The sequence below is a fragment of the Streptomyces sp. NPDC024698 genome (assembly GCF_055559015.1).
The window spans coordinates 1-55508 of record NZ_JBVHLK010000017.1 but is presented as its reverse complement, the minus strand read 5'-3'; the positions used below and the strand labels follow the sequence as shown (position 1 = coordinate 55508).

Annotated in this window: 57 protein-coding genes (1 of these 57 running past the window's edge); 34 read left to right on the top strand and 23 right to left on the bottom strand. The window is 71.6% G+C overall.

Annotated features, from left to right (window positions below; translation table 11 throughout):
* Positions 1-773: the 3' portion of an enoyl-CoA hydratase/isomerase family protein gene (locus ACZ4AA_RS29000; RefSeq protein ID WP_467609281.1), read on the top strand. Its footprint begins 31 nt before the window's first position; 773 of the gene's 804 nt are visible here — the last part of the coding sequence; the start codon falls outside the window, past its left edge; its stop codon occupies positions 771-773.
* A 241-nt stretch (positions 774-1014) separates the two neighbouring features.
* Here ACZ4AA_RS29000 and ACZ4AA_RS28995 read toward each other — a convergent pair whose 3' ends face one another.
* Entirely contained in the window at positions 1015-1782 is a 768-nt protein-coding gene (locus tag ACZ4AA_RS28995) for a nucleopolyhedrovirus P10 family protein (RefSeq protein WP_467609279.1), read from the bottom strand.
* An 87-nt stretch (positions 1783-1869) separates the two neighbouring features.
* On the opposite strand from ACZ4AA_RS28995, the gene ACZ4AA_RS28990 reads away from it, so the two are divergent.
* The 5 genes from ACZ4AA_RS28990 to amaP all read left to right on the top strand — a co-directional run bounded on the left by ACZ4AA_RS28990 (position 1870) and on the right by amaP (position 4324).
* Entirely contained in the window at positions 1870-2355 is a 486-nt protein-coding gene (locus tag ACZ4AA_RS28990) for an Asp23/Gls24 family envelope stress response protein (RefSeq protein WP_467609277.1), read from the top strand.
* A gap of 84 nt (positions 2356-2439) precedes the next feature.
* Positions 2440-2625: a hypothetical protein gene (locus tag ACZ4AA_RS28985; RefSeq protein WP_467609275.1), complete on the top strand. Its 186-nt coding sequence runs from the start codon at positions 2440-2442 to the stop codon at positions 2623-2625.
* 3 nt (positions 2626-2628) lie between these two features.
* Complete coding sequence (locus tag ACZ4AA_RS28980; protein ID WP_467609273.1) at positions 2629-3051, top strand: Asp23/Gls24 family envelope stress response protein; 423 nt, start codon at positions 2629-2631, stop codon at positions 3049-3051.
* The gene (locus ACZ4AA_RS28975) at positions 3048-3740 is read left to right on the top strand and encodes a DUF6286 domain-containing protein (protein WP_467609271.1); all 693 of its coding nucleotides are present in this window, start codon (positions 3048-3050) and stop codon (positions 3738-3740) included. Before ACZ4AA_RS28980 ends, ACZ4AA_RS28975 begins: the two co-directional genes overlap by 4 nt.
* Positions 3737-4324, top strand: a complete 588-nt coding sequence (gene amaP / locus ACZ4AA_RS28970) for an alkaline shock response membrane anchor protein AmaP (RefSeq protein ID WP_467609269.1) — start codon at positions 3737-3739, stop codon at positions 4322-4324. Before ACZ4AA_RS28975 ends, amaP begins: the two co-directional genes overlap by 4 nt.
* A gap of 45 nt (positions 4325-4369) precedes the next feature.
* On the opposite strand, the gene ACZ4AA_RS28965 is transcribed toward amaP, so the two are convergent.
* The 5 genes from ACZ4AA_RS28965 to ACZ4AA_RS28945 form a co-directional block, all read right to left on the bottom strand.
* Entirely contained in the window at positions 4370-5125 is a 756-nt protein-coding gene (locus ACZ4AA_RS28965) for an SDR family oxidoreductase (protein ID WP_467609267.1), read from the bottom strand.
* A gap of 14 nt (positions 5126-5139) precedes the next feature.
* Complete coding sequence (locus tag ACZ4AA_RS28960; RefSeq protein ID WP_467609265.1) at positions 5140-6957, bottom strand: glycoside hydrolase family 15 protein; 1818 nt, start codon at positions 6955-6957, stop codon at positions 5140-5142.
* A 281-nt stretch (positions 6958-7238) separates the two neighbouring features.
* On the bottom strand, positions 7239-8030 hold the full coding sequence (locus ACZ4AA_RS28955) for an SURF1 family cytochrome oxidase biogenesis protein (protein WP_467609263.1): 792 nt from the start codon (positions 8028-8030) through the stop codon (positions 7239-7241).
* Positions 8031-8122: 92 nt separating this feature from the next.
* Positions 8123-8356, bottom strand: a complete 234-nt coding sequence (locus ACZ4AA_RS28950) for a hypothetical protein (RefSeq protein ID WP_339128551.1) — start codon at positions 8354-8356, stop codon at positions 8123-8125.
* Positions 8357-8434: 78 nt separating this feature from the next.
* The gene (locus ACZ4AA_RS28945) at positions 8435-9433 is read right to left on the bottom strand and encodes a DEDDh family exonuclease (RefSeq protein ID WP_467609260.1); all 999 of its coding nucleotides are present in this window, start codon (positions 9431-9433) and stop codon (positions 8435-8437) included.
* A gap of 554 nt (positions 9434-9987) precedes the next feature.
* On the opposite strand from ACZ4AA_RS28945, the gene ACZ4AA_RS28940 reads away from it, so the two are divergent.
* From ACZ4AA_RS28940 to ACZ4AA_RS28905, 8 genes are all read left to right on the top strand, one after another.
* Positions 9988-10785, top strand: a complete 798-nt coding sequence (locus ACZ4AA_RS28940) for an acetoacetate decarboxylase family protein (RefSeq protein WP_467609258.1) — start codon at positions 9988-9990, stop codon at positions 10783-10785.
* Positions 10785-11669 carry an SDR family NAD(P)-dependent oxidoreductase gene (locus ACZ4AA_RS28935; RefSeq protein WP_467609256.1) on the top strand — a complete coding sequence of 295 codons (885 nt, stop codon included), beginning with the start codon at positions 10785-10787 and terminating at the stop codon, positions 11667-11669. Before ACZ4AA_RS28940 ends, ACZ4AA_RS28935 begins: the two co-directional genes overlap by 1 nt.
* 9 nt (positions 11670-11678) lie before the next feature.
* Positions 11679-12962 (top strand): amidohydrolase family protein, encoded by a 1284-nt coding sequence (locus tag ACZ4AA_RS28930; RefSeq protein ID WP_467609254.1) that lies wholly within the window; start codon positions 11679-11681, stop codon positions 12960-12962.
* Positions 12959-14272 carry an amidohydrolase family protein gene (locus ACZ4AA_RS28925; protein ID WP_467609252.1) on the top strand — a complete coding sequence of 438 codons (1314 nt, stop codon included), beginning with the start codon at positions 12959-12961 and terminating at the stop codon, positions 14270-14272. The genes ACZ4AA_RS28930 and ACZ4AA_RS28925 overlap by 4 nt, the downstream gene beginning before the upstream one ends.
* A 215-nt stretch (positions 14273-14487) precedes the next feature.
* Positions 14488-15147 (top strand): VIT1/CCC1 transporter family protein, encoded by a 660-nt coding sequence (locus ACZ4AA_RS28920; protein ID WP_467609474.1) that lies wholly within the window; start codon positions 14488-14490, stop codon positions 15145-15147.
* Between the two features lie 192 nt (positions 15148-15339).
* Positions 15340-16302 carry a sterol desaturase family protein gene (locus ACZ4AA_RS28915; RefSeq protein WP_467609250.1) on the top strand — a complete coding sequence of 321 codons (963 nt, stop codon included), beginning with the start codon at positions 15340-15342 and terminating at the stop codon, positions 16300-16302.
* The gene (locus tag ACZ4AA_RS28910; RefSeq protein ID WP_467609248.1) at positions 16299-16970 is read left to right on the top strand and encodes a lysoplasmalogenase; all 672 of its coding nucleotides are present in this window, start codon (positions 16299-16301) and stop codon (positions 16968-16970) included. The genes ACZ4AA_RS28915 and ACZ4AA_RS28910 overlap by 4 nt, the downstream gene beginning before the upstream one ends.
* Positions 16971-17010: 40 nt before the next feature.
* Complete coding sequence (locus ACZ4AA_RS28905; RefSeq protein WP_467609246.1) at positions 17011-18054, top strand: zinc-dependent alcohol dehydrogenase family protein; 1044 nt, start codon at positions 17011-17013, stop codon at positions 18052-18054.
* Positions 18055-18114: 60 nt separating this feature from the next.
* Here the strand turns inward: ACZ4AA_RS28905 and ACZ4AA_RS28900 are convergent, their stop codons facing one another.
* Both ACZ4AA_RS28900 and ACZ4AA_RS28895 read right to left on the bottom strand, forming a co-directional pair.
* Complete coding sequence (locus ACZ4AA_RS28900) at positions 18115-19527, bottom strand: CoA transferase (protein ID WP_467609244.1); 1413 nt, start codon at positions 19525-19527, stop codon at positions 18115-18117.
* A 110-nt stretch (positions 19528-19637) separates the two neighbouring features.
* Positions 19638-21164, bottom strand: coding sequence for a S8 family serine peptidase (locus tag ACZ4AA_RS28895; protein WP_467609242.1), 1527 nt, complete (start codon positions 21162-21164; stop codon positions 19638-19640).
* 378 nt (positions 21165-21542) lie between these two features.
* Between ACZ4AA_RS28895 and ACZ4AA_RS28890 the strand changes: the two genes are divergently transcribed.
* The 3 genes from ACZ4AA_RS28890 to moaA all read left to right on the top strand — a co-directional run bounded on the left by ACZ4AA_RS28890 (position 21543) and on the right by moaA (position 24721).
* Positions 21543-21899, top strand: coding sequence for a DUF485 domain-containing protein (locus ACZ4AA_RS28890; RefSeq protein WP_467609240.1), 357 nt, complete (start codon positions 21543-21545; stop codon positions 21897-21899).
* The gene (locus tag ACZ4AA_RS28885; RefSeq protein ID WP_467609238.1) at positions 21896-23533 is read left to right on the top strand and encodes a solute symporter family protein; all 1638 of its coding nucleotides are present in this window, start codon (positions 21896-21898) and stop codon (positions 23531-23533) included. The genes ACZ4AA_RS28890 and ACZ4AA_RS28885 overlap by 4 nt, the downstream gene beginning before the upstream one ends.
* Before the next feature lie 198 nt (positions 23534-23731).
* Positions 23732-24721, top strand: a complete 990-nt coding sequence (moaA, locus tag ACZ4AA_RS28880) for a GTP 3',8-cyclase MoaA (RefSeq protein WP_467609236.1) — start codon at positions 23732-23734, stop codon at positions 24719-24721.
* A 60-nt stretch (positions 24722-24781) separates the two neighbouring features.
* Here moaA and ACZ4AA_RS28875 read toward each other — a convergent pair whose 3' ends face one another.
* Both ACZ4AA_RS28875 and ACZ4AA_RS28870 read right to left on the bottom strand, forming a co-directional pair.
* Positions 24782-25033, bottom strand: a complete 252-nt coding sequence (locus ACZ4AA_RS28875) for a hypothetical protein (RefSeq protein ID WP_467609233.1) — start codon at positions 25031-25033, stop codon at positions 24782-24784.
* Between the two features lie 340 nt (positions 25034-25373).
* Positions 25374-25760 carry a DUF3099 domain-containing protein gene (locus ACZ4AA_RS28870; RefSeq protein ID WP_467609472.1) on the bottom strand — a complete coding sequence of 129 codons (387 nt, stop codon included), beginning with the start codon at positions 25758-25760 and terminating at the stop codon, positions 25374-25376.
* A gap of 242 nt (positions 25761-26002) precedes the next feature.
* Between ACZ4AA_RS28870 and ACZ4AA_RS28865 the strand changes: the two genes are divergently transcribed.
* On the top strand, positions 26003-26287 hold the full coding sequence (locus ACZ4AA_RS28865; protein ID WP_467609230.1) for a GlsB/YeaQ/YmgE family stress response membrane protein: 285 nt from the start codon (positions 26003-26005) through the stop codon (positions 26285-26287).
* A 79-nt stretch (positions 26288-26366) separates the two neighbouring features.
* Here the strand turns inward: ACZ4AA_RS28865 and tyrS are convergent, their stop codons facing one another.
* From tyrS to ACZ4AA_RS28850, 3 genes are read right to left on the bottom strand one after another with little or no spacing between them, the layout of a single operon-like run.
* Positions 26367-27635, bottom strand: a complete 1269-nt coding sequence (gene tyrS, locus ACZ4AA_RS28860) for a tyrosine--tRNA ligase (RefSeq protein ID WP_467609228.1) — start codon at positions 27633-27635, stop codon at positions 26367-26369.
* 44 nt (positions 27636-27679) lie between these two features.
* Positions 27680-29074: a metallopeptidase TldD-related protein gene (locus ACZ4AA_RS28855; protein WP_467609225.1), complete on the bottom strand. Its 1395-nt coding sequence runs from the start codon at positions 29072-29074 to the stop codon at positions 27680-27682.
* A complete protein-coding gene (locus tag ACZ4AA_RS28850; protein ID WP_467609223.1) occupies positions 29071-30594 on the bottom strand; it encodes a TldD/PmbA family protein in 1524 nt (507 codons plus the stop codon). Before ACZ4AA_RS28850 ends, ACZ4AA_RS28855 begins: the two co-directional genes overlap by 4 nt.
* Before the next feature lie 271 nt (positions 30595-30865).
* Between ACZ4AA_RS28850 and fabG the strand changes: the two genes are divergently transcribed.
* The 3 genes from fabG (at position 30866) to ACZ4AA_RS28835 (ending at position 32903) form a co-directional block, all read left to right on the top strand.
* Positions 30866-31585 (top strand): 3-oxoacyl-[acyl-carrier-protein] reductase, encoded by a 720-nt coding sequence (fabG, locus tag ACZ4AA_RS28845; protein ID WP_467609221.1) that lies wholly within the window; start codon positions 30866-30868, stop codon positions 31583-31585.
* 5 nt (positions 31586-31590) lie between these two features.
* Positions 31591-32358, top strand: coding sequence for an enoyl-ACP reductase FabI (fabI, locus tag ACZ4AA_RS28840; RefSeq protein ID WP_467609219.1), 768 nt, complete (start codon positions 31591-31593; stop codon positions 32356-32358).
* A gap of 158 nt (positions 32359-32516) precedes the next feature.
* Positions 32517-32903: a hypothetical protein gene (locus ACZ4AA_RS28835; protein WP_467609217.1), complete on the top strand. Its 387-nt coding sequence runs from the start codon at positions 32517-32519 to the stop codon at positions 32901-32903.
* Between the two features lie 66 nt (positions 32904-32969).
* Here the strand turns inward: ACZ4AA_RS28835 and ACZ4AA_RS28830 are convergent, their stop codons facing one another.
* Entirely contained in the window at positions 32970-33656 is a 687-nt protein-coding gene (locus ACZ4AA_RS28830; protein WP_467609215.1) for a FadR/GntR family transcriptional regulator, read from the bottom strand.
* A gap of 100 nt (positions 33657-33756) precedes the next feature.
* Between ACZ4AA_RS28830 and ACZ4AA_RS28825 the strand changes: the two genes are divergently transcribed.
* From ACZ4AA_RS28825 to ACZ4AA_RS28810, 4 genes are all read left to right on the top strand, one after another.
* On the top strand, positions 33757-35229 hold the full coding sequence (locus tag ACZ4AA_RS28825; protein WP_467609213.1) for an MFS transporter: 1473 nt from the start codon (positions 33757-33759) through the stop codon (positions 35227-35229).
* A gap of 74 nt (positions 35230-35303) precedes the next feature.
* On the top strand, positions 35304-35420 hold the full coding sequence (locus ACZ4AA_RS28820; RefSeq protein WP_268770442.1) for an SGM_5486 family transporter-associated protein: 117 nt from the start codon (positions 35304-35306) through the stop codon (positions 35418-35420).
* 204 nt (positions 35421-35624) lie between these two features.
* Positions 35625-35837, top strand: a complete 213-nt coding sequence (locus tag ACZ4AA_RS28815) for a hypothetical protein (RefSeq protein WP_467609211.1) — start codon at positions 35625-35627, stop codon at positions 35835-35837.
* Between the two features lie 159 nt (positions 35838-35996).
* Positions 35997-36515, top strand: a complete 519-nt coding sequence (locus ACZ4AA_RS28810) for a SixA phosphatase family protein (protein WP_467609209.1) — start codon at positions 35997-35999, stop codon at positions 36513-36515.
* Positions 36516-36587: 72 nt separating this feature from the next.
* Here ACZ4AA_RS28810 and serB read toward each other — a convergent pair whose 3' ends face one another.
* Positions 36588-37805, bottom strand: a complete 1218-nt coding sequence (gene serB, locus ACZ4AA_RS28805; RefSeq protein WP_467609207.1) for a phosphoserine phosphatase SerB — start codon at positions 37803-37805, stop codon at positions 36588-36590.
* Between the two features lie 520 nt (positions 37806-38325).
* Positions 38326-40059, bottom strand: coding sequence for a streptophobe family protein (locus ACZ4AA_RS28800; protein ID WP_467609205.1), 1734 nt, complete (start codon positions 40057-40059; stop codon positions 38326-38328).
* A gap of 239 nt (positions 40060-40298) precedes the next feature.
* Here ACZ4AA_RS28800 and ACZ4AA_RS28795 point away from each other — a divergent pair, with 239 nt between their 5' ends.
* Complete coding sequence (locus ACZ4AA_RS28795; protein ID WP_467609203.1) at positions 40299-42779, top strand: ABC transporter ATP-binding protein/permease; 2481 nt, start codon at positions 40299-40301, stop codon at positions 42777-42779.
* Between the two features lie 82 nt (positions 42780-42861).
* On the opposite strand, the gene ACZ4AA_RS28790 is transcribed toward ACZ4AA_RS28795, so the two are convergent.
* From ACZ4AA_RS28790 to ACZ4AA_RS28780, 3 genes are all read right to left on the bottom strand, one after another.
* The gene (locus ACZ4AA_RS28790) at positions 42862-43620 is read right to left on the bottom strand and encodes a transglycosylase SLT domain-containing protein (protein ID WP_467609201.1); all 759 of its coding nucleotides are present in this window, start codon (positions 43618-43620) and stop codon (positions 42862-42864) included.
* A gap of 290 nt (positions 43621-43910) precedes the next feature.
* On the bottom strand, positions 43911-45038 hold the full coding sequence (locus tag ACZ4AA_RS28785; protein WP_467609199.1) for an S-adenosylmethionine:tRNA ribosyltransferase-isomerase: 1128 nt from the start codon (positions 45036-45038) through the stop codon (positions 43911-43913).
* A complete protein-coding gene (locus ACZ4AA_RS28780; protein ID WP_467609197.1) occupies positions 45035-45730 on the bottom strand; it encodes an SDR family NAD(P)-dependent oxidoreductase in 696 nt (231 codons plus the stop codon). Before ACZ4AA_RS28780 ends, ACZ4AA_RS28785 begins: the two co-directional genes overlap by 4 nt.
* Positions 45731-45914: 184 nt before the next feature.
* Between ACZ4AA_RS28780 and ACZ4AA_RS28775 the strand changes: the two genes are divergently transcribed.
* The 4 genes from ACZ4AA_RS28775 (at position 45915) to ACZ4AA_RS28760 (ending at position 48544) form a co-directional block, all read left to right on the top strand.
* Entirely contained in the window at positions 45915-47081 is a 1167-nt protein-coding gene (locus ACZ4AA_RS28775) for a GAF domain-containing sensor histidine kinase (RefSeq protein ID WP_467609195.1), read from the top strand.
* A complete protein-coding gene (locus ACZ4AA_RS28770) occupies positions 47074-47715 on the top strand; it encodes a response regulator (protein WP_467609193.1) in 642 nt (213 codons plus the stop codon). The genes ACZ4AA_RS28775 and ACZ4AA_RS28770 overlap by 8 nt, the downstream gene beginning before the upstream one ends.
* 145 nt (positions 47716-47860) lie before the next feature.
* The gene (locus ACZ4AA_RS28765; RefSeq protein ID WP_467609191.1) at positions 47861-48106 is read left to right on the top strand and encodes a chaplin; all 246 of its coding nucleotides are present in this window, start codon (positions 47861-47863) and stop codon (positions 48104-48106) included.
* Positions 48107-48304: 198 nt separating this feature from the next.
* Positions 48305-48544 carry a chaplin gene (locus tag ACZ4AA_RS28760; RefSeq protein ID WP_467609189.1) on the top strand — a complete coding sequence of 80 codons (240 nt, stop codon included), beginning with the start codon at positions 48305-48307 and terminating at the stop codon, positions 48542-48544.
* Positions 48545-48886: 342 nt separating this feature from the next.
* On the opposite strand, the gene ACZ4AA_RS28755 is transcribed toward ACZ4AA_RS28760, so the two are convergent.
* On the bottom strand, positions 48887-49675 hold the full coding sequence (locus ACZ4AA_RS28755; protein ID WP_467609187.1) for a hypothetical protein: 789 nt from the start codon (positions 49673-49675) through the stop codon (positions 48887-48889).
* A gap of 120 nt (positions 49676-49795) precedes the next feature.
* Between ACZ4AA_RS28755 and ACZ4AA_RS28750 the strand changes: the two genes are divergently transcribed.
* From ACZ4AA_RS28750 to ACZ4AA_RS28740, 3 genes are all read left to right on the top strand, one after another.
* Positions 49796-50587 (top strand): ABC transporter ATP-binding protein, encoded by a 792-nt coding sequence (locus ACZ4AA_RS28750; protein ID WP_467609185.1) that lies wholly within the window; start codon positions 49796-49798, stop codon positions 50585-50587.
* 96 nt (positions 50588-50683) lie between these two features.
* Positions 50684-51118 (top strand): NfeD family protein, encoded by a 435-nt coding sequence (locus ACZ4AA_RS28745; RefSeq protein ID WP_467609183.1) that lies wholly within the window; start codon positions 50684-50686, stop codon positions 51116-51118.
* A 130-nt stretch (positions 51119-51248) separates the two neighbouring features.
* The gene (locus ACZ4AA_RS28740; RefSeq protein ID WP_467609181.1) at positions 51249-52208 is read left to right on the top strand and encodes an SPFH domain-containing protein; all 960 of its coding nucleotides are present in this window, start codon (positions 51249-51251) and stop codon (positions 52206-52208) included.
* A 65-nt stretch (positions 52209-52273) separates the two neighbouring features.
* Here ACZ4AA_RS28740 and ACZ4AA_RS28735 read toward each other — a convergent pair whose 3' ends face one another.
* The 3 genes from ACZ4AA_RS28735 to ACZ4AA_RS28725 form a co-directional block, all read right to left on the bottom strand.
* Positions 52274-52780 carry an HNH endonuclease gene (locus ACZ4AA_RS28735; protein ID WP_339128501.1) on the bottom strand — a complete coding sequence of 169 codons (507 nt, stop codon included), beginning with the start codon at positions 52778-52780 and terminating at the stop codon, positions 52274-52276.
* 144 nt (positions 52781-52924) lie between these two features.
* The gene (locus tag ACZ4AA_RS28730) at positions 52925-53464 is read right to left on the bottom strand and encodes a YbhB/YbcL family Raf kinase inhibitor-like protein (protein WP_467609178.1); all 540 of its coding nucleotides are present in this window, start codon (positions 53462-53464) and stop codon (positions 52925-52927) included.
* Positions 53465-53504: 40 nt separating this feature from the next.
* Positions 53505-54290 carry a sporulation protein gene (locus tag ACZ4AA_RS28725; RefSeq protein WP_467609176.1) on the bottom strand — a complete coding sequence of 262 codons (786 nt, stop codon included), beginning with the start codon at positions 54288-54290 and terminating at the stop codon, positions 53505-53507.
* A 211-nt stretch (positions 54291-54501) separates the two neighbouring features.
* Between ACZ4AA_RS28725 and ACZ4AA_RS28720 the strand changes: the two genes are divergently transcribed.
* A complete protein-coding gene (locus ACZ4AA_RS28720; protein ID WP_467609174.1) occupies positions 54502-55143 on the top strand; it encodes a DNA-3-methyladenine glycosylase in 642 nt (213 codons plus the stop codon).
* Positions 55144-55508: the final 365 nt, after the last annotated feature.

The window sequence follows — 55508 nt, the reverse complement described above, 5'->3', positions numbered from 1 at the left end:
TACTCGACCAGGACGGCGTACGGCTCACCGTCGACGGCGCGACCGCCACGGTGACGCTGACCAATCCGGCCAAGCGCAACGCCCAGAGTCCTGCTCTCTGGCGGGCCTTGACGCAGGCCGGGCGGTCACTGCCCGGCTCCGTCCGCGTGGTCGTCCTGCGTGCCGAGGGCCAGTCCTTCTCCGCGGGGCTCGACCGTCAGGCCTTCACGCCCGAGGGCTTCGACGGGGAGCCGTCGTTCATCGACCTCGCGCGCGGCTCCGACGCCGAGCTGGACGCGACCATCGCCGAGTACCAGGAGGCGTTCACCTGGTGGCGGCGCAGCGACATCGTGTCCATCGCCGCCGTCCAGGGACATGCCATCGGCGCGGGGTTCCAGCTCGCGCTCGCCTGTGACCTGCGCGTCGTCGCCGACGACGTGCGGTTCGCCATGCGGGAGACCAGCCTGGGTCTGGTGCCCGACCTCACGGGAACGCATCCGCTGGTCGGGCTCGTCGGGTACGCCCGTGCGCTGGAGATCTGTGCCACGGGCCGCTTCGTCCTGGCCGAGGAGGCCGAGCGCACCGGGCTCGCCAACCTCGCCGTGCCCGCCGGGCAGCTCGACGCCGCGGTCGCCGATCTGTCCGCGGCACTCCTCGACGCGCCGCGGGACGCCGTGATCGAGACCAAGGCCCTGCTGCGCGGGGCGCAGGAGCGGTCGTACGAGGAGCAGCGCACCGCCGAGCGGGCCGCCCAGGCCCGCAGGCTGCGCGACCTGGCGGGCGTGGGCGAATAGCCCTCCGGGCGCGCACCGGTTCTTCTCCCTCAAGCCCTTTCGAGGCGCGGCACCCGGCGACGCCGGGTGCCCCCGCCACGGAGCGGTCGATCTCCCGGGGGCCCGGCCGCCGGGATCGCGTTCCCCGGGGGGCGGGCTTCTGGGCCTGCGGGCGTCACGTTTCTCGGACGGGGGTGCCTGGCGCCCCGCCCGGCTGTGGCTCACCGTCGCCCGGGGTGACCCGCGTCCCGGACCGGGGTGGTCATGGTCGGTGTGACGGGTGGCCCGGGGTCACCGCTGTCACCAGTACCGCCACGGACGGGGTGTCCCGTGCGGCCTCGGTGACCGCGGCCCTGACCGCCCGTGCCACGTCCACCGCGCGTTCGTCCCCCGAGACCTCCAGCTCGACGCGGATGTGGCGGCGCGGCAGGGCCGGGTCCGTGGCGGCCGGCCCGTTCTCGACGTGGACCGGACGGCCCAGGGAGTCCGTCAGACGGGTGACTCCCGGGACGGCCAGAACCGCCGACGCGATCCGGGCCTCCCCGGGGTCCTTCGGCACGGGCGCCGCCCGCACGTCACCGGCCGGGTGCGCCGCGAGCGCCTCGTCCTCGGTCTCGTCCTCCAGCAGGTCCGTCACCCGCAGGTCCACCTCGCCGACGTCGAGGCCCAGGAGCCGGATCGCGGCGGACACCACATTCAGGCGCAGCCGGGCCGCGACGGCCGGAAGGGGTTCGGCGCCGGGGGCCGTGGGATCCGCCGAGGCCCCGAACTCCGCGGTGACGCGCAGCGGACCGGGCGGCAGGGCGCTGGGCGGCGGCGGTACGACCGGGGTGCCGGCCCGCTCCGGGTCGGCCAGCGCGATCCGCAGCGACCCGAGCCGCACCCCCGCCACGGCCGCCGTCTCACGCCGCAGCACCGACTCGGCCGCCTCCTCCGTGATCCACGCGCCGTCCAGCGCGAGACCCAGCGGCAGGAGCCTGCCGAGTCCGAGCTGATGCCGTACCCCTTGCGTCCACCGGTCCGCCGTCATTGCTCCAGCCTGCCCCATCCACGGCGCGCGACCGCGCGACCCGACCTACTGTGAGCAGAGGAGGACGACCGAAAGGGACGTACGGCGATGACCGACATGACCGAGCGGGACCGGACGGACAGCCCTGACACCGAGAAGGAGTCGCAGCAGACCCGTAAGCCCACCAGGCGCGGCGGCGGAGACGCCGCCACCCGGGGGCGGACCACGATCTCCGACGGTGTCGTGGAGAAGATCGCCGGGCTCGCCGCCCGCGACGTACTCGGTGTCCACACGATGGGAAGCGGTCTGAGCCGGACCTTCGGGGCGGTACGCGACCGGGTGCCGGGCGGTTCCACCAAATCGGTGACCCGGGGTGTGAAGGCCGAGGTCGGAGAGTTGCAGACGGCGCTCGACCTGGAGATCGTCGTCGACTACGGCGTGTCGATCTCCGACGTCGCCCGCGCCGTGCGCGAGAACGTCATCGCCGCCGTCGAGCGCATGACAGGACTCGAAGTGGTGGAAGTCAACATCGCGGTGAGTGATGTGAAGCTGCCCGAGGAAGAGGAAGAGGAGCCGGAGCAACGGCTCCAGTGACCCCCGGGCCACCGGAAGGCGCCGGATGCCCCGGCCACCGCACCATGAGTGATCACGCGGCCACCGACTGCTGAGGAGAGCCCCATGAGCTTGGCCGTGATCGGCATGATCGCCGGAATGGCGCTGGCCTTCGCCGGGTACTTCGGCGGATTCGGCGCCTTCCTCCTGGTAGCCGCCCTGGGGGCCGTCGGGTTCGTCGTCGGACGGCTCCTGGAGGGGGACCTGGACATCGGCAACTTCTTCCGCGCCCGCGACGACCGGCGGCGGTGACGCGTGCCGGGTCAGACCGACCGGCTCGGTGAGACCGGGCCGGCCCTCACGACCGTCGTGCCCTCCGAGCGGGGCGCCACCCGGATCGCCGACCGCGTCGTCGCGAAGATCGCCTCGCGGGCGGCACGCGAGGCACTGCCCCCGCCTCCCTCCGAAGCGGTGCCCCCGCACGCGACGGTCGTCGTGCGGCGGCAGGCGTCGGACTCGGGCGGCACCGACGGCACCCCCACGCACAGCGCCCGGATCCGGGTCAGCCTCGAACTCGGCTACCCCGCCGACATCGGGGCCCAGTGCGGTGAGGTGCGTCGTCATGTCACCGAGCGGGTAGAGGCGTTGGCGGGAATGGAAGTGCCCGAGGTCGCCGTCCAGGTGGAGCGGCTGCATCTGACGGACGAGTCCGGCGCGCTACAGGGGAGGACGCGATGAGCGAGCCCCAGGGCTCCGACGACACCCGCAGGACACCCGTCCTGGAGAAACAGGGACAGGGGGGCGGGAACGACGCGGGCACCCTCGGGCAGTCCGCCTCCGCCGCCGCCTACGAACCACGGGGCACCGCCGGTGACGAGGACGGCCGCCAGGGCAGGTTCTGGTCGGCGCGTCGCGTTCCCGCGGGCATCCTCGCGCTCCTGCTCCTCGTCGCGGCGGGCGCCTTCCTGTACGACGTCGTGGCCGTGCGCGCCGGACGCACCGCGCTGTACTGGCGGACCTGGCTGGCCCGGCAGCTCGCCGAACGGCCGCTCGACGACACCGCGGTCCTCGTGGGCGCCGGGATCGCCGCCGCCGTCGGACTCTGGCTGATCGTCCTCGCGGCCACACCGGGACTGCGGGACGTGCTGCCGATGCGGCGCACCCACGCCGACGTCCGGGCCGGGCTGCACCGGGGCGCCGCCGCGATGGCGCTCCGCGACCGGGCCATGGAGGTCGCCGGCGTGCAGTCGGTCCGCGTGCGCGTGAAGCGCCGCAAGGTCGACGTCCGCGCGATCTCGCACTTCCGCGAACTCGACGATGTGCGCGCCGACCTCGACACTACGCTCGCCGACGGCATCACGGGACTGGGACTGGCCCGCTCGCCCGCCCTGTCGGTGCATGTCGCGCGCCCCGGACGGAAGAGGTGAGATCCGTGCTGCGGATCGTCAACCGCGTACTGATCGGCCTCACCGGGCTGGTGTTGCTCGCCTTCGGCGGCTCCGTGCTCGCCGTCGGACTCGGCGTACGGCCGCCGTCCTGGTGGATCTACGACGGACGGCACGACGTGCTGCTGAGTGCCGCCCGGCGGACCAAGTGGCGGGACGAGGGCTGGTGGTGGCCCGCCGTCATCGCCGCGCTCGCGATCCTCCTGCTGCTCGCCCTGTGGTGGCTGGTCGCCGACGTGCGGTGCCGGCGGCTCGCCGAGGTGCTCGTCGACACCGGTGACGGCGCGGGCGCGCTGCTGCGCGGGAAGGCGCTGGAGGGCGTGCTGGCCGCCGAGTCGGCCCGGCTGGACGGCGTCGAGCACGCGAACGTCCATCTGACCGGGCGGCGCAGCCTGCCCGAGGCGCGGGTGCGGCTCCTGCTGGAACCCCATGTCGACCCCGGGCACGCGCTGCGGCTGCTGACCGAGGAGGCCCTCGCCCACGCACGGGACTCGGCCGGCCTCGCCGCGCTCCCGGCGGAGGTGCGGCTGCGCGGCGTCAAGCACGGAGCCGAACGCGTGACCTGACGGGGCACCCGAACGGCCGCGTGCCCGCACGCCCACCCGCACGAGCTAGAAGCCGCCGCGCATTCCGCCGTCCACCGGGAGCATGACGCCCGTGAGGTACGAGGCGGCGGGGGAGAGCAGGAACGCGGCCGTGCGGCCGAACTCCTCCGGGGCGCCGTAGCGGCGCAGCGGGATGCGGGCCTCGTTGGCCGCGCGGGTGGCCTCGGGGTCGGCGGACAGCCCGTCCAGCTGGCGCACGCGGTCCGTGTCGATGCGGGACGGCAGCAGCCCGACGACGCGGACGCCGCGCGGGCCCAGCTCGTTCGCGAGGGACTTGGCGAACCCCGCGAGTCCCGGACGCAGACCGTTGGAGATGGTGAGTCCGGGGATCGGCTCGTGCACCGAACCGGAGAGCACGAAGCCGATGACACCGCCCTCGCCGAGTTCCCCGGCGGCCGCGCGGGCCAGGCGTACGGCGCCGAGGAAGACCGACTCGAACGCCACCATCCACTGTTCGTCGGTGTTGTCCGCGGCGAACCCGGGCGGCGGGCCGCCGACGCTGATCAGGATGCCGTCGAAGCCGCCGAAGTGCTCACGGGCACCGGCGATGAGCCGGGCCGGGGTCTCGGCAGCGCCGTTGTCGGCCGCGACCCCGACCGCGTTCGGGCCGAGCGCGCTCGCGGCGCGGGCCGCGGTGTCCTCGTCACGTCCGGTCACGACCACCTTGGCGCCGTCGGCGACGAGTTCGCGCGCGGCGGCGTTGCCCAGGCCCCGGGTGGCTCCCGTGACGACGTACACACGATCCTTCAGTCCAAGATCCATGGCCCCATCCTCCCCTATCCCGGCGGCATGGCCCCTTCCGTTCCTCCCGGCTCGTCGACGCCGAACAGGCTGAGGGCTGACACCACGAGACCGATGTGGCTGAAGGCCTGCGGGAAGTTGCCGAGCTGGCGGCCCGCGACCGGGTCGTACTCCTCGGACAGCAGTCCCAGGTCGTTGGTGAGGCCGACCAGCCGCTCGAACAGCTCGCGCGCCTCCCGTGTACGGCCCGTCAGATGCAGTGCGTCCGCGAGCCAGAAGGAGCAGACGACGAAGGTGCCCTCGTCGCCCGGAAGCCCGTCGACACCGGCCGCCGCGGCGGTGTAGCGGCGGACCAGGAAACCGTCCGGGGCGAGTTCCGCGCGGACCGCGTCGACCGTGCCGATCACCCGGGGATCGTCGGGGGGCAGGAACCCCACGCGCGGGATGAGCAGCAGGGAGGCGTCCAGTTCGGTCGAGCCGTAGGACTGCGTGAACGTGTTCCGGACCGGGTCGAAGCCGCGTTCGCAGACCTCCCGGTGCACCTCGTCGCGCATCGCACGCCAGGCCTCGATGTCACCGCCGTCGAGCGTCGGGTCGTCCTCCAGGGTGCGCACCGCGCGGTCGGCGGCCACCCAGGCCATCACCTTGGAGTACACGAAGTGCCGGCGCGGGCCGCGCACCTCCCAGATCCCCTCGTCCGGCTGCCTCCACGCCACCCGCAGGAACTCCATCATGGCGCACTCCACCCGCCACATGTGGGGCCTGGACGGCAGCCCGGAGCGCCGGGCGAGCGACAGCGAGTCGATGACCTCGCCGTACACGTCGAGCTGGAGCTGCTCCACGGCGCTGTTGCCGACCCGCACCGGCGCGGAGTCCGCGTAGCCGGACAGCCAGGGGATCTCGTACTCCGACAGCCGGCGTTCCCCCGAGAGGCCGTACATGATCTGGAGGGCCGCCGGGTCGCCCGCGACCGCGCGCAGCAGCCAGTCGCGCCAGGCCTCGGCCTCCTCGTGGTAGCCGGCCGACAGGAGCGCGCCGAGGGTGAGGGTGGAGTCGCGCAGCCAGCAGTAGCGGTAGTCCCAGTTGCGGACGCCGCCGATCTCCTCGGGCAGCGAGGTGGTGGGGGCGGCCACGATGCCGCCGGTCGGCGCGTAGGTGAGGGCCTTGAGGGTGATCAGGGAGCGGACGACGGCGTCCCGGTGCGGTCCGTCGTAGCGGCAGCGCGCCGCCCACGCCCTCCAGTCCTGGACGCTGGTCTCCAGTGCCTCGAAGGGATCGCACAGGGGCGGCCGGGGCCGGTGCGAGGGATGCCAGGTCAGGACGAAGGCGACCTTCTCGCCCGCCTCCACGGTGAACTCCGAGTGGGTGCGGAAGTCCTTGCCCCAGGTGTGCACGGGCGGTTCGCTGCGCAGCCACACCGAGTCCGGCCCCGCGACCGCGACCCGGTGGCCCTCCGAGCGGCGCATCCAGGGGACGACCGAGCCGTAGTCGAACCGCAGCCGCAGCAGGCTGCGCATCGTGACCCGGCCGCTGAGGCCTTCGACGACGCGTACGACGTCGGGGGCGTGCTCGCGCTGCGGCATCAGGTCGGTCACCCGGACCGAGCCCTCGGGGGTGTCCCACTCGGTGTCCAGCACCAGGGTGTCCGGGCGGTAGGCGCGCCGGGTGCACACGTCCGCGCCCTCGGGCGCGATCCGCCAGTGACCGTTGTCCTCGTCGCCCAGCAGGGCCGCGAAGCAGGCCGCGGAGTCGAAGCGGGGCAGGCACAACCAGTCGACGGAGCCGTCGCGGCTCACCAGAGCGGCGGTCTGTTCGTCCCCGATGAGCGCGTAGTCCTCGATGTGTCGGTGCACGGTGGACGGGTTCCCGAACGGGGCAACGGTCAATCGGGCCGCCAGAGTGGCGTGGACGCCCGGGCGGCGACGGGACGGGAGGCCACGGCCCCCTGCCACCGGCCCGCGCACCCGCCGGTCCGCGTCCATCGCCGGTCTGCGCGCAGGCGGGTCTGGCCACCGACCGGTGTACGCGTCTGCGGGTCTGGTCACTGGCTGGTGTACGCGTCTGCCGGATCCGTCCGCCGACCGGCCTACGCGCCTGACAGGCCGTCCACCCGTCGGCCCCGACGCCCGCCGGTCTACACGACCGCCGGTTCCGCCTCCGGTGTGCTCTCGGCGGCTGCCGCCTCCGCCCGGTCGCGGCGCTCGCGGCGGACCAGGACCACCCAGCCGAAGGGGACGCCCGCGGAGAAGAGCCACCACTGGATCGCGTACGCCATGTGCGGACCGATGTCGCTGTGCTCGGGGTCGGGAATCAGCTCGGGGGAGCCGTCCTTGGGCGCCGGCGCGGTCTGCTCGACGTAGCCGCCGAGGACCTGCTCGCCGAGCCGCCGCGCCTCCTGCGCGCTGCTGATCAGCATGACCTGACGGGCGGGCAGGCCCCGGACGTTCTTGATGCCGCTGTCGGCGGTCGTCTGGTCGGCCATCAGCCGACCGGTGACGGTGATCTCGCCCGAGGCGGGGGCCGGGATCTTCGGGAAGGCGGTCTGCGCGCCGTCCGCCGGGACCCAGCCCCGGTTCACCATGAGGACCCGGCCGTCGTCCAGGACGAACGGGGTCAGGACGTGGTAGCCGACCTCGCCGTCGGCGTTGGTGCGGCGGCGGACGACCTCTTCGTGCGCGGTGTCGAAGTGGCCCTTCGCCGTCACCCGGCGGAACAGGTCGTCGTCCCGGATCTGCCGGCCAGGCGCGGTGACCGTCTCCGCGGGCACCGGCTTCGCGGCGAGCGAGTCGGAGATCACCGTGTTCAGGGCGACCTTGTGCTCGTGCCGGTGGAGCTGCCAGAAGCCCAGCTTGATCATCGTCGGGATGAGGGCGAGGGCCACGAGGGTGAGGATCACCCACTGCCGGGACAACAGGAAGCGGTACACCCCATTGACGGTACTCGGCATGATTCGGCCCCCGACGGGAGGGTCCCGCCGAGGGCCGTCCGGTGTGCCGTCCGGCGGTCGGGCCGGGACGCTCAGACCTTGTCGACGATCCCCGCCTTCCCCTCGGCGCGGGCGCAGTGCGCGCCGCAGTACCAGTGCCCGTCGACCTCGACACCCTGGCCGATGACCTGCACGCGACAGTGCTCGCAGATCGGGGCCATCCGGTGGATCGCGCAGGAGAAGCAGTCGAAGACGTGCACCGCGCCCTGGGCGTGCACTTCGAAGGTCATTCCGTAGTCATTGCCGCATACTTCGCATCTCGCCATGCGCCACAGGGTGGGGTGCCGGGGCGACGCGGGCGAGCGGGCGCGGGGCGAGTCGCCCGTCAATCACCCGTACGTCCGTCACTCTTCCGACGCGGGTTCGACGTCACGCAGAAGCTGCCCGAACGCGGCCTCGTCGACCACCGGTGTCCCGAACTGCCGGGCTTTGACCACTTTTGACGTGCTGGAGTCCGGGTCGTTGGTCACCAGCAGACTGGTGAGCCGGGACAGACTCGTCGCGACATGCAGCCCGGCCTCGACCGCCCGGTCCTCCAGCAGTTCGCGGTCGATGGACGTGTCACCGGAGAACGCGATCCGCATGCCCTGTTTGAGAGGTTTGTCCGCCGCGTACCGCCCGGGGTTCGGATAGGGGCACGCGGGGCGCTTGCGGGAGGGGCGCCAACTCCCCGACGGGTAACCGCCGGATCCGTAGCTCCCGGCCTGCCGTCCGATCCGCGGAGCCGCGGCGCTGTCGGACCACTCCTTGAGCGGCAGGCATTCGAGGAGCGGCAGCCGCACCCCGGTCCGCGCGGCGGCCCGCAGGCTCGGCCGGAACGCCTCGGCCAGCACGCGCGCGTCGTCCAGCGCGTGGTGCGCCCGCTGCTGCACGACGCCGAAGTGCGCGGCCAGCGACTCCAGCTTGTGGTTGGGCAGGGGCAGGGCCAGCTCCTTGGAGAGCGCGATGGTGCACAGGCGCTGGCGCACCGGCGCCTCGCGCTCGGCGCGCGCGTACTCCCGCGCGATCATCGACCAGTCGAAGACCGCGTTGTGCGCCACCAGCACCCGGCCGTCGAGCCGGGCGGAGAACTCCTCGGCGACCTCGTGGAAGAGCGGCGCCCCTTCGAGCATCTCGCTCGTCAGACCGTGGATCCACACCGGGCCCGGGTCCCGCTCCGGATTGACCATCGTGTACCAGTGGTCCTCGACCTCGCCGCGCGCGTCCAGCCGGTAGACGGCGGCGGAGATTATCCGGTCGTCGCGGGCCAGCCCTGTGGTCTCCACGTCGACGACCGCGTATCCCTGCGGATACGCGGCCGGCCAGGAGGCAGGGGACGCTGCGGTCGTGAGGTCTTCGAGCATGGTCAATGAGGATACGGGCCCCGACTGACACACCGGCCCCCGCCTTGCCCGATCCGCTCCCACCGCCGGGCCCTGGGCGCGCGGCCCCGCAACCGGGTCCGGAGGGCCCGGCGTTGACGCTCGGCCGAGCGCCGTCACCCCGACCGGACCCGGAGCAGCCGCGGTACGTCGGTCGCTGTGCCGAGGTGCGTGGCGAGCGACGGGCGCACAGGTACGCGCGTGCGCCGGTCCAGTGGGAGGCTCCCGAGGACCGGCGCCTTCGTCTCGCGGACGGGGACGTCCGCCGGCAGCCGGTCCAGGCCGGCAGGCGCGTGCGCCGGGAGCAGCTTCACCTCACCCCGGTCCCGCGGCGGAAGGGGCGTCGAGCCGCCGGATCAGCGTGCGGGCCCCGATCCGTGCGGCCACCGATATCTCCGGGGCCCTGGAGGCGGCCCGTTCCGCTCGGGACCCGGGCCCGCGTATCCCGGCCCGCGCACGGCTATGGACCTTTCACCCGTGCGGTGCAAGCGTGCTGCGCGTCCCAGCAGGTAGCGCCTACGAAGGGCGGTACGGACATGGCACGAGTGAGGTACGGCGCGCGGACGGAGGCGGAGATCACCGCCGCGCGCACCGCGAGTTCCCAGCTCCCCGACGTCTGGTCCACCGGACTGGTGGCCGTCTGGGAGAGCGACCCGGACGCGGTCGCGGCGGTTCTGCCGCCTCCGCTGAAACCCACCGCGCGGCCCCTGGTGCGGGTCAGCGTCAGCAAGGTCGATCTGCCCGGATACCCGCTGGGCGCCGGCTCGTTCGCCGTCGCCGCCGCGCACGGGGACGTCGAGGGCTGGTATCCGCTGGTCATGCCGATGACCCACGAACGGGCCCTGATCGGCGGCCGTGAGGTCTTCGGGGAGCCCAAGAAGCTCGGCGAGGTGACCGTCGAGCGCGACGGGCTCGTCGTGCGCGGGGTGCTCGCCCGGCACGGCATCGCCTTCGTCGAGGTGCGCGGCGCGGTGAGCGGATCCCTGCCGCTGCCCGAGCCCGCGCGCAAGACCGACTTCTACTTCAAGTTCCTTCCGGCGGTGGACGGTTCGGGCTTCGACACCGACCCGGTCCTGGTGCACTGCCTGCGCGAGGAGAAGGTCCGCAGACTGGAGCGGGTCACCGGGGACGTCGTCCTGCGCGAGTCGATGTACGACCCGGTCGCCGATCTGCCCGTGCTCGGGCCGGTGGAGATCACCTTCGGCGAGAAGACCTCGGGACAACGGGGCCGGATCGCCGAACGCGTCAGCGCGCAGGCCCTGTTGCCGTACATCCACCAGCGCTACGACGATCCGCGGCAGATCCTCGACGGGCCGCCCGAGGGGAGCGTCTGATGGAACTGCGCGCGGGACAGGTCGCCGTCGTCACCGGCGCGGCGAGCGGCGTCGGGCTCGCGATGGCCCGGCGGTTCGCGGCCGACGGTCTGACGGTGGTCCTCGCCGACGTCGAGGAGGGCGCGCTGGAGAAGGCCGCCGGGGAGCTGCGCGCGGACGGCGCCGACGTCCACGCGCGCGTGGTCGACGTCTCGGAGCGCTCCGAGGTCCTCGCGCTCGCCGAGGACGTGTACGCCACCTGCGGCGCGGTGCACGTCCTGTGCAACAACGCGGGTGTCGGCTCCGGGGCCGAGGGCCGGATGTGGGAGCACGACCCCAACGACTGGAAGTGGGCGTTCGCCGTCAACGTGTGGGGCGTCTTCCACGGCGTCCAGGCGTTCGTGCCCCGGATGCTCGCAGGCGGCGAGCCCGGCCACGTCGTCAACACCTCCTCGGGCGACGGCGGGATCGCCCCGCTGCCCACCGCCTCCGTGTACGCCGTCACCAAGGCGGCCGTGGTGACGATGACCGAGTCGCTGTACGCGCATCTGAAGGCGGAGCACGCGCGCGTGGGCGCCTCCGTGCTGTTCCCCGGGCCGCACATGCTGCGCACGGGCCTGTGGGAGTCGCACCGCAACCGGCCCGCGCGGTACGCCAAGGAGCGGCCCCGCAGGACCCCGTACCGCAGTCTCGCCCAGTGGGAGGCCGCGATGAAAGGGGCGGGCCACGAGGTGCGGTTCACCCCCGTCGAGGAGGTCGCCGACCTCGTCGCCGAGGGGATCGGCGCGGGCCGGTTCTGGCTGCTGCCCGAGAGCGAGCACAGCGACCGGCAGATCCGGGCGAGGTCGCGGTCGATGCTGGAGCGGGCCGATCCGTCGTACCTGGAAAGTTTCATCCTCGACTGAGGGGGCGCGGTGAGCGAACAGGACCCGTATCTGATCATCTCCTCCGACTGCCACGCCGGACTTCCCACCGAGGAGTACCGGCCCTATCTGGACTCCCGGTTCCACCGGGACTTCGACGAGTTCCTCGCGGGCCAGGGCCGGCGCCGCGAGGAGATGAACCGCCTCGGCATCCGCAACGAGGCCTTCGCCGACAAGTGGTTCCAGGACAACGAGGAAGGCCTGCGCGGTGGTTGGGACAGCGCCCAGCGTCTCAAGGAACTGGACGGCGACGGGGTGGCGGCCGAGGTCGTCTTCCCCGACGCGGACGCCGTCGACAGCCGCACCGCGGCCCCGTTCGGCGTGGGCCTCGGACTCTCCGGCGACCAGGACCCCGAACTCGGAATGGCGGGCGCGCAGGCCCACAACCGCTGGCTCGCCGACTTCGTCTCCGAACACCCCGAACGGCACTGCGGGGTCGCCCTGTTGCCCGTCACCGGAGAGACCGGCCGGGTCGTCACCGAGGTGTACCGGGCCAAGGAGTCGGGCCTCGGCGCGCTGATGATCCCGTCCATGTGGGTGGACAAGGAGCCCTACCACGACCGCCGTTACGACCCGGTGTGGGCGGCCGCCGCCGAGTGCTCGATGCCCGTGCTCACCCATTCCGGCGCGGCCCCGCGCCACGAGTACGGCGACCACCTCGGGATCTACGTCTCCGAGGTCACGTGGTGGCCCGCGCGCCCCCTGTGGTTCCTGCTTTGGTCGGGTGCCTTCGAACGGCACCCCGGACTCCGGTTCGGCATCGCCGAGTCGGGCTGCTGGTGGCTGCCCAACCTGCTGTGGTTCATGGACCGTCTCTACCTCGGCGCGCACGGAGGCAAGAAGCTGTCGCCGTTCGCGGAGCTGAAGCGGCCCCCGCACGAGTACCTGGACCGGCAGATGTTCGTCTGCGCGACCAACACCAAGCGCCGTGAACTGGCCCAGCGTTACGAGATCGGCGTCGACAACATCCTGTGGGGCAGCGACTTCCCGCACCCGGAGGGCACCTGGCCCGACACCCGGGCCTGGCTGGCGAAGACCTTCCACGACATCCCGGTGGCGGAGACCCGGCGCATGCTCGGCCTCGCGGCGGCCGAGGTGTTCGGCTTCGACGTCGGCGAACTGGCCCCCCTCGCCCGGCGGATCGGTCCGACCCCGGCCGAACTGGGCCAGGACGAGGACCAGTCGGCGGTCGAGGCGTCCTGGGCGCGCTCGCGCGAGGTGGGCCGCCACTGGCTGACGGACCACGACTTCCCGGTCCTGGGGGTGAATCCATGACCGCCGGGAGCACGGGGAGCACAGGGACCCCCGGGAGTGCCTTCGGCGCCGAGGAGCGTGCGGGCACCGAGGCCCGCGCCGGTGGCGAGGACCGCTACACCGTCATCTCCGCGGACTGCCACGCGGGCGCCGATCTCCTCGACTACAAGCCGTACTTGGAGCGCGGGTACCACGAGGACTTCGACGCCTGGGCGGCGGACTACGTCAACCCGTACGCGGACCTGCTCGCCGACACCGCCGACCGGAACTGGAACTCCGCGCGGCGGGTCGCGGAGCTGGAGGAGGACGGCATCGTCGCGGAGGTCGTCTTCCCGAACACCATCCCGCCGTTCTTCCCGTCCGGCTCCCTCATGGCACCGGCGCCCACGGCGGCGGAGTTCGAACGGCGCTGGGCGGGGCTGCGGGCCCACAACCGCTGGCTCGCCGACTTCTGCGCGGCGGCGCCCGGCCGGCGCGCGGGCGTCTTCCAGATCCTCCTCAACGACGTCGACGCGGCGGTCGAGGAGATCCACCGGTCGGCGGGCGCGGGCCTGAGGGGCGGACTGCTGCTGCCCGGAACACCCCCCGGTTCGGGTCTGCCCGAGCTGTACTCGCGGACGTACGACCCGATCTGGGCGGCGTGCGCCGAGCTGGGCGCCCCGGTGAACCACCACGCGGGGTCCGCCTCGCCGCCCCTCGGGGACGAACCGGCGGCCCGCGCGGTCTACATGGTGGAGACCACCTGGTTCTCGCACCGGGCCCTGTGGCACCTGGTGTTCGGGGGCGCGTTCCGCAGGCACCCGGGCCTGAGACTGGTGCTGACCGAGCAGGGCTCGGGCTGGATCCCCGGGGTGCTCGACATGCTGGACTACTACCACGGGCGGCTGGTCGCGGCGGCGGACAGGGCGTCGACGGCCGAGTCCAAGTTCGGCGCGGGACTGGCCGCGACCATGGGGGAACGCCCCTCCCTGGTCTGGCGCGACCACTGCTACGTGGGGGCCAGCTTCATGCGCCCCCACGAGGTGCCGCTGCGCGGGCGCATCGGCCTCGACAAGATCATGTGGGGCAGCGACTACCCGCACGACGAGGGCACCCACCCCTACACCCGTGAGGGACTGCGCTTCGCCTACGCGGGTCTGCCGCGCGAGGAGGTGGCCGCCATGGTCGGCGGCAACGCGGCCCGCGTCTACGGCTTCGACCTCGCGTACCTCGACGAGATCGCCGCCAAGGCCGGTCCCACGGTGGCCGAGATCGCCGAACCCCTGGACACCCCGCCCGCCGACGCGACGAGCCCGGTGTTCGCGAGAGGAGGCTCGGTGCGCGTGTGGTGAACCCGGGTCGGTGCGTCCGCGTCGGCACCCCGGGTGCGATCCTCACCCGTGTGACGGAACCGGCGCACGACCAGGACCACGATCCCGGCGCGGACCACGGCGCGGACCACGGCGCGGACCACGGCGCGGACCACGGCGCGGACCACGGCGCGGACGAGGGCGAGACGCAAGACGAGACGCACGACGAGGCGCACGGCGGCACCCTCGGCTCGCGGCTGAACTGGCTGCGGGCCGCCGTCCTGGGCGCCAACGACGGCATCGTCTCCACCGCCGGCCTCGTCGTCGGCGTGGCGGGCGCCACGGGCGACCGCGCGGCCCTGTTCACCGCGGGCATCGCGGGACTGCTCGCCGGGTCGATGTCCATGGCGGCGGGCGAGTACGTGTCGGTCTCCACCCAGCGGGACTCGGAACTGGCGGCGCTCGCCACCGAGAAGCGGGAGCTCAGGGAAGCGCCGGAGGCCGAACTGGAGGAGCTGACCGGACTCCTGGAACAGCGCGGTCTGTCCCGGCAGGTGGCCCGCGAGGCCGCCGTCCAGCTCACCGAACGGGACGCCCTGCGCGCCCACGCCTCCGTGGAACTCGGCATCGACCCCGACGACCTGACCAACCCGTGGCACGCGGCCTGGGCGAGCTTCCTCGCGTTCACCGCCGGAGCGCTGCTGCCCCTGCTGGCCATCGTGCTGCCGCCGGAGCGATGGCGGCTCGGCGTCACCGTCGTCTCGGTGCTGGCCGCGCTCGCCCTCACCGGCTGGAGCAGCGCACGGCTCGGCTCGGCGGACCGGCGGCGCGCGGTGCTGCGCAACACGGCCGGGGGAGCGCTCGCCATGGCGGTGACCTACGCCGCCGGGGCCCTGCTCGGAGCGGCGGGCGTGTGAGCGTACGGCCGTGCCTGGAGCCGTCGGCGAGTGAGACGTGACGACACCCTGCCCGGAGCCCTGGGCGGGTGGACGCACGGCCGGGTGCGGCGGCCTTTGGCGGAGGTCGCCAAGAAGCAAGCGCATACCGCCGGTAATACTTATCGGTAACGACCTCTGTACGCGGCCGACCAGCGCATCTACGGTTCACCCATGCCGAACCTGCCGGATGTCGTGGTGTTGTCGATACCCGCCTTCATCCTCCTCGCCGTGATCGAGATGATCAGCGTCCGGATCCATCCGGACGAGGACGCCGCGGGGTACGAGAAGAAGGACGCCGCGACGAGCCTCGGCATGGGACTGGGCAGTCTGTTCTTCGACTTCCTGTGGAAGTTCCCGATCGTCGCCGTCTACAGCGCGGTCTACGCGGTGACGCCGCTGCGGGTGCCCGTCCTGTGGTGGACGATCCCGCTGATGCTGCTCGCGCAGGACTTCTTCTACTACTGGTCCCACCGCGGCCACCACGTGATCCGTCTCCTGTGGGCCTGCCACGTCGTGCACCACTCCAGCCGGAAGTTCAACCTCACCACCGCCCTGCGCCAGCCCTGGACGGGCTTGACGTCGTGGCCCTTCTACCTCCCGATGATCGCCCTCGGGGTGCACCCGGCCGTGCTCGCCTTCTGCTCCTCGGTGAGCCTCGTCTACCAGTTCTGGATCCACACCGAGCGCATCGACAAGCTGCCCCGCTGGTTCGAGTTCGTCCTCAACACGCCCTCCCACCACCGCGTCCACCACGCCTCCCAGGGCGGCTACCTGGACCGCAACTTCGGCGGCATCCTCATCGTCTGGGACCGGCTCTTCGGATCGTTCGTCGCGGAGACCGAACGGCCCGTCTACGGACTCACCAAGAACATCTCCACCCACAACCCGCTGCGCGTGGCCACCCACGAGTACACCGCCATCGCCAGGGACGTGCGGGCCGCGGCGAGCTGGCGCGAGCGCGCCGGCCGGCTCCTCGCCGGGCCCGGCTGGCAGCCCACGCCCCCGACCGTCGGGCAGAACCCTGACGCACAAGGCCCGGTCGCGCAGGGCACGGTCGCGCAGGCCCAGGTCTCGCAGGGCACGGTCGCGCAGGCCCCCGTCACGGAGCCCGTGGTCACGGAGTCCGTCGCGTGAGCCCGCGTCCCGCGCGCGCCCTGCTCGTCTGCTTCGCGCTGGCGGCGGCCGCCGACCTCCTCGGGCTCCTCGCCGGAATCGACCCCGCGCACCGGATCGCCAAGATGCTCCTGATGCCGCTGCTCGCCGTGTACGCGGGCGTACGCGGCGCGCCCCGGCTGCTCGTCGCGGCCCTGCTCTTCGGCTGGTGCGGCGACCTGGCGCTCCTGTCCGACGCCGACCCCGCCTTCCTGGCCGGCATGGCCTCCTTCGCGGCGGGGCACGTGTGCTACCTCGTGCTGTTCCGCCGGACGGCACGGGTACGGGACGCACGGCTCGTCCTCGCGTACACCACGGTCCTCGTCGTCCTCGTCGTGCTGCTGTGGCCGGGTCTGCCGGCCGGTCTGCGCGTCCCCGTCGCCGGCTACAGCCTGCTGCTGACCGCGATGGCGTACGGGGCCACGCGCCTCGGGCCCGTCGCGGCGCTCGGCGGTGCCCTCTTCATGTTCTCGGACACGCTGATCGCCACCGGCGTCGCCGGCTGGCCGCAGCTGCCGGAGGCCGCCTTCTGGATCATGCTCACCTATATCGCGGCCCAGTTCCTGCTGGTCCGTGGGGTGCTCGACCCCCTCGCGGTGCGACGCGCGCCCGAGGCGGCGTACGGTGAGATGCGCTCAACCACCCCCTGAGCGCATCTCACCCACGCTCCGCACGAGAGGGATCCTCGCCATGCGCGCCACCACCATCCACGCCCCGTTCGACATGCGTGTGGAGGAGGTGCCCGAGCCCATGGTGCAGCTGCCCACCGACGCGATCGTGCGGGTGCTGCGTTCCTGCATCTGCGGCAGCGACCTGTGGGCGTACCGCGGTGAGGCGGCCCGGCAGCCCGGCCAGCGGATCGGGCACGAGTTCCTGGGCATCGTGGAGGAGACCGGTTCCGAGGTGTCCGGCGTCCGGCGCGGCGACCTGGTCGTGGCGCCCTTCATGTGGTCCGACGGCGTCTGCGACTACTGCCGTGACGGGCTCACCACGTCGTGCGTGCACGGCGGCTTCTGGGGTGCCGTCGGCTACGACGGCGGCCAGGGCGAGGCCGTACGCGTCCCCTTCGCCGACGGCACCCTCGTCCAGCTGCCCAAGGAGGCGGCCTCCGACGAGCACCTGCTGTCGGCGCTGCTGACCCTCTCCGACGTCCTCGGCACCGGCCACCACGCGGCCCTCGGCGCCGGGGTCCGCAAGGGCTCGACCGTCGCCGTCGTGGGCGACGGGGCCGTCGGCCTGTGTGCCGTGCTCGCCGCCAAGCGGCTCGGCGCCGACCGGATCATCGCGCTCGGCCGCCACCAGGTCCGCACCGACATCGCGCGCCGCTTCGGCGCCACGGACGTCGTCGCCGAGCGCGGCGAGGCGGCCATCGAGGCCGTCCGCGAGCTGACCGGCGGCCAGGGCGCCCACTGCGTCGTCGAGGCGGTCGGCACCGAGCAGTCCATGAGCACGGCGGTGAACATCACCCGCGACGGCGGCGCCATCGGCTTCGTCGGCGTGCCGCACGGCAGCGGTACGGGCCTCGACCTGGGCGTCATGTTCGACCGGAACATCGCCCTGCGCGGCGGGGTCGCCCCGGTGCGCGCCTACATCCCCGAGCTGCTGCCCGACGTCCTGGACGGCACCATCGACCCCTCGCCCGTCTTCGACATGACCGTCGGCCTGGACGGCGTCCCCGAGGGCTACAAGGCGATGGACGAGCGCACGGCCCTGAAGGTCCTCGTCACCAACTGACACACACTCCGAACGGCGGCCCCGGGAATCCTCCCCGGGGCCGCCGTGCGTCGTGGTCCGCTACGCCCAGCGTGCGGGGTCCGTTCCCCAGGGGCCCGGTGGGCGGGACCAGTCGGCCGGGCCGCCCTCGAAGGAGACGGGGGGCAGGGCGTGGCCGAGGAGACCGAGCGGTCCGGCCCGCTCGGACAGCCAGGCGTCGGGGCGGTCGTACGGTTCCCTCGCCGAGGGGTCCGCTACGGAGCCGGGGGCCTGCTGCCGCTCGATCCCGTCCGTGAGCCACATCGCCGTGCGGGCCAGCGCCAGGCGTACGACGCCGCCGTGGCCCGACTCCGCCCGCTCGGTCAGCGCCCGCAGGACGGCCGCCGCGAGCAGATACCCGGTGCCGTGGTCCAGGGCCTGCGCCGGCAGCGCGCCCGGCCGCTCGGGCGAGCCCTCCGTCGCGGCGATCCCGGTGGCCACCTGCACCAGGCTGTCGAAGCCCCGCCGTCCGCCCCAGGGCCCGTACGTCCCCCACGCCGACACCTGCGCCACCACGAGACCCGGATAGCGCTCGGCCAGCGCCTCGGGGGAGAGCCCGAAGCGGTCCAGGGAGCCGGGCCGGTAGCCGGTGACGACCACGTCCGCCGACGCCAGCAGTTCATCGAAGGCGTGCCGGTCGGCCGCCAGGTCGAGGACCGTCGAGCGCTTGCCGAACCCCGTGTCCGCGTGCGCGTCCGGGTCCTCGGGCAGCCGCGGCCCGTCCACGCGCAGCACGTCGGCGCCCAGCAGGGCGAGGGTGCGGGTGGCGACCGGGCCCGCGATGACCCGGGTCAGATCCAGGACACGCACCCCGGCGGCGGGCAGCAGCGGGCCACCGTCCGGCAGCGGGGGAAGGACGCGAGGGCGTGTGCCGGCCGGCCCGGTCGCCGCGGCCCGCTCGATCAGCGGCCGCCGCGCCAGGGCGAGCCGCTGCTCGTGCTTCGCCCACTCCTCGGGCGCGCGCAGCGCGATCGCGAGCCCGCCGGCACCGTACACGCGCTCCTCGGTCTCCCGCGCGGACCGCCCCGCGAGCAGGGCGGCCACGTCCTCGGCGCTCGCGTCGGCCGCGGCCCCCAGCGCCTGAAGCAGCCGGGCCCGGTGATGCGGATAGTTCGCGTGCGTCCGCACCCAGCCGTCCGCGGTCCGCCAGAACCGCGACAGCGGAGCGAAACCGGCCGGGGCGCGCCCGTCGATCCGCAGATGCCGTTCGCTGACGAAGGCCGTGGCGACGGCGCCGTCGTCCACGCTCACCCGCGGCACCCGCGCGAGCCCGGCCCGCCGGGCCCCCAGCTCGGCGGCGGCCAGCGCGCAGACGCCCACGCAGGCGCGCGCCAACTCCCGTACGGGCAGGGCGGCTTCCAGCGCGCCCGCCCGCGCCACGGTCGAGACCCCGGAGAGCAGCGCCGGGTCTCCGCCCAGCTCCTCCCACACAGCGGCGATCGGTGCATGTGTCATACCGGCACTATGCGGTGTGGACGCGATCAACACGGGAGGCGGCCCCGACGGCGCGTGGCCCCGGCCGCCGCACGGGGCGGCGGCCGGGGCCACGGGGGTTTCGGCGGGCGCTACTTGACCGCGCGCAGGGCGTTGACGATGCCGGCTCCGTAGAAGCCGTTCACGTGCTTGCCGCCCACGCAGGTCGCGTCGACGACGCCGTCGCCGTTGCCGTCGTACGGCGCTGTCGGGCAACCCGGGTTGTCCGCCTCGGCCTTGAGGAGGAGCTGGAGCTGAGCGGGCGTCGCCCAGGGGTATGTGGACTTCAGCAGGGCGGCCACACCGGCGACGTGCGGGGTCGCCATCGAGGTGCCCTGGAGGAAGCCGTACGTGTTGTTCGGCAGCGTGGAGAGGATGCGGCCGTTCTGCGAGGGCGTGTCCGGGATCTGGTAGCGGTCGCCGCCAGGCGCGGCGACGTCGATGACCCCGTCCCCGTAGCTGGAGAAGTAGGACTTGGCGCCCTTGACGCCGGTCGAGGCGACCGTGACGACACCGGGCAACTGGGTCGGGATGTCATAGCACTTGTGCGGGTCGACCGTCCGCGTGGTGGCGGTCGAGTCGTCGGGGCTGGACGCGTCCGTCAGGGCGTTCGCGTCGAGGTCGTCGTTGGAGTTGCCCGCCGCGGCGACGTTCAGCGTGCCCTTGCGCTGGGCGTACAGCTGGGCGCGGTTGACGGCGTCGACGATGGCCTTCTGGTCGGGGTCGTCGACGCAGTTGTACAGCCAAGGGTCCACGTAGTAGCTGTTGTTGGTGATCTCGACGCCGTGGTCGGCGGCGAACACGAAGGCGCACACGACGCTCTCCGGGTAGAACAACTGCGTGGAGTCCGGCTCGGCCACCGTGATGCCCGAGACCCTCACGCCCGGCGCGACGCCCGCGACGCCGATGCCGTTGCGGGCCGCGGCGATCTCGCCCGCGACATGCGTGCCGTGGTAGTGGTCGGCGTCCACCGGACGCCAGGAGCCGTACGTGGTGTCGGGCTTGCCGCCCACGCAGTTCGCGGACTGCGAGGGGGAGAAGTTCGGCGCGATGTCGGGGTGCGTGTCGTCGACGCCGACGTCGATGACCGCGACGGTCACCTTCTTGCTGCCGGGGTCGATCGCGGCCGCCTTGTCGGCGCCTATCGCGCGCAGGTCCCACTGGTCGGCCTCAAGGGGTTCCTGGCCCGCCGTGGCCGTCTTCGCGACCTTGGCGGCCTCGGCCGCGGACAGCACCTGCACCGCGCCCTCGTCCGTCGTGCCCGCGGCCTTCAGCGGCGAGGTGCGGGTGGCACCGGCCGACTGCACGCCCCGTACCGTCCGGATCCGCCGGCCGAAGTCGGGGTTCGCGGAGTGGACGACGATCACGCCGATCTGCTCGTACGCGATGACGACACTGCCGCCGGCCGCCGCGATCGCCTTCTCCACCGAGGCGATCGTGCGGTGGTCCGTCCTCGTGTTGACCACATAGGAGAGGTTCGGTCCGTCCGCGGCCGTCACGGCGGGAGCGGTGAGCGGTGTGGCCGAGGCGGCGCCCGGCAGGAAGCCGAGCGAGGTGGTGAGCGACAGAACGACGGGTACGGCGAGCGCGAGACGCTGTCTGGACCGCAGATGAGCCATGGGATCTCCACATCATCCGGAAAACGGAGCTGCCCGAACACGGATGGTGCTCGGGCAGGTACATGACGGAATGGCGCAGGCAGAAGCTATCCCGCCGCCGACCGGGCCAGCAATGACTTGCGCCGACCACTTCCGGTGAAAGAAGCGGGGCGGGTTGAACCGGTCCACGCGTGGCGCCGTGACCTTGGGCAGGGAGCCCGTGGACGATCGAGCCCCCAGTTCGGATCACGGAGCGGACGCGTTCGGCAGCAGTCCGTCACGTGACGCGAGTCGATACGAGGTCGAAGTCCCCTGTCCGCACCCGAACCGTCCCCGTCCACGGACCCCGGCCCGCCCCCGTCCACCGTCGTAACCGCACGAGAAACGCGAGGAGACACCGTGGCCACCGACGCACCACCCCCCGCGCACACCGGAACGCAGCTCCCCTCCACCGAGAAGTTCGTCGAGATGCAGGAGAGCGCCGAATTCGGTGAACTCCGCAGCTCCCACCGCTCCTTCGCCTTCCCGCTGACCATCGGATTCATCCTCTGGTACCTGCTGTTCGTGCTGCTCTCGAACTACGCGGGCGGCTTCATGGGCACCAAGCTGTTCGGCAACGTCAACGTCGCCCTGGTGCTCGGCCTCGCCCAGTTCCTCACCACCTTCCTCATCGCCTGGTGGTACGCGCGGCACGCGGCCGCTCAACTCGACCCCAAGGCCGACGCCATCAAGTCCCGGATGGAGGGAGACGCATGAGCCCCGCATGGACCACCGCGCACACGACCGTGCTGGCCGCGGGCGAGGCGAGCCGGCACCGCCCGCTGATCATCACCCTGTTCGCGATCTTCGTCGCCGCGACCCTCGTCATCACCGTCTGGGCCGGCCGCCAGACCAAGGACGCCGCCGACTTCTACGCGGGCGGACGCCAGTTCACCGGATTCCAGAACGGACTCGCCGTCTCCGGCGACTACATGTCCGCCGCGTCCTTCCTCGGCATCGCCGGCGCGATCGCCCTCTTCGGCTACGACGGCTTCCTCTACTCCATCGGTTTCCTGGTCGCCTGGCTCGTCGCCCTGCTCCTGGTCGCCGAACCGCTGCGCAACTCCGGCCGCTACACGATGGGCGACGTCCTCGCCTACCGCATGCGCCAGCGCCCGGTCCGCACCGCCGCGGGCACCTCCACCATCGTCGTGTCGATCTTCTATCTGCTGGCCCAGATGGCGGGCGCGGGCGTCCTGGTCTCCCTGCTCCTCGGCATCACCAGCGACGGCGGCAAGATCGGCATCGTCGCGCTCGTCGGCCTCCTGATGATCGTGTACGTCACCATCGGCGGCATGAAGGGCACCACCTGGGTGCAGATGGTCAAGGCGGTCCTGCTCATCGCCGGCGCGGTGCTGCTCACGTTCCTGGTCCTGCTGAAGTTCCACTTCAACATCTCCGACCTGCTCGGCAGGGCGGCCGAGAACAGCGGCAAGGGCTCGCCCTTCCTGGAACCAGGGCTCAAGTACGGCGCCACCTCGACCACCAAGCTGGACTTCATCTCGCTCGGCATGGCACTGGTCCTCGGCACCGCGGGCCTGCCGCACATCCTGATCCGTTTCTACACCGTGCCCACCGCCAGGACCGCGCGGAAGTCGGTCATCTGGGCGATCGGCCTCATCGGCGCCTTCTACCTGATGACCCTCGCCCTCGGCTTCGGCGCCGCCGCGCTGATCAAACCGGACGAGATCATCGCCTCCAACAAGGCGGGCAACACGGCGGCACCGCTGCTCGCCCTGCACCTCGGCGGGGTCGACTCCAGTTGGGGCGCGATCCTGCTCGCCACCATCTCGGCCGTCGCCTTCGCCACCATCCTCGCGGTCGTCGCGGGACTGACGCTCGCCTCGTCGTCCTCCTTCGCGCACGACATCTACGCGAACGTCATCAAGAAGGGCCGGGCCTCGGAGAAGGACGAGATGAGGGCCGCCCGGTACGCGACGGTCGGCATCGGCGCCGTGTCCATCCTGCTGGGCGCCCTCGCCCGCGACCTCAACGTCGCCGGTCTGGTCGCCCTCGCCTTCGCCGTCGCGGCCTCCGCCAACCTGCCGACGATCCTCTACAGCCTGTTCTGGAAGAGGTTCACCACCCCCGGCGCCCTCTGGTCGATCTACGGAGGCCTGGTCACGGCGGTCGGCCTCGTCCTGTTCTCCCCGGTCGTCTCCGGCAAGCCCAGCTCGATGTTCCCGGACGTCGACTTCCACTGGTTCCCGCTGGAGAACCCGGGCCTCATCTCCATCCCGGTCGGCTTCCTGCTCGGCTGGCTCGGCACCGTGCTCTCCAAGGAGGAACCGGACGCCGGAAAGTACGCCGAACTGGAGGTCCGCTCCCTCACCGGCACCGGAGCGCACTAGGACAGGCCAGGGGCCCGAGGGTCTCGGGTACCGGCATCGCGCGGGCCCGTCGCAGGACGCCGGTGGATCACCACTGGTAGATCCCTACGACGGGCCCGCGCCGCGTCTCGTGGGATCGGGCCGCTGTTCTTGTCCGTCCCGTCACGTAGGCTCGCAGATGTCCGGACAACGAGATCGGCGACGAGGGAGGGGGCGCACGTGCTCATCGACACCTACGGCCGGGTGGCCACCGACCTGCGCGTCTCACTGACGGACCGGTGCAACCTCCGGTGCACCTACTGCATGCCCGAAGAAGGCCTGCAATGGCTCGCCAAGCCCGATCTGCTCACCGACGACGAGATCGTCCGTCTCATCGAGATCGCGGTCACCCGCCTCGGCATCGAAGAAATCCGCTTCACCGGCGGCGAGCCCCTGCTGCGCCCCGGCCTGCCCGGCATCGTCGAGCGGGTCGCGGCCCTCACGCCCCGCCCCCGGATGTCCCTCACGACCAACGGCATCGGCCTCAAGCGCACCGCGGCCGCCCTGAAGACCGCCGGCCTCGACCGGGTGAACGTCTCCCTGGACACCCTGCGCCCCGACGTCTTCAAGACCCTCACCCGCCGCGACCGCCACCGGGACGTCATCGAGGGCCTCCGGGCCGCCCACGAAGCCGGCCTGACCCCCGTGAAGATCAACTCGGTCCTGATGCCCGGCCTGAACGCCGACGAAGCCCCCGACCTGCTCGCCTGGTCCATGGAGCACGACTACGAACTCCGCTTCATCGAGCAGATGCCCCTGGACGCCCAGCACGGCTGGAAGCGCGACGGCATGGTCACCGCCGCCGACATCCTCGCCTCGCTGCGCACCCGCTTCCGGCTCACCGGGGAGGGCACCGACGAGCGGGGTTCCGCACCCGCCGAGCGCTGGATCGTGGAAGACGGCCCGCACCGCGTCGGGGTGATCGCCTCCGTCACCCGCCCGTTCTGCGCGGCCTGCGACCGCACCCGGCTCACCGCCGACGGCCAGGTGCGCACCTGTCTGTTCGCCACCGAGGAGACCGATCTGCGGGGCGCGCTGCGCTCGGGCGCGCCCGACGAGCAGATAGCCGGCACCTGGCGCACCGCGATGTGGGGCAAGAAGGCGGGAGCGGGCCTGGACGACCCCTCGTTCGTGCAGCCCGACCGCCCGATGTCGGCGATCGGCGGCTGACAGCCCCGCCCGTCTCCCGCCGGCCGTCATGGGTCACTCCCCGTAGGCCGCCGGCCCCGGCTACTCCCCGTCGCGCTCCGCGGGCAGGGAGGCCTCCCACGCGTCGAGGGTCACGACGTCCTTGAGGAACCCGCGCACCCCGAGGAACTGCGACAGATGCTCGCGGTGCTCCTCGCACGCGAGCCAGGTCTTGCGGCGCTCGGGCGTGTGCAGTTTCGGGTTGTTCCACGCGAGCACCCACACGGCGGCCGCACGACAGGCCTTGGCCGAGCAGACGGGGGAGACGGGACCGGAACCGGGGGCGTTCGACATCACCCTGCCGACCCTAGCCGAGGTCTCACGACACCTGCTCCGCGCGATGGGCGGCACCGTTCGCGGGCGGGCTCCAAGTGCGCACAAAGGCGACGCCGAGCAGCCACGGGGGGAGCTGCCCGGCGTCGGTCCGTCGCTCCGACGGGGGATGCGGAGCGCGTACGAAGTATGTCACGGGTAACCCGCCGCCCGGCACCGGAACAACATGATTGATCTGAGCTTTTCTTGAGCTTGTCCGCGCGGTGGCATTCCGTTTTCGGCGAGTCCGACGGCGTCCGTCCGGAGCTGAACCGGCCTTGTTCCGGGGCGAGTTCGCGTACGGATCGACTCCGCTCCGGTCTCAGACCGACTCGTGCGGTTCGGCGCCCGGACGCGTCCCGGGACCGCTCGGGGCGTCCTCGGGGAACGGCTCCCGCGAGCCGTCCTGCCCGGGTCCCGTGATCATCGGGCGCAGCGGAGCCGTGACGAACGTCGAGGGCAGCGAGGGCGCGTTCTCCCGCCCGGCGTTGGCGATGACCACCGCGACGTACGGGAGGAGGATCCCGAGGACCAGAGCGACCAGAGCGACGGGCCGCTCGACGTTCCACAGGGTCGCCGCCAGGATCACCGACACCGTGCGGACGGACATCGAGATGACATAGCGGCGCTGCCGGCCGCGCACGTCGTCGTCCAGGCTCTGTCTGGCTCCGGTGATCCGGAAGACCTGGACGTTGCTCTGCTTCCTGATCACACTCCACCACCCGCCTGTTCGGACACTCCCGGCCCGTACCCGGCACGAACCCGTCGAGGAAGCGGGCCCGGACGGCTTCCACGTTACGCCGCGTCTGCGTCGGCTTCGAGACCGGGGGCACGCCCCGTCCGGGGAGACCGGCTGCGCCGTAGCGCGTACGGCCCGCCCGACATGCGCCGTATGAACGACAGCCGGACACTGGCCGTACGGCTCACCCGGAGCGGTACGAGGAGGCGGACATGGGCTGGATTTGGGCGATCATCGTCGGATTCGTACTGGGCCTGATCGCCAAGTTGATCATCCCGGGGAAGCAGCACAGCCCGCTCTGGCTGACCACCATCTTCGGCATGCTCGGCGCCATCGTGGGCAACGCCCTCGCGCGCGCCTTCGGCGTCGCGGCGACGTCCGGCATCGACTGGACCCGTCACCTGTTCCAGTTGATCGCCGCGATCGTCATCGTGGCGCTGGGCGACATGGCGTACATGGCCCTGTGGGGGAACAAGAAGGCGCAGCAGCAGGTGTGACCCCGCCCCGGACGAACGAAGGGCGCGGGCCGCTTCCCGATCCGGGAAGCGGCCCGCGCCCTCGCTGTCGTCGGAACGCTCAGCCGCCCGTGACCTCGACCGCGGCCAGGCTCTTCTTGCCCCGGCGCAGCACCAGCCAGCGCCCGTGCAGCAGATCCCCGGCGGCCGGCACCGCGTCCTCGGCGGCGACCTTCACGTTGTTCACGTACGCGCCGCCCTCCTTGACCGTGCGGCGCGCGGCGGACTTGCTGGCCACCAGACCGACCTCGGCGAACAGGTCCACCACCTGGCCCGCCTCGGCGACCTGGATGTGCGGCACCTCGGACAGGGCCGCGGTGAGCGTCCGCTCATCCAGGTCGGTCAGCTCGCCCTGCCCGAAGAGGGCCTTGGACGCGGCGATCACGGCGGCCGTCTGGCCGGCGCCGTGCACCAGCGTCGTCAGCTCCTCGGCCAGCGCGCGCTGGGCGGCACGCGCCTGCGGACGCTCCTCGGTCTGCCGCTCCAGCTCCGCCAGCTCCTCGGGGGACCGGAAGGACAGGATGCGCAGGTACGTGGAGACGTCCCGGTCGTCCACGTTCAGCCAGAACTGGTAGAACGCGTACGGCGTCGTCATCTCCGGGTCGAGCCAGACGGCGCCGCCCTCGGTCTTGCCGAACTTGGTGCCGTCCGCCTTGACCATCAGCGGCGTCGCCAGCGCGTGTACCTGCGCCCCGGGCTCCAGGCGGTGGATCAGGTCCAGGCCCGCGGTGAGGTTGCCCCACTGGTCGCTGCCGCCCTGCTGGAGGGTGCAGCCGTGACGTCGGTACAGCTCCAGGAAGTCCATGCCCTGGAGCAACTGGTAGCTGAACTCCGTGTAGCTGATGCCCTCCTCGGACTCCAGGCGCCGGGCGACGGAGTCCTTGGTGAGCATCTTGTTGACGCGGAAGTGCTTGCCGATGTCCCGCAGGAACTCGATCGCCGACAGCCCGGCCGTCCAGTCCAGGTTGTTCACCATGACCGCGGCGTTCTCGCCCTCGAAGGACAGGAACGGCTCGATCTGCGAACGCAGCCGCGTCACCCAGTTCGCGACCGTCTCCGGGTCGTTCAAGGTGCGCTCGGCCGTCGGGCGCGGGTCACCGATCTGGCCCGTCGCCCCGCCCACCAGCGCGAGCGGCCGCAGCCCGGCCTGCTGGAGCCGGCGCATCGTGAGCACCTGCACCAGGTGGCCGACGTGCAGGCTCGGCGCGGTCGGGTCGAAGCCGCAATAGAACGTGACGGGACCGTCCGCGAGCGCCTTGCGCAATGCATCTTCGTCGGTGGACAGGGAGAACAGGCCCCGCCACTTCAGCTCGTCGACGATGTCCGTCACGGTTCTCGTATCTCCTCGGGTGGTCTCGTGAATCAGGTACGAGGTTATACGCCCTGGCTGACAGAACTCATATTGAAATCCGGTACCCGCAGCGCGGGCATCGCGGCCCGGGTGAACCAGTCGCTCCACTCCCGGGGCAGCGTCTTCTCCGTCCGCCCCGCCTCCGTGGCCCGCCCCAGCAGGCCCACCGGCGACTCGTTGAACCGGAAGTTGTTCACCTCGCCCACGACCTCGCCGCCCTCGACGAGGTAGACGCCGTCCCGGGTGAGCCCGGTCAGCAGCAGGGTCGCCGGGTCGACCTCGCGGATGTACCAGAGGCAGGTCAGCAGCAGACCGCGCTCGGTGGCGGCGACCATGTCCTCCAGGGAGCGGTCCTCACCGCCGTCGAGGACGAGGTTCCCGATCGAGGGCGTCACCGGCAGCCCGGTCAGGCCGGCACTGTGCCGGGTGGTCGACAGATGCCGCAGCTCGCCCTCCCGGATCCAGTCGGTGGCCGTCAGCGGCAGCCCGTTGTCGAACACGGAGGCGTCGTCGCCCGAGGAGTGGGCCAGCACGAAGGGGGCGCACTCCAGACCCGGCTCGTTCGGGTCGCTGCGCAGCGTCAGCGGCAGGTCGCTGAGCCGCTCGCCGATCCGGGTGCCGCCCCCGGGCTTGCTGAAGACCGTCCGGCCCTCGGCCGCGTCCCGGGCAGCGGCCGACCACATCTGGTAGATCAGCAGGTCCGCGACCGCGGTCGGCGGCAGCAGCGTCTCGTAGCGACCGGCGGGCAGCTCGACGCGCCGCTCGGCCCAGCCGAGCCGTACCGCCAGCTCCGCGTCCATGGCGGCCGGGTCGACGTCCTTGAAGTCCCGCGTCGAGCGTCCCGCCCAGGCCGACCGCGTACGGTCCGGGGACTTGGCGTTGACCTCCAGCGTGCCGTTCGGCTGGTCGTGCCGCAGCCGCAGCCCGGTCGACGTACCGACGTAGCTGGAGACGAGTTCGTGGTTGGCGAAGCCGTACAGCTCACGTCCGCCCGCCCGCGCGCGGGCGAACGATTCACCCAGAGCGGGCGCGAAGTCGGCGAAGACGGCGGAGGAGGTCTCGGTGGGCGCGTCGGTGAAGTCGGGGGACTCCGGTACGCCCGTCACCAGCGGCCGGCCGTCCTCGGCGGGACCCGCGCCCCGTGCCGCCGCCTCGGCCGCCCGCACCAGCGGTTCCAGCTCGTCGGCGGTCACGGCCGAGCGCGAGACCACACCGGATGAGGTGCCCTCGCGGCCGTCGACGGTGGCGATCACGGTGAGCGTGCGCCCACGCGTGACCCCGTTCGTGGTGAGAGCGTTGCCCGCCCAGCGCAGGTTCGCGGTGGACCGCTCGTCGGCGATCACCACGCAGCCGTCGGCCCGGGACAGTGCGAGGGCGCGCTCGACGACCTCGTGCGGCTTGCTCGTACGCGCGCTCATCGACCGGCCTCCGACGTGGTGTTGAGGATGTTGACACCCTTGAAGAGGGCGGAAGGGCAGCCGTGCGACACCGCGGCGACCTGGCCCGGCTGGGCCTTGCCGCAGTTGAAGGCACCGCCGAGGACGTACGTCTGCGGACCGCCGACGGCGGCCATCGAACCCCAGAAGTCGGTGGTCGTCGCCTGGTAGGCGACATCCCGCAGCTGGCCCGTGAGCCGGCCGTTCTCGATCCTGAAGAAGCGCTGGCCGGTGAACTGGAAGTTGTAGCGCTGCATGTCGATGGACCAGGACCGGTCGCCGACGACGTAGATACCGCGGTCGACGCCCCCGATCAGGTCCTCGGTGGACAGCCCGCCGGGATCCGGCCGGAGCGAGACGTTGGCCATCCGCTGCACCGGCACGTGCCCGGGGGAGTCGGCGTACGCGCAGCCGTTGGAGCGCTCGAAGCCGGTCAGGCTCGCGATCCGCCGGTCCAGCTGATAGCCGACGAGCGTGCCCTCCTTCACCAGGTCCCAGGACTGGCCCTCGACGCCCTCGTCGTCGTACCCGACGGTCGCCAGGCCGTGCTCGGCCGTACGGTCACCCGTCACGTTCATCAGATCGGAGCCGTACCTGAGCTTGCCGAGCTGGTCGAAGGTGGCGAAGGAGGTCCCGGCGTACGCGGCCTCGTAACCGAGCGCGCGGTCCAGCTCGGTGGCGTGCCCGATGGACTCGTGGATGGTCAGCCACAGGTTGGACGGGTCGACGACGAGGTCGTACACCCCCGCCTCCACGCTCGGTGCCCGCATCTTCTCCGCGAGCAGCCCGGGGATCCGCTCCAGCTCCGCGTCCCAGTCCCAGCCGGTGCCCAGCAGGTACTCCCAGCCGCGCCCGGCCGGCGGCGCGATCGTCCGCATCGAGTCGAACTCACCGCTGGAGTCGTCGACGGCCACCGCGGTCAGCTGCGGGTGCAGCCGCACCCGCTGCTGCGTCGTCACGGTCCCGGCGGTGTCCGCGTAGAACTTGTTCTCGTGCACGGTCAGCAGGGACGCGTCGACGTGGTTGACGCCGTCGGCCGCCAGCAGCCGCGCGCTCCAGTCGGCCAGCAGCCCCGCCTTCTCCTCGTCCGGCACCGAGAACGGATCGATCTCGTACGACGAGACCCACGTCTTCTCGGCGTGCACCGGCTCCCGGGCCAGCTCCACCCGCTCGTCCGATCCCGCCGCCTTGATGACCTGCGCCGACAGCTTGGCCATCGCCACGGCCTGCGAGGCCACCTTCGCGGCCGCGTCCATCGTCAGGTCGACCCCCGACGCGAACCCCCAGGTCCCGCCGTGCACGACCCGTACCGCGTACCCCAGGTCCGTGGTGTCCGACGATCCGGCCGGCTTGGCGTCGCGCAGCCGCCAGGACGCGCTGCGCACCCGCTCGAACCGGAAGTCCGCGTGGTCGGCGCCCAGCGCCCGCGCCCGCGCGAGCGCGGCGTCGGCGAGTGCGCGCAGCGGTAGCGCCGTGAAGGCTTCGTCGATGGAATGAGGCACCGAGGTTCTCCCTGCTGTCGTGGCCCGTCGGGTCCGATCATGTCGCGCGGGCGGGCCCCGCGGCCACGCCTTTGCCGTCACCGGGCGCGCCTTTCGGCCGCGGACGTCCGCCTTCCGGTCGTACGGCCTCGGATTTCTGTAGGGACCCGACAGCAGTCACCCGAACCCACTGTCGGTGCCCGATTCTCCCGGAGGCCGGGCGGACCGATAGGTTTTCGAGGAAGGCGCCTGTAGTGCAGGGGTTTCCGTCCGCTAACGAAAGGGTGATCCGTTGAGCCGCTCGGTTCTCGTCACCGGAGGCAACCGGGGCATCGGCCTCGCCATCGCCCGCGCATTCGCCGACGCAGGCGACAAGGTCGCGATCACGTACCGGTCCGGTGAGCCGCCGGCCGCCCTGACGGAATTGGGGTGCCTGGCTGTCAAGTGCGACATCACCGACAGCGAGCAGGTGGAGCAGGCCTACAAGGAGATCGAGGCCGAGCACGGCCCGGTCGAGGTCCTGGTCGCCAACGCCGGCATCACCAAGGACCAGCTCCTGATGCGCATGTCCGAGGAGGACTTCACCTCGGTCATCGACACGAACCTCACGGGCACCTTCCGCGTGGTCAAGCGCGCCAACCGCGGCATGCTGCGCGCAAAGAAGGGCCGCGTGGTCCTGATCTCCTCGGTGGTCGGTCTGCTCGGCTCCGCGGGGCAGGCGAACTACGCCGCGTCCAAGGCCGCCCTTGTCGGCTTCGCACGTTCGCTCGCCCGCGAGCTCGGCTCGCGCAACCTCACCTTCAACGTCGTCGCGCCCGGCTTCGTCGACACCGACATGACGCAGGCGCTCACCGAGGAGCAGCGCGCCAACATCGTGTCCCAGGTGCCGCTCGGCCGTTACGCGCAGCCCGAGGAGATCGCCGCGACGGTGCGGTTCCTCGCCTCGGACGACGCCTCGTACATCACTGGAGCCGTCATCCCGGTTGACGGCGGACTGGGAATGGGTCACTGATCACCATGAGCGGAATTCTCGAGGGCAAGCGCGTCCTGATCACCGGTGTGCTGATGGAGTCCTCCATCGCGTTCCACACCGCCAAGCTGGCCCAGGAGCAGGGTGCCGAGATCATCCTGACCGCGTTCCCGCGGCCCACGCTGACCGAGCGCATCGCCAGGAAGCTGCCGAAGCCCACCAAGGTCATCGAGCTCGACGTCACCAACGAAGAGCACCTCGGGCGCCTGGCCGACGTCGTCGGCGAGGAGCTGGGCAGCCTCGACGGCGTCGTGCACTCCATCGGCTTCGCGCCGCAGGACGCCCTCGGCGGCAACTTCCTGAACACGCCCTTCGAGTCGGTCGCCACGGCCATGCACGTCTCGGCGTTCTCCCTGAAGTCGCTGACGATGGCCTGCCTGCCGCTGATGCAGAACGGCGGCTCCGTCGTGGGTCTCACCTTCGACGCGCAGTACGCGTGGCCGCAGTACGACTGGATGGGCCCGGCCAAGGCCGCCCTGGAGGCCACCAGCCGCTACATGGCCCGCGACCTGGGCAAGCAGAACATCCGCTGCAACCTCATCTCCGCCGGCCCCATCGGCTCCATGGCCGCCAAGTCCATCCCGGGCTTCGGCGAGCTGGCCTCCGTGTGGGACACCCGCGCCCCGCTGGAGTGGGACCTGAAGGACCCGGAGCCGGCCGGCAAGGGCGTCGTCGCCCTCCTGAGCGACTGGTTCCCGAAGACCACGGGCGAGATCATCCACGTCGACGGCGGTCTGCACGCCATCGGCGCGTAAACGCTTACGCCCGGTTCCGGCGCCCCGTTTCCCGCACTGCGCGGGGAGCGGGGCGTCGCCCGTTCGGCCCAGTCGGCCGGGCGGCCGGGACACCTGGACCGGCACCCTGGGAGAACGCACCGCCCGCCCCGCAGCCTTACGGCCGAGGAGGTCCCCTTGTGCGCCTGTCCCGCCGCTTTGCTCCGGTGTTCGCCGCTGTCGCCCTGCTGACGGCCGTTCCGTACGACGCGATGTCCCACCCGCGCGCGGAGCGTGCGGACGTGAGCGCCCGGCCGGCCGCGGGGAGCCAGGCGGCGGGCCGTCCCGCCGTGCCCCGGCCGTTCGGCGCCGACTGCCGGATCACCGTCACCGGCTCCCATGCCGTCGTGTACTGCCACAACCCCTATGTGGGCACCGACCGCGTGGCCCTGCACGTCGAGTGCGCCCGCTGGTGGGACATCGACACCGACGGCGACCCGGTCGACGTCGGGCCCGCGATGACGGTCCGGCTCACCGGCCGCTGCTGGAAGGAGATCCGTAAGGCCTGGATCACCCACGAGGACTGAGCACCCGCTCGCCTTCGTCTTCGACGGTGGCCCGTGGGAGACCCTGGGGCGCCGGGGCCGGACGCCCTAGGCCCCTCCGGCCACCGGCCCGGGACGGCACTGGAAGGGATACGAGGCGGCCTCCGCCGCCGCCGCCTCCGCGTCGCCCGCCCGGATCGCGTCGACGAGCAGGGCGTGGTCCATGTACGACTCCGGAGTCAGCTCCTTGCCGACGTCCACGCGCAGCCACTCCCGCAGCACCTCGCCCAGATCCGCGTACATCGCCGTCATGACGTCGTTGTGCGACGCGGCCACCACCGCCAGGTGGAAGGTCGCGTCGGCGGTCACGAAGGCCTCCGCGTCACCCGACTCCCAGGCCTCCTCCCTGCGGACGAGGAGCGCCTCCAGCTGCTTGAGATCGCGCTCGGTGCGCCGCTCGGCCGCCAGCCTCGCCGCGCTCGACTCCAGCGTGGACCGCAGTTCGGCGATGTGCCGCGGGTCGGCGTCCGCGAACCGGCGGTGCATCACGCCCGCCAGCTCGCTCGTCGCCACGACGTACGTCCCCGACCCCTGCCGGATGTCGAGAAGCCCGTTGTGGGCGAGCGCCCGGACCGCCTCGCGCACGGTGTTGCGGGCCACACCGAGCTGGTCGACGAGCTCCGGTTCGGTGGGGATACGGGAGCCCACCGGCCACTCGCCCGAGGTGATCTGGTTCCGCAGCTCGGCGATGACCTGCTCGGACAGGGCCGAACGGCGGGGATGGCTCAGCGGCATGACGGTCCTTCGTACGGGCCCGGGGGTGAACGCTCACGCGGGGCCGGAGGCTCCGGAGATTAACGCAACGAGATTGGACACCCAATCATCCCATGATTCTATGATGGGCCTCATGGTCCCCCAGGAAACCCGCACGCCGACGCCGTCCCCGCCGATACGCCGATCCACCCGGAGCACTGAGCCCGAGCGGCCCGCCGCGCGCGCGTGGTCGACCCGGCTCGTGGTCGCCGGCATCGTCCTGGCCGCCCTCAATCTGCGCCCGGCCATCACCAGCCTCGGCGCCCTCCTCGAAGAAGTGCGCGACGGCCTCGGCATGAGCGGCAGCGTCGCCGGACTGCTCACCTCCGTGCCGCCCCTGTGCTTCGCCGTCTTCGGCGTGACGGCACCCCGGCTGGCCCGCCGTTTCGGACCCGCCGCCGTCGTCTGCGCGGGCATGGTCGCCATCACGGCGGGCCTGGCGGTCCGTCCGTACATCGGGGGCACGGCCGGATTCCTGGCCGCCAGCGCCCTCGCCCTCATGGGCATCGCGGTCAGCAACGTCCTGATGCCGGTGATCGTCAAGCGCTGGTTCCCCGACCGGGTCGGCTCCATGACGGGCCTCTACTCGATGGCCCTGGCCCTCGGCACGTCGGCCGCGGCGGCGGCGACCGTCCCGATGACCGACGCCCTCGGCGGCGACTGGCACTCCGGCCTCGTGGTGTGGGCGGGACTCGCGGCGGCGGCCGTCGTTCCGTGGATCCTGCTGGTACGGGCGCGGGGCACAGGTGACCGCGACGCCGCGTCCGCCGCCGCCCCCGGGTCGGCCGCCACCGCCACCACGGGCATCTCGCGGCCCACGTCCGCCACCGCCACCACGGCCGGTACGGGCACCCCGCAGCCCACGTCCACCGCCGCCGCGGCCGTGACGGGCACCCCGCAGTCGCCGGTCGCCCCCGCCGTCACTGCCGTCGACACCGCCGCCACCCGCCACGAGCCCGACGGCGGTGGCCTGCGCATCACCCGCAGCCGCACCGCCTGGGCCCTCGCCGTCTTCTTCGGCCTCCAGGCCACCGCCGCCTACATCACGATGGGCTGGATGGCCCAGATCTTCCGTGACGCGGGCGTCGCCGCGGGCACCGCGGGACTGCTCCTCGCCGTCACGATGGTGATGGGTGTGCCGCTGGCCTTCGTCATCCCGCGCCTCGCCACCCGCCTGCCCCGGCAGGGGCCCATCGTCGTCGTCCTCGGCGTCTGCGGGCTCGCCGGATACGCCGGCCTCTATCTGGCCCCGGCGGCGGGTGCCTGGGCCTGGGCCCTGCTGCTCGGCATCTCCAACTGCGCCTTCCCGCTGGCACTGACCATGGTGGGCATGCGCGCCCGCACCGGCGCGGGTGTCGTCAAGCTGTCCGCGTTCGCGCAGAGCGCCGGGTATCTGATCTCGATCCCGGGCCCGCTGCTGGTGGGCGTGCTCTACCAGCACAGCGGCGGTTGGGGCCTGCCGCTGGCACTCATGGCCGGCCTCATGGTCCCGCAGATCGGGGTCGGCATCCTGGCGGGCCGCGACCGCACGGTGGAGGACGAGGCCGCAGGATGACGCCTGACTCGGAACCCGTCTCCGGAACGGGACCCGGCGGCGGCACACCGGACGAAGGGTGCGAGACTGCCCCCATGCCTGTGCTCGACCCGAACCCCCAGAACGGCCAGAAGAAGCTGCTGATCGTGCTCGGCGCGATGCTGGCCATCACCGTGATCATCGGCGTCATCGCCTCCATCGCATCCCCGTGACCTGCGGTGCCCCGCACCCGGCGTCCGTGCCGTTAGCCGGCCCCCGGTCCGGGAGGTGGGGATAACCCCCCATCCCCTAGGGGGTGAGTGTCAGGGTCAAGTGGGTGGATCACCGGATGGGCCGAAGACGCCGGATTCCGTAGCTTCGAATCGTGACCGCGAACCGCGCGGTCCGGGGACCATTCGAAGACTCACGGAGGCGGCATGTCGGCCCCTACGCACACCCGGCTCCACCCGGCGACCACGGGCCGCGTCGACATCCGGCTGCCCTGGTGGGCCCTCGCCCTGCCCACGCTCGCCTTCATCACCCTGCTGCTGATGATCCTCAACCCGGTGGACGCGCACGCCGCGAGCGGTGACCCGGCAATCGCCCACCTGTTCGAACGCGTCCAGCAGGTCCTGCACAACGCCCCGTAGGTCGAGGGCCCCGGCCCTCCGCCGTTCGGCCCGGGAGCCCGGTCCTCACGCCCCTCACGGGGGACGCCATCACCCCTGACGGGGCGGTGTCCCACCCGTGCCGGGGGACCGCATCAACTCCCTGCGCCCCATGGCATGTTTCGTGCGAAGCTGGGACGCATGAGCGTCGCAGAACCCCGCAGGATCATCCTCTTCCGGCATGCGAAAGCCGACTGGCCGCAGGTGTCCGACCACGAGCGGCCGCTCGCCGACCGGGGCCGCATGGACGCCGCCGTCGCCGGACGCAGACTGGCAGACAGCGGCATCCCCCTGGACCTGGCCCTCTGCTCCACCGCGATCCGGACCCGCGAGACGTGGAAGCACGCCGTCCAGGAGCTCCCGCACCGGCCGAAGACGGTCTACGAGGAGAGGATCTACGACGCCTCGCCCGGCGAGCTGATCGTGGTCCTGAACGAGATCCCGGACGACGCGCACAGCGTGATCCTGATCGGCCACAACCCGGGCGTGCACGGGCTGGCCGACGTCCTGGCGGCCAGGTCCGAGGGTGACGCCCGCGCCCGCATGACCGCCCACGGCTTCCACACCGCCGCCTTCGCGGTGCTCTCCTTCGACGGCCCCTGGAAGTCCCTGGAGCCCGGAACGGCCGACCTGACGGACTACTGGGCGCCGACGGAGTGAGCCGCCCGGACGACGGACGGGGGCCCGGCACCGTCACGGTGCCGGGCCCCCGTCCTCGGTCGGGACCGTCCCTCAGCCGGTGGCCTCGTCCTCGTGCATGTCGGCGGCCTCGACCTCTTCACGGGTGACGCCCAGCAGATAGAGGACCGTGTCGAGGAACGGGAAGTTCACCGCTGTGTGCGCCGCCTGCCGTACGACCGGCTTGGCGTTGAACGCGACCCCGAGGCCGGCGGCGTTGAGCATGTCGAGGTCGTTGGCGCCGTCGCCGATCGCGACGGTCTGGGCCAGCGGGACCCCGGCCTCGGCGGCGAACCGGCGCAGCAGCCGTGCCTTGCCCGCCCGGTCCACGATCTCGCCGGTGACCCGGCCGGTCAGCTTCCCGTCGACGATCTCCAGCGTGTTGGCCTGGGCGAAGTCGAGCCCGAGCCGCTCCTTCAGATCGTCGGTGACCTGGGTGAACCCGCCGGAGACGACACCGACTTGGAAGCCGAGCCGCTTCAGCGTACGGATCAGGGTCCGCGCACCCGGCGTCAGCCTCACCTCCTCGCGCACCTTCTGCACCACGGAGGCGTCCAGCCCCGCGAGGAGGGCCACGCGCGCGTGCAGGGACTGCTCGAAGTCCAGCTCACCGCGCATCGCGGCCGCCGTGACCTCCGCGACCTCGGCCTCGCACCCGGCGTGCGCGGCGAAGAGCTCGATCACCTCGTCCTGGATGAGCGTGGAGTCCACGTCCATCACGACCAGACGCTGGGCCCGCCGGTGCAGGCCCGCGGCCACGACCGCGATGTCGACACCGAGTGCCGAGGCCTCGGTCACCAGCGCGGTGCGCAGCTCCTCGGTCTCCGTGCCGGACACCGCGAACTCGACCGCGGTCACCGGGTACTTGGCGAGCCGGAAGATACGGTCGATGTTGCCGCCCGTCTTGGTGATCCGGGCGGCGATGGCGGCCGTCGACTCCGCGGTGAGCGGATGTCCGAGCACCGTGACCAGTGAACGGCCCAGGCCGCGCGGACGGTTGTCGCCGAGGCCGGAGATGATCTCCGCCTGCATCTTCATCGACTCCGCCCAGCTGTGGACGGTCGACCGGAGATCGCCTTCGAGGCCTGCGGGCGGCTCGGTCACGAGCGCGCACAGCACGATCCGGCCCCGGGTGACGACCTGCTCGATGTCGACCACGTCGACAGAGAAGGCGGCGAGGGTGTCGAAGAGTCCGGCGGTGATGCCCGGCCGGTCCTTGCCGAAGATCTTGACAAGAAGAGTGGGCACATCAGGGGTATGTGAAGCGCTCATGGTATTTCCCACCGTATCCGGCACCCAGTGCCGCCCGCCCGCCCGGTCCGCCTAGCGGACACGGAACACTGGGTGACACCCCGGAGGCCCCAGGGTGACGAGTTCTCCCTCGCCCGAGGGAACGCCCCTCACCGCGGTCCCCCCGGTCGCCGCGGACCCCCCACAACCTTCCTTCGCCCCCTCCGCCCCTACCCGTCCCGTACCTGGGGCTCCGCCCCAGACCCCGCTCCTCAATCGCCGGAGGGGCTGGATTGGTCCCCGGAACCCGAAGAGCGGTCCACCCCTGGGCTCCGCCCCGGACCCCCGTTCCTCAATCGCCGGAGGGGCTGAAACTTCCCCGGCCGGGGCTGCATCGTTCGGGACGGCCGCCACCACGTCACACCCGCAGCCGGGTACGCGCGTGAGGGGACGTGCCGGTACATCGATGCCCGTCGCCACCGACGCCCACTCCTCACCCAACGGCGACGGGCTGATGCACCGGCTCGGCCCCGACCCACCCACCGGATCCCGACCGCCCCCCTCAGCGCCGAGGACGCCGAGGAGCAGGCGGTCCCTCCCCGGGCGACGGCGGAACCGGCGGCGGAGGAGGCGGCAGCGGCGGCGGGCCGTCCGGCCTCCGCTGCGGTTTCGGTGACGGACCGATCGGCCCCACCATGGTCGGCGCCCCGTACACATCACCCGGCGGCCGGTCCTGCGGCTCCCGCAACGCGTCCGGCACCTTCAGATACGGATTGGTGTCGGGGTTCGGCGCCCGGTACGACCCCCCAGGCCGATACGGCCCGGCCACCCCACCGGAACCCGCACCAGATCCCCCAGAGCCCGCACCGGAACCCGCCCCCACCCCGTCACCCCGTGCCACCGAAGGGCCCCCGCTCGCCTCACTGACCCCCGCCACCCCACAAGCCCAAGCCAGCAACGCCCCCACACCCCCGGCCCCCGCCCCCCACAGCGCCCCCAGCACCAGCGCCACCCCCAGACGCCCCCGCAACTCGATCCCCGCCCCGAACGCGTCGAACCCGAACACGGACAGGGAGGCGTCCACCGACACCTCCGTCAGCCAGGCCAGCAGCGGCAGCGCCAGCGCCGTGACGACCCCCAGCCGAAGCGCGCAGCGCCCGGCGAACCGCAGCGCACCCCCACCCCGTACGAACGGCGTACGCGCGGCCGTCAGGACGCCCGCGTACAGCATCATCAGGGCGGCGGCGACCGCCAACAGCCATACGCGTCCGTCGAGTTCGGCGAGACGGCCGAGGGTGACGGGCCGGGACGCGTCGGCGGTCAGCAGCTTGTCGAGCGGGTCGGGCAACAGCTTCGCGAGCTCGCCGGTGGCCTTGCCGTCAAAGGGCACGAAGAGCCCGAGGGGGACGGCGAGCCACACCCCGTCGGGCGTGCCGAGCAGCGCCGCGCCCGCGATCCGTTTCGGGTGGGCGTCCCCGACCGCGGCGTACGCGGCCGCCGCGAGCCCGGCGAGGACGGCGACCAGCAGGACGGCGACGAGCGAGGAGACGGCGGGCCGCACCGCCCGGTGCACGGCGTCCCAGCCGGGCGGCAGCGGCGTACGCCGGGAGGCCAGCAGCGCTATCAGCAGCACCGCGGCGGCCCACGCGGCACCGCCGAGCAGGGTCGGCGCGGTGTCGACGGAGAACCCCACGGCCGCCTTCGCCTTCACGAGGTCCCCGATCCTGCCGGGCAGCAGCCCGCCGAGGTCCCCGAGCCCGCCCGGGAGTCTGTCGGTGATGGAGCCGAGCCCGCCGCCACCGCCCGCGGCCTTGTCGAGCCCCAGTTGGTCGCCGTCGATCGTGATGACGTCGTGCCCGGCCCAGGCGAGCCCGCCCAGGGTCGCCACGAACAGGGCGACCACCGATGCCGCCCGCGCGAGGAGTTCCGCCGGGGTCACGACAACTCCCGCCCCGCGCAACGAACGCAGGAAGAACCACGACAGCAGCAGGGCGCCGACCAGGCCGACTCCCAGCGGTGTGATCTGGATGGCGGTGTGCGCCTGCGCTCCCTTCAGCCCGAACGCGGAGACGTTCCCGGACGGTGTCACCGCGCCGCCCGCTCCGAGGGCCACCATCGCCGCGGTCATGGGGCCGAGCGAGGCCGTCGCGTCCGCCCCGAGCAGATGCAGACCGAGCGCGGCGGTGCCCGCCATCCCGATCAACGCCCAGCTCACCGCGGCGATCGCGGACAGCAGCACATCCCCCCAGGGCACGGGCCCGCCGTTCCCGCCGTGGTGCGTGGTCCCCTCGCTCATCGCCAGACCCCCCGATCCGCGCCGCGGTGATCCCGCGCATGTCCCCCTCGTGGGGGATTACCACTCTCCGGGCCGTTTTCAACCCCGTCAACGGCTGTGGACAACCCGCCTGTTGTCCTGGTTCGCCAGGGCCCGACTTTCGGTCAGGGGGCCTGAACTGAAATAGTTCCCCACGATGTTCGACATCCCTAGACTCCCTGCGACGGGGGAAACTCGGGGGACAACTCAGTGGGGCTGGAGTGCCGGAACTCGTACTGGAATTGAATGGACGGACCTGGACGCTCGACGCGTCCAGGCCTCACACCCTCGGACGTGATCCGCAGGGGGACATCGTGCTCGATGACGCCAGGGTGTCCTGGCGTCACGCCACGATCAGCTGGAACGGCCGCAGTTGGGTCATCGACGACCACGGGAGCACCAACGGCACGTTCGTACAGGGGCAGCGGATCCACCAGCTGGAGATCGGCCCCGGTTCGGCCGTGCACCTCGGCAACGCGACCGACGGTCCGCGGCTGAGCGTGGCAGGAGCAGCGGCCCCGGCGGCGCAGCCCTTCGCGGCGCAGGGCGCCGGCCCCGGCTGGGCCCAGACACCGACACCGCAGGCGCCGGAGCCCGCGCAGAACGCGCAGCAGGCGGGAGGCATCCCGCAGCAGCAGGGAGCCGGTGGCGGCGCGGGGGCACCGCCGGTCTACGGCGACCGCAGCCCGACGACGTTCCACCAGTTCTCGCTGGGCCGCGTGATGCGGATCGGCCGTGCGCTGGAGAACGAACTGGTGGTCTCCGACCTCCAGGTCTCGCGCCACCACGCCGAGTTCCACGCGACGCCGGACGGCCGCTTCGAGATCCGCGATCTGGGCTCGCACAACGGCACGTACGTCAACGGTATGCCGATCGCCAAGGGCGGCTCCGCGCTGCTCGGCCCGCACGACATCGTCGGCGTCGGCCACTCGACGTTCCGCCTGGTCGGCGACCGGCTCGAGGAGTTCGTCGACACCGGTGAGGTCTCCTTCTCGGCCCGCCATCTGACGGTCACCGTCGACGGCGGCAAGCAGATCCTCAAGGACGTCTCCTTCGGTGTGCCCGAGAAGTCGCTCGTGGCGGTCATCGGCCCGTCGGGTTCCGGCAAGTCGACGCTCCTGAAGGCGCTCACGGGCTACCGCCCCGCCAACCAGGGCGACGTCCTCTACGACAACCGGAACCTGTACAAGCAGTTCGCCGAGCTGCGCCAGCGCATCGGTCTGGTCCCGCAGGACGACATCCTGCACAAGGAACTGACCGTCAAGAAGGCCCTCAAGTACGCGGCCAAGCTGCGCTTCCCCGCCGACACCACGGGCGCGGAGCGCGAGGCGCGCATAGACGAGGTGCTGCGCGAGCTGAAGCTGGACATCCACAAGGAGAAGAAGGTCACCTCTCTCTCCGGTGGCCAGCGCAAGCGGGTCTCGGTGGCTCTGGAGCTGCTCACCAAGCCGTCGCTGATCTTCCTGGACGAGCCGACCTCGGGTCTCGACCCGGGTATGGACCGTGACGTCATGCAGCTGCTGCGCGGCCTCGCCGACGACGGCCGCACCGTGCTCGTCGTCACGCACTCGGTGGCCGAGCTCGCGATCTGCGACAAGCTCCTCGTGATGGCGCCGGGCGGTTCGGTCGCCTACTTCGGTCCGCCGGAGGAGGCGCTGAACTTCTTCGGCTACGAGACCTGGGCCGATGTGTTCTCCGCGTTCGAGAACTACCGCGACTACGACTGGGCGGGCCGCTGGAAGGGCTCGCAGCACTACCAGATGTACGCGGCGGACATCGACGCGGTGGCTCCGCAGTCGACGCAGATGCCGTCGGCGCACGCGATGAAGCCGCCGAAGCCGCAGGGCTGGGGCTCCCAGCTGATGACGCTGATGCGCCGCTATGTCTCGGTGATCGTCTCGGACAAGGGCTTCCTGGCCCTGACGGTGATCCTGCCCGCGGTCCTGGGCTCGGTCAGCCTGCTGATCGACAACGGCAAGACACTGCTGGTCAACGCGAAGATTCTGCCGTCGGGCGCCCATGTGGCGAACGGCACCGCCACGACCGTGCTGCTGATCCTCGCGGTCGGCGCGTGCTTCGCGGGCGCCGCCAACTCGGTCCGTGAGCTGATCAAGGAGCGGGTGATCTACGAGCGGGAACGGGCCACGGGCCTGTCGCGCTCGGCGTACCTGATGTCCAAGGTGATCGTGCTCGGCGTGATCACCATGCTCCAGGGCGCGCTGGTCGGCGCGATCGGCTTCGGCAGTCGCGAGGTCCCGGCCCAGGGGCTGATCCTCAAGAGCCTGCCCAAGGTCGAGCTCACACTGCCGATCATGGCGCTGGGCTTCGTGTCGATGATGTTCGGCCTGATCATCTCGTCGCTGGTGAAGACGGCGGAGAAGACCATGCCGCTGCTGGTCATGTTCGCGATCGTCCAGGTGGTCTTCACGGGCTGTCTGTTCATCCTGAACGGGACGGTGGGCGTCAACCAGTTCTCGTACCTGATGCCGGCCCGCTGGGCGGTGGCCGCGTCGGGGGCCACGCTGGACCTGAACAACATCTTCCCGAACCAGGACGATCCGACGAGCACGGACCCGCTGTGGAACCACACGGCCGGGGCCTGGACCCTCGACATGATCGCGCTGGTCGTCCTCGGTGTGGTCTGCGGCTTCTTCGTGGCCCGCTTCCTGCGCCGCCACGAGCCCGAGGTCATGCGCAAGTAGACGCCCGGGAACGACGCGAGGGCGGCACCCCCGACCGGGGTGCCGCCCTTCGGCGTCTGTGTGGGAACTCCGCGCTGAGTCCTCAGTACGCGCTGTTCACGTTGTCCATTGAACCGTACTTGTCGGCCGCGTAGTTGGCGGCGGCGGTGATGTTGGCGACCGGGTTGTAGATGTCCCACGAGGTGCCGGCCACGTGGTACGCCTTGAACGTCGGCGGGATGACCTGGAGCAGGCCCTTCGAGGGGATGCCGTTGATGGCGTTGATGTCCCAGTCGTTGATGGCCATCGGGTTGCCCGAGGACTCACGAAGGATGTTGCGGTGCAGACCCTCGTAGGAGCCGGGGATGCCCTTCGACTTCATGATGTCGAGGGACTGGCGGATCCAGCCGTCGAGGTTGTTGGCGTACGTCTTGGCGGCGACCGTCTGCAACTTGATGCGGTGCGTGGAGCGGCTCGCGGCGGCGGCCTTGGCACGCGCCGCGGCGGCCTTCTTCTTCGCGGCGGCCTGGGCGGCGGCCTTCTTCTTGGCTGCGGCGGCTGCGGCGGCCTTCTTCTTCGCCGCGGTCGCGGAGTCCGCCGCCTTGTGCTGGGCGGCTATGGTCTGCGCCTTCAGCTCGGCACCGCTGGTGCCGGCGACGGCGGCCTCGACGCCCTTGATCTGCTGTCCGCTGTAGGCGACCGGCGCCGTGGGGGCGGCGGCGTCGGTGGTGGTGTGGGAGCCGGACGGCGCCAGGGAGAACGCGAGGGTGGCGGCACCGAGGGTGGCGACACCGGCCACCGAGTACTTGTGGAGCTTGGTGAGCTTCGTACTGGAACGACGAGCAGCAATGTTCTTAAGCATGACTGAAGACCTCTTCGAATAGCGCGGAGGTCGCTCTTCGTCCCGGTCGGGGACTGTGTTTCCGGAACAAACGCTCCGGGGGAGAACCCGAGGCGCTGAGCGACATGAGCAATTCTTAGCGGTCGCAAAATGCCCTGGCAAAGGTGTGACCTACGAAGCCAGGTAGTGGACGCAGAAGGTGCAAATCGGGGCAGACTGGCACGTCTTCCCTGGTCACCTTGTCCCTTTTATCTCCTATGCGTCTTCGTACGTGACCTGGACCCTATGCGCGGGCTCACAGGGCCCATCGATCATTCTGACGCGGAGTTGCTGGCGCAATGCTCTGAGTGAGGCCCGTTCCCGGGGAGGATGAGGTGCACGTCGCCGAACTCGTGCCAGAGATAGCGCCTGCGCAGCGCCTCGGCGTAGCCCCGGTCGATCGCCGCTCCCCCCGCGATCGCCTCCAGCATCAGCAGATGCGAGGCCTCCGGCTCGTGCAGCCCGGTCAGCAGCCCGTCGACCGCCCGCACCCCACGCTCCGGAGTCACCACCAGACCGGTCCACCCCTTCGCCGCCCGGACCAGCCCGTCCTCCCCGGTCGCGGACTCCACGGCCCGCACCGCCGTCGTACCGACCGCGATGATCCGGCCCCCGCCGGCCCGCGCCGCGTTGATCAGCCGGGCCGACACCGCCGGAACCTCGTACCGCTCCGGATACGGCGGCTCGTGCGCCTCCGCCGAGGCGACCCCCGTGTGCAGCGTGACCGGCGCGAACTGCACACCCCGGCTCACCAGCTCCGCCACCAGGCGCGAGGTGAAGGGACGCGCCGCACTCGGCATCTCCGCGCTCCCCGCCCCGTCCTGCGACGGCAGCGCGAACACCGTCTGGTACACGGACAGCGGCTGGTCCCGGTCCGTGTAGGAGTAGCGGATGGGCCGCCCGTGCCGCCGCAGCAGCCCCAGCACGTCCGCGTCCGCGACGCGCCCCCACCACAGCCGCCGCCCCCGCGCGGTCAGCGGCTCCTCCAGGACGAGACGTACGTCCCCGGGCAGGCACACCTCTGTTCCCGCGGGCCCGCCCGCCCGCGCGCGTGTGGTCCCGCGCCCGTCGGGCTCCCGCAGCTCGACCGCCCACCGGCCGTCGTCACCGCGCGTGGAGAAGTGCACCACCACGCGCGCGGACCCGATCCGCCCGTCCACGGCCGCCGCCAGCGTGGCCGAGGTGTTGACGACCAGCAGATCCCCGGCCCGCAGCAGCCGCGGCAGCTCCACGAACGCGTGATGCGACACCTCGACGCCGCGCGACACCAGCAGCCGTACGGAATCCCGGTCACGCCCGGGACCGCGCTGCTCCGCGGGCACCCGCGCCGACAACTCCTCCGGAACGCTTCCCCACTCCCGGCCGCGCCCCTCCCGGGCCACCCCCGGCACCGTCGTCACCGCTCCTCCAGCAGGTCCGAAGCCGCGTAGCGCCCACTGGCAGGCCGCTCGTCGAGCAGCCGCAGGAAGGCCGGCACCACACGGTCCGGCTCCGGCCGCGGAGCGTCGTCGTCCGGCACCGCCGCCGTATAGAGGTCGGTGCCCATGTCCCCCGGGTCCACCGCCCACACCCGCAGCCCGGGTTCCTCCTCACCGAGCACCGCCGCGAGCTGGTCGAGCGCCGCCTTGGAAGCCCCGTAGCCGCCCCAGGTCTCGTACGCCTCGGCCGCCGCATCCGAACTGACACAGACGACCGCGCCCGCCACCGCCGCCCGCAGCAGCGGCAGCGCCTCCTGGACCAGACCCAGCGCGGCGACCACGTTGACCTCCAGCGCCCGCCGCAGCCCCTCCAGATCCAGCTCCTCAAGACGCACCAGCGGCTCCGCCCCCAACGCGCTCGCGTTGTTCACGAGCAGGTCGACACCGCCCAGCTTCCGGGCCGCCGCCACCAGCTCCGCACGGTGGCCGGCATCCGTCACATCCCCGGGCAACGCCACCACCCGCGTCCCGTACGAGGTGAGCGCCCGCGCCGTCTCCTCCAGCGCCCCCGGGGTCCTCGCGTCGAGCACCAGATCCCAGCCGCGCCCGGCCAGAGCCGCGCCGAGCGCCCTCCCCAGTCCTTTCGACGCTCCCGTGATGATCGCTACCGGCATGACATCCGTCCCCTCGGTCCACCCGCCTTCCCGGCGGGTGCCCTCACGGTAGGAACGAAGCCCGTCCGGGCGCCTCGTACGCGGGCCGCAATGATCAGGGGCCCTTCGGCCTAGGTCCGACGACCCGGTGGACGAGGCCACCGGTCCGATACGCGCTGTCACACCCCGCCGGTAGTTTGGGTTCATGAGTCACGGACCCCGGTCGGGCCTGTACGCGGTGAGCTCCGCGCTGCTGGCCATGAGCAGGCATCTCGAAGTGCGCGACGTCCTCAAGACGATCGTCGCCTCGGCCCGCGAGCTGCTCGACGCGCAGTACGCGGCTCTCGGGGTGCCCGACGACCACGGCGGCTTCGCCCAGTTCGTCGTCGACGGGATCAGCGACGCGCAGTGGAAGGCCATCGGACCGCTCCCGCGCCAGCACGGCATCCTCGCCGCGATGCTCCGCGAGGCCCGCCCCGAGCGCCTGGCCGACGTGCGCGAGGACCCCCGCTTCGAGGGCTGGCCCGCAGCCCACCCCGACATGTCCGACTTCCTCGGCCTGCCCATCCGCGACGGCGACGAGATCATCGGCGCGCTCTTCCTCGCGAACAAGATGCGGCCCGAGGGGGCACCGCCGTGCTCCCGGCCGGAGGACCGCTGCGGCTTCACCGAGGACGACGAGGAACTCCTCACCATCCTCGCCCAGCACGCGGCGATCGCCCTGACCAACGCCCGGCTCTACGAACGGAGCCGCGAGCTCACCATCGCCGAGGAGCGCTCCAGGCTCGCGCACGAACTGCACGACGCCGTCAGCCAGAAGCTGTTCTCCCTGCGTCTGACCGCACAGGCCGCCGCCACCCTGGTCGACCGCGACCCCTCCCGCGCCAAGGGCGAACTCCAGCACGTGGCCGCGCTCGCCGCGGAGGCCACCGAGGAACTGCGCGCCGCCGTCGTCGAGTTGCGCCCCGCCGCCCTCGACGAGGACGGCCTCGTCGCCACCCTGCGCACCCAGATCCAGGTCCTCGACCGCGCCCACACCGCGCGCGTGACCTTCTCCAGCCACGGTGTACGAGCACTGCCCGCCTCCCAGGAGGAGGCCGTCCTGCGGGTCTCCCAGGAAGCCCTGCACAACGCGCTGCGGCACTCCGGCGCCACCAGCGTCGACGTCACCCTGGACCGGCGCGGCCCCGGCGCCGTCCTGCACGTCCGCGACGACGGCAGCGGCTTCGACCCCACCGCGATACGCAGCGCCGGCCGCCATCTCGGCCTGGTGTCGATGCGGGACCGGGCGAGCGGGGTCGGCGGCACACTCACCGTGGAGTCGGCGCCCGGAAAGGGCACCGTGATCGAGATGGAGGTCCCTGGTGGCTGACGCAATCAAGGTGCTGCTCGTCGACGACCACCAGGTCGTCCGCCGGGGACTGCGCACCTTCCTCGAAGTACAGGACGACATCGAGGTCGTCGGGGAGGCGTCCGACGGGGCGGAGGGCGTCACGCGCGCCGAGGAGCTCAGACCCGACATCGTCCTCATGGACGTCAAGATGCCGGGAATGGACGGCGTCGAAGCGCTGCGCAAGCTCCGCGAACTCGCCAACCCCGCGCGGGTGCTGATCGTCACCAGCTTCACCGAGCAGCGCACGGTGGTGCCGGCCCTGCGCGCGGGCGCCGCCGGGTACGTGTACAAGGACGTGGACCCCGACGCGCTCGCCGGGGCCATCCGCTCCGTCCACGCGGGGCACGTCGTCCTGCAACCCGAGGTCGCCAACGCCCTGTTGTCCCAGGAGGAGGTCAACTCCGTCCAAGGGCGGGGTGTTTCGCTCACCGAGCGGGAGCGCGAGGTGCTCGGCCTGATCGCCGACGGACGGTCCAACCGGGAGATCGCCCGCGCCCTCGTCCTCTCCGAGAAGACGGTGAAGACCCACGTCTCGAACATCCTGATGAAGCTCGACGTCGCCGACCGCACCCAGGCCGCCCTGTGGGCCGTACGGCACGGGATCGCGGACTGACCGTCAACCCGGAAGGTCCCGCTCCGGGATGAGATTCATACCGTCGTGTGTATGTCACCCGGATGGCGCATCCTCCGTGGGGCCCGGCCGTTCTCCAGTGCGCCGCGACGATCCGCCGCGGTGTTCACCAGGAGGGGTTTCGCAAGTGAAGAACCTGAAGAAGTTCACGGCTGTCGCGATGGTGGCGGGCGGCCTGGTCGCCGCCGGTACGGGTATGGCCTCGGCGGCGGACGGCGCGTCGGCGGCCGGCAAGGCCGTGGGCTCCCCGGGCGTCGTCTCCGGCAACCTCGTCCAGGCCCCGGTCGACATCCCGGTGAACGTCGTCGGCAACAGCGTGAACGTCATCGGCGCCCTGAACCCGGCCTTCGGCAACCTCGGCCTCAACCACTGAGGTTCCCCGCCTCGGCGGTCACGGCCACCGGCCTTCCAGGGAGTACCTGGGGGGCCGGTCGGCTTGTCGGCTCATCCGTGGACTGAACCGGACGGGGCAATCCGTACCGCCTGCCCGTGCCGTCCCCGGCTCCGGGGCGTTGCTCAGCGTACGACCCGCGGCAGGGTCGGATCCGTACACGCAGGAGGAACGCTTCCCATGAACATCGCCAAGAAGGCCGCCCTGGCCGTCACCGTCGCCGGAATCGCCGCGGGCGCTGGTGCGGGTGCTGCTGTCGCCGACGCGGGTGCCGAGGGCGCCGCCGCGCACTCGCCGGGCGTCGTCTCCGGCAACGTCATCCAGCTCCCCGTCCACGTCCCCGTCAACGTGGTGGGCAACTCCATCAACGTCGTCGGCCTCCTGAACCCGGCGTTCGGCAACGCGGGCGTCAACGGCTGAGCCACGCCACCCGAAGGGCCCCGCAAACGGAAACGTTTCGCGGGGCCCTTCCGCATACCCGAGCCCCATGCGCCGCCCCACCCCTGGGGCGCCGCCCCCGGACCCCCGCTCCTCAATCGCCGGAGGGGCTGAATCTTTCCGGGGCTGAATCGTTCGGGACGGCCGCCACCGCGATGTACCCGCAGCCGGGTACGCGCGTGAGGGGACGTGCCGGTACATCGATGCCCGTCGCCACCGACGGTCACCCCTCATTCAACGGCGACGGGCTGATGCACCGGCACGGCCCCGACCCACCCACCGAACCGCACCCGCCGCCGCAGCCGCGAAACGCCAGAGGCGAGCTCAGCGCACACCCCGCTCCCGCTCCTCCACGAAGGCGTTGTACGCCGCCACCTGCGCCCGCCGAGCCGTCCGCTCCACCGGCCGCAGCGCCTCGGCCCGAGCACCCATCTCCGACGCGCTCACCGCGCCGCCGTGCCCGCTCTCGTACGCCACCGACACCAGCATCCCGACCCGCTGAGCCAGCTCCAGCACCCGGACGGCGCGCGGCGGGTACCCGGGCGCCAGCACCTCGCGCCCCCGCTCCGCCCGCGCCCGGTACGCGTCGATCGCCGCCGCGGCGACCGGCCCCGACCCGGCCACGTCCAGCCGCGACAGCACCTCCGTCGCCTCGCGCAGCGCCTCCGCCAGCTCCCGCTCGGCCTCTCCGAGCGAGGGCACATCGGCGGGCGGCGCCTCCCGCACGGCGAGGCAGTGCCAGACCACCTCGACATGGACATCACCGGCGGGCCCGGCCTCGTACACCTCGGGCACGAGCCCGAGCGCGGAGCCGTGGCACACCACGGCCTCCTCGGCGTCGAGGGCGCGCGCGTTGAACTCGGGCGGCCCGCTGAGCCCGAGCGGATGGCCGGGCGCGGGCAGCGCGACCCGCAGCCCGGTCACCCCGAGTCTGCGCAGCCGGCCGAGGGCGAGCGTGAGCCCGACGGGCCCGGACTCGCCGGGCAGCCCCTCGACCCGGTGCACCGCGTCGTCCCCGACGATGGCGAGCACGGCGTCGTCCGGAGAAACAAGTCCGGCCAATAGGGCATTTCCCCAAGAGGCCAGCTGTCCTGAGCGTGGTTCCGAGAGCATGCCCCCACCCTAAGGACCAGCCGATGGGTCGGTGCGCCCGACCGGTGGCGTAGGTTTTCCCTGGGGGCTTCGTCCACAGACGTAAGCGACGGCCGAGATGCAATGGGAGACAACGCGCTCATGAGCGATGTACTGGAACTGGTGGACGTATCCGTGGTCCGCGAGGGCCGGGCTCTGGTGGACCAGGTCTCCTGGTCGGTCAAGGAGGGGGAGCGCTGGGTCATCCTCGGCCCCAACGGCGCCGGGAAGACAACCCTCCTGAACGTCGCCTCCAGCTACCTCTTCCCCAGTACGGGCACGGCCTCCATCCTCGGTGAGCACCTCGGCCAGGTCGACGTCTTCGAGCTCCGCCCCCGCATCGGCATCGCCGGTATCGCCATGGCCGAGAAGCTCCCCAAGCGCCAGACGGTCCTCCAGACGGTCCTCACCGCCGCGTACGGCATGACCGCCGGCTGGCACGAGGACTACGAGGACATCGACGAGCAGCGCGCCCGCGCCTTCCTCGACCGCCTCGGCATGAGCGACTACCTGGACCGCAGGTTCGGCACCCTCTCCGAGGGCGAGCGCAAGCGCACCCTGATCGCCCGCGCGCTGATGACCGACCCCGAACTGCTGCTCCTCGACGAGCCCGCGGCGGGCCTGGACCTCGGCGGCCGTGAGGACCTCGTACGCCGCCTCGGCCGCCTCGCCCGCGACCCGATCGCGCCCTCCATGATCATGGTCACGCACCATGTCGAGGAGATCGCCCCCGGCTTCACCCACGTCCTGATGATCCGTCAGGGCAAGGTGCTCGCCGCCGGTCCGCTGGAGCTCGAACTCACCTCGCGCAACCTCTCGCTCTGCTTCGGTCTGCCCCTCGTCGTCGAGCAGGTCGGCGAGCGCTGGACCGCGCAGGGTCTGCCGATGGCCTGAAACCCGCACGACACGCGGACGCACCCCCGTCTCCTGGCGTACCCGACTTGATCGCGCGCCCTGTCCGCCGGGGGAGCGCGGTCCTACCATGACCATGTGAACGACATCGACGCATGGGTGTGGTGGCTGATCGCGGCGGCCGGACTCGGCATCCCGCTCGTGGTGACCGCGATGCCGGAGTTCGGCATGCTCTCCGTGGGCGCCGTCGCCGCTGCGGTCGCCGCGGGCCTCGGCGGCGGAATCGTCGTCGAGGTGCTCGTCTTCGTCGTCGTGTCCGTCGCGCTCATCGCCGTCGTGCGGCCCATCGCGGCCCGGCACCGCTCCCAGCGTCCCGAACTCGCCACCGGCATCGAGGCGTTGAAGGGCAGACAGGCCGTCGTCCTGGAGCGCGTGGACGGTTCGGGCGCCGGACGCATCAAACTCGGCGGAGAGATCTGGTCCGCGCGCTCCCTCGACGGCGCACAGGCCTACGAAGTGGGCCAGGAAGTCGATGTCGTGGACATCGACGGCGCCACGGCGATCGTCATGTGACCTCGTACAACGCAAGTGAACCGAACGCCCCACGTGGCAGACGCCGTTCTGTCAGACTCGACCAGCAAGATCTTCAACACCCATAAGATCTTTCGGAATTGCCGAGTGGAGAAGGGTACGGGGAGCATCGATGGAACCGATCATCATCGTCCTGATCATTCTGGTGGTGTTGGTCTTCATCGCCCTGATCAAGACCATCCAGGTCATCCCGCAGGCCAGCGCCGCCATCGTCGAGCGTTTCGGCCGCTACACGCGGACGCTGAACGCCGGCCTCAACATCGTCGTCCCGTTCATAGACTCGATCCGCAACCGCATCGACCTTCGTGAGCAGGTCGTGCCGTTCCCGCCGCAGCCGGTGATCACCCAGGACAACCTGGTCGTCAACATCGACACGGTCATCTACTACCAGGTCACCGACGCGCGAGCCGCGACGTACGAGGTCGCCAGCTACATCCAGGCGATCGAGCAGCTCACCGTCACCACGCTGCGCAACATCATCGGCGGCATGGACCTGGAGCGGACCCTGACCTCCCGCGAGGAGATCAACGCGGCCCTGCGCGGAGTCCTCGACGAGGCCACGGGCAAGTGGGGCATCCGCGTCAACCGCGTCGAGCTGAAGGCGATCGAACCGCCCACCTCCATCCAGGACTCGATGGAGAAGCAGATGCGCGCCGACCGCGACAAGCGCGCCGCGATCCTCACCGCGGAGGGCATCCGCCAGTCCCAGATCCTCACCGCCGAGGGCGAGAAGCAGTCCGCGATCCTGCGCGCCGAGGGTGAGGCCAAGGCCGCGGCCCTGCGCGCCGAGGGCGAGGCCCAGGCCGTCCGTACGGTCTTCGAGGCCATCCACGCCGGAGACCCGGACCAGAAGCTCCTCTCCTACCAGTACCTCCAGATGCTGCCGAAGATCGCCGAGGGCGACGCCAACAAGCTCTGGATCGTGCCCAGCGAGATCGGCGACGCCCTCAAGGGCCTCAGCGGGGCCATGGGCAACTTCGGTGGCCTGGGCGGAGGTTCGGGCAACCGCGGTTCTTCCAGAGACTCCGGCGACGGCAACGAGCGCCGCGAGAAGCCGTCCATCACCGACTGAGTCAGACCGTACGACGATGGGGCCCACCTCCACGGGAGACGGGCCCCATCGTCATGTCGTACGGGCTACGCGGCCGGCTGGGCCAGCCACTCCGGCAGCGCGTCGAAGTCGTCCTGACCGAGCGCCAGCAGCATGGCGTCCGCGGGCGTCGGCTCGAACGGCTGCCGTAGCAGAGGCATCTGGGCCTGCTCCGGCGTACGGTCGGCCTTGCGGTGATTGTCCTCGGCGCAGGAGGCCACGGTGTTCAGCCAGGAGTCCTGACCGCCCTGCGCACGCGGCACGACGTGGTCCACGGTCGTGGCCCGGCGCCCGCAGTACGCGCACCGGTGCCTGTCGCGTACCAGCACACCCCGCCTCGACCACGGCGCTTGTCTTCGGAACGGCACCCGGACATACCGGCAGAGCCTGATCACCCGCGGCACGGGTATGTCCAGCGCGGCACCGCGCATGCGCAGTTCGGGGTGGGCCTGCTCGACGACGGCCTTGTCCGTCAGCACCAGAACGACGGCTCGGTTCAACGTCACCGTCGACAACGGCTCGAAACTTGCGTTCAGTACCAGCGTCTCCCGCATCCAGCCCACCTCCTCTTGCGCACCGGCCCCCCTGCGGCGGGCTGGGATCAACTCTGGCCGGGCACGCCGAGATGGACAACGCAATAAAAAATGCCCGCCCCTGATCACTTCCATGACCAGAGGCGGGCAAACGTTCGGTGAACGTCAGTCTGCGGCGGGATGGGCGTATTCGCCGATCAACTGGGCGCGCGCCAGCGTGTGGAACCGCAGATTGAAGCCCACCACGGCGGGCGACACCTCCGCGTCGGGACCGAGCTTCTCCTGATCCACGGCGTACACCGTGAAGACGTACCGGTGCGCCGGGTCCCCGGGCGGAGGCGCGGCGCCGCCGAAGTCCCGGGAACCGTAGTCGTTGCGCACCTGGATCGCGCCGTCGGGCAGGCCCTCGAACTTGCCGCTGCCCGCACCCGCGGGCAGCTCCGTCACCGAGACCGGGATGTCGAACAGCACCCAGTGCCAGAACCCGCTCCCCGTCGGGGCGTCCGGATCGAAGCACGTCACGGCGAAGCTCTTGGTCTCCGGCGGAAAACCTTCCCAGCTCAGCTGCGGCGAGGTGTTCCCGGCCGCGTGGACCTGCTCGTCCTTCAGCACCGCGCCCGGCGCGACATCCTCACTGGTGAGCGTGAACGCCGGCACCGGCGGGTGGAAGTCGTGCGGAAGCGGCGGCCTCTTGGGCTCGGTCACGTCAGTACCTCCTGAACGGCGGGCTCTGTCCGGTCCGAGCCTAGAACCAGCTGCGCTTGCTGCCGACCTCCGACAGCCAGTGGTTCAGGTATCCGGCCCAGTCGGTGCCGTGGAAGTCGTGCAGACCCACCTCGAAGGAGCGGTACGAGTCGCTGCCCTCGCTGAAGAGGCCCGGCTTCTTGTCCATCTCCAGGACGACGTCCATCGCGCGGTCGTCCGCGACGAAGCTCAGCTCCACCTGGTTCAGCCCGCGGTACTGCGACGGCGGGTAGAACTCGATCTCCTGGTAGAACGGCAGCCGCTGACGGGTGTTGCGGATGTGCCCCTTCTCCATGTCCGCGTTCTTGAAGCGGAAGCCCAGCTGGATGAAGGCGTCGAGAATCGCCTTCTGCGCCGGCATCGGGTGCACGTTGACCGGGTCGAGGTCACCGGGGTCGATGGCGCGGGCGATCTGAAGCTCGGTGGTGACACCGATGTTCATCCCGCGCAGGCTCTGCCCGTCGATCATGGTGATCGGCGTCTCCCACGGAACCTCAAGACCGAACGGGACCGTGTGCACGGCACCGGCCTGAAGCTGGAAGGCCCCGCCGAGCCGCAGCTTCGTGAACTCGATGTTCTGCTTGTACTCCTGGTCGTCGTGGCCCTCGACCTCGACCTTGGCCTGAAGGCCGACCGACAGTCCCTCGATCGCCTGGTCGACCGAGCCACCCTGGATCCGCACCTCACCCTGGACGACGCCGCCCGGAACGGTGTTGGCCTCGGTCAGCACCGTCTCGACCGAAGCCCCGCCGGCCCCCAAGCTCGCAAGCAGCCGCTTGAACCCCATGTCGTCACTTCCTCCCCAGGCGATGCCTGTTCGTCCTCTGGCTGTATGGATCCCTTGATCCCTACAAACGCGATCCGGCCCCGACCGGTTCCGCGCCCTCACCCTTACAAGAGCGAGGACCCCTGACCACCCCGCGGACAGGTATCCGTCCGTACCGCTCCGAACCGCTCCGGACTCCGCGGCGTGGGAGGAGGGACTACGCTCGTACGCCATGATCGCGGCCCCTGACCGTACGCCCCTGACCCGGGACTTCTTCGACCGCCCTGTTCTGGAGGTCGCCCCCGATCTGCTGGGTCGCGTCCTCGTGCGTCTCACCCCGGACGGTCCGATCGAACTGCGTCTGACGGAGGTCGAGGCCTACGACGGTCCGAACGACCCCGGCTCGCACGCGTACCGCGGCCGCACGGCCCGCAACGGCGTCATGTTCGGCCCGCCCGGTCATGTGTACGTCTACTTCACCTACGGCATGTGGTTCTGCATGAATCTGGTGTGCGGACCGGAGGGCAGGCCCAGTGGGGTGCTGCTGCGGGCCGGCGAGGTCGTCGAGGGCGCGGATCTCGCTCGCAAACGTCGACTCTCGGCCCGATACGACAAGGAACTGGCCAAAGGACCGGCGCGCCTCGCGACCGCCCTGGGGGTGGACCGCTCGCTCGACGGCGCGGACGCCTGTGGACCCGAGGGGTCGCCCCTGACCCTGCTGAGGGGTACCCCCGCGCCCTCCGACCAGGTACGCAACGGTCCGCGTACTGGAGTGTCCGGCGACGGAGGCGTCCACCCGTGGCGTTTCTGGATCGGCGACGATCCGACCGTGAGTCCTTATAGACCTCACGCGCCACGCCGCCGTTCAACTTGACGCGCCTGTGGGGGATCCGTAATGTAGCCCGAGCCGCTTGAACCGGTTACGGCGTTCAGCCAGCAGCCGAGAGCGGCCAACCCACTACCTACGACTTCCCCGCAGCGGGGGTCTATTCGGCGTGTCCGCACGTCTGAATTCGAACCCGCGGAACTCGATTATGAGTCGCCGAGGGAATCGGCTAACGTAGTGAATGTCGAAAGGCCGGAAACGCGAAAGCGCCAAAAGGCCGGAAGACAAACCCGCTGACTGGGAGTCAGGCCCGAAAGAGTCTGATAGAGTCGGAAACGCAAGACCGAAGGGAAGCGCCCGGAGGAAAGCCCGAGAGGGTGAGTACAAAGGAAGCGTCCGTTCCTTGAGAACTC

What these genes read in the sequence shown, in the direction of transcription:
- ACZ4AA_RS28995 (WP_467609279.1), bottom strand. Translation starts at nt 1,782, where the DNA reads ATGACGGCGGACCGGTGGACGCAAGGGGTACGGCATCAGCTCGGACTC.
- ACZ4AA_RS28990 (WP_467609277.1), top strand. Translation starts at nt 1,870, where the DNA reads ATGACCGACATGACCGAGCGGGACCGGACGGACAGCCCTGACACCGAG.
- ACZ4AA_RS28985 (WP_467609275.1), top strand. Translation starts at nt 2,440, where the DNA reads ATGAGCTTGGCCGTGATCGGCATGATCGCCGGAATGGCGCTGGCCTTC.
- ACZ4AA_RS28975 (WP_467609271.1), top strand. Translation starts at nt 3,048, where the DNA reads ATGAGCGAGCCCCAGGGCTCCGACGACACCCGCAGGACACCCGTCCTG.
- ACZ4AA_RS28965 (WP_467609267.1), bottom strand. Translation starts at nt 5,125, where the DNA reads ATGGATCTTGGACTGAAGGATCGTGTGTACGTCGTCACGGGAGCCACC.
- ACZ4AA_RS28950 (WP_339128551.1), bottom strand. Translation starts at nt 8,356, where the DNA reads ATGGCGAGATGCGAAGTATGCGGCAATGACTACGGAATGACCTTCGAA.
- ACZ4AA_RS28945 (WP_467609260.1), bottom strand. Translation starts at nt 9,433, where the DNA reads ATGCTCGAAGACCTCACGACCGCAGCGTCCCCTGCCTCCTGGCCGGCC.
- ACZ4AA_RS28940 (WP_467609258.1), top strand. Translation starts at nt 9,988, where the DNA reads ATGGCACGAGTGAGGTACGGCGCGCGGACGGAGGCGGAGATCACCGCC.
- ACZ4AA_RS28935 (WP_467609256.1), top strand. Translation starts at nt 10,785, where the DNA reads ATGGAACTGCGCGCGGGACAGGTCGCCGTCGTCACCGGCGCGGCGAGC.
- ACZ4AA_RS28925 (WP_467609252.1), top strand. Translation starts at nt 12,959, where the DNA reads ATGACCGCCGGGAGCACGGGGAGCACAGGGACCCCCGGGAGTGCCTTC.
- ACZ4AA_RS28915 (WP_467609250.1), top strand. Translation starts at nt 15,340, where the DNA reads ATGCCGAACCTGCCGGATGTCGTGGTGTTGTCGATACCCGCCTTCATC.
- ACZ4AA_RS28905 (WP_467609246.1), top strand. Translation starts at nt 17,011, where the DNA reads ATGCGCGCCACCACCATCCACGCCCCGTTCGACATGCGTGTGGAGGAG.
- ACZ4AA_RS28900 (WP_467609244.1), bottom strand. Translation starts at nt 19,527, where the DNA reads ATGACACATGCACCGATCGCCGCTGTGTGGGAGGAGCTGGGCGGAGAC.
- ACZ4AA_RS28895 (WP_467609242.1), bottom strand. Translation starts at nt 21,164, where the DNA reads ATGGCTCATCTGCGGTCCAGACAGCGTCTCGCGCTCGCCGTACCCGTC.
- ACZ4AA_RS28885 (WP_467609238.1), top strand. Translation starts at nt 21,896, where the DNA reads ATGAGCCCCGCATGGACCACCGCGCACACGACCGTGCTGGCCGCGGGC.
- ACZ4AA_RS28875 (WP_467609233.1), bottom strand. Translation starts at nt 25,033, where the DNA reads ATGTCGAACGCCCCCGGTTCCGGTCCCGTCTCCCCCGTCTGCTCGGCC.
- ACZ4AA_RS28865 (WP_467609230.1), top strand. Translation starts at nt 26,003, where the DNA reads ATGGGCTGGATTTGGGCGATCATCGTCGGATTCGTACTGGGCCTGATC.
- ACZ4AA_RS28855 (WP_467609225.1), bottom strand. Translation starts at nt 29,074, where the DNA reads ATGAGCGCGCGTACGAGCAAGCCGCACGAGGTCGTCGAGCGCGCCCTC.
- fabI (WP_467609219.1), top strand. Translation starts at nt 31,591, where the DNA reads ATGAGCGGAATTCTCGAGGGCAAGCGCGTCCTGATCACCGGTGTGCTG.
- ACZ4AA_RS28830 (WP_467609215.1), bottom strand. Translation starts at nt 33,656, where the DNA reads ATGCCGCTGAGCCATCCCCGCCGTTCGGCCCTGTCCGAGCAGGTCATC.
- ACZ4AA_RS28825 (WP_467609213.1), top strand. Translation starts at nt 33,757, where the DNA reads ATGATGGGCCTCATGGTCCCCCAGGAAACCCGCACGCCGACGCCGTCC.
- ACZ4AA_RS28820 (WP_268770442.1), top strand. Translation starts at nt 35,304, where the DNA reads ATGCCTGTGCTCGACCCGAACCCCCAGAACGGCCAGAAGAAGCTGCTG.
- ACZ4AA_RS28815 (WP_467609211.1), top strand. Translation starts at nt 35,625, where the DNA reads ATGTCGGCCCCTACGCACACCCGGCTCCACCCGGCGACCACGGGCCGC.
- ACZ4AA_RS28810 (WP_467609209.1), top strand. Translation starts at nt 35,997, where the DNA reads ATGAGCGTCGCAGAACCCCGCAGGATCATCCTCTTCCGGCATGCGAAA.
- serB (WP_467609207.1), bottom strand. Translation starts at nt 37,805, where the DNA reads ATGAGCGCTTCACATACCCCTGATGTGCCCACTCTTCTTGTCAAGATC.
- ACZ4AA_RS28800 (WP_467609205.1), bottom strand. Translation starts at nt 40,059, where the DNA reads ATGAGCGAGGGGACCACGCACCACGGCGGGAACGGCGGGCCCGTGCCC.
- ACZ4AA_RS28790 (WP_467609201.1), bottom strand. Translation starts at nt 43,620, where the DNA reads ATGCTTAAGAACATTGCTGCTCGTCGTTCCAGTACGAAGCTCACCAAG.
- ACZ4AA_RS28780 (WP_467609197.1), bottom strand. Translation starts at nt 45,730, where the DNA reads ATGCCGGTAGCGATCATCACGGGAGCGTCGAAAGGACTGGGGAGGGCG.
- ACZ4AA_RS28775 (WP_467609195.1), top strand. Translation starts at nt 45,915, where the DNA reads ATGAGTCACGGACCCCGGTCGGGCCTGTACGCGGTGAGCTCCGCGCTG.
- ACZ4AA_RS28760 (WP_467609189.1), top strand. Translation starts at nt 48,305, where the DNA reads ATGAACATCGCCAAGAAGGCCGCCCTGGCCGTCACCGTCGCCGGAATC.
- ACZ4AA_RS28755 (WP_467609187.1), bottom strand. Translation starts at nt 49,675, where the DNA reads ATGCTCTCGGAACCACGCTCAGGACAGCTGGCCTCTTGGGGAAATGCC.
- ACZ4AA_RS28750 (WP_467609185.1), top strand. Translation starts at nt 49,796, where the DNA reads ATGAGCGATGTACTGGAACTGGTGGACGTATCCGTGGTCCGCGAGGGC.
- ACZ4AA_RS28740 (WP_467609181.1), top strand. Translation starts at nt 51,249, where the DNA reads ATGGAACCGATCATCATCGTCCTGATCATTCTGGTGGTGTTGGTCTTC.
- ACZ4AA_RS28735 (WP_339128501.1), bottom strand. Translation starts at nt 52,780, where the DNA reads ATGCGGGAGACGCTGGTACTGAACGCAAGTTTCGAGCCGTTGTCGACG.
- ACZ4AA_RS28725 (WP_467609176.1), bottom strand. Translation starts at nt 54,290, where the DNA reads ATGGGGTTCAAGCGGCTGCTTGCGAGCTTGGGGGCCGGCGGGGCTTCG.
- ACZ4AA_RS28720 (WP_467609174.1), top strand. Translation starts at nt 54,502, where the DNA reads ATGATCGCGGCCCCTGACCGTACGCCCCTGACCCGGGACTTCTTCGAC.